Origin of the sequence: Burkholderia theae (assembly GCF_048565265.1) — a bacterium.
In the GTDB taxonomy this organism is placed as follows: Bacteria; Pseudomonadota; Gammaproteobacteria; order Burkholderiales; family Burkholderiaceae; genus Burkholderia; species Burkholderia theae.
The window spans coordinates 1,326,443-1,379,386 of record NZ_CP183463.1; the positions used below are offsets into that span (position 1 = coordinate 1,326,443).

A 52,944-nucleotide genomic window follows, 5' to 3' on the forward strand; every position below is an offset into this window, starting at 1 on the left:
AGGTTCGCCACAAGGGCAAGACGCTGAAGGCGCTGATGGGCGCGTCGTCCGCGTATGCGGGCGACCACGTCGAACTGAGCGACGGCGGGCGCGATTTCGCGTCGGCGGTCGGCGTCGGCGCCGTCATCTCGACGAAGTTCACGTGGCCCGTCGATCCGAAGCCGAAGAACTCGTTCCTGCTGACACCCGAGCACGAGCAGGCGTGGCGGCACTGGGTCGGCGTGTACAACGCGCACCGGCTCGCCGAGGGCCGCTATCGCGGCGAGCTCTACGACATCGCGTTCGACAAGCCGGAGGCGCACGTCGTGGAAAAGGACGGCGTGCTGCATTACGCGTTCTACGCCGACCGCTGGAGCGGCTCCATCGCGCTGCGCGGCCTGCAGCCCGACCGCTTGTACCGGATCGTCGACTACGCGAACGGCAATCGCACGGTCGGCCACGTCGCACCCGGGCAGGCCGCGATCGCATTGCGCTTCGAGCATGCGGCGCTTCTGCGCGCCGAACCGCTCGACGCTTGAGCGTCATCTCGCATCACCCGGCATCATCTCGCGTCACCGAGCAACCCGGCAGTTCCGCAACCCGCAGTTCCATTCGTCATCCCGACCCCTCCACTGGAGAAGCATCGATGAAAAAAACCGTACGCAACCTTTCGTGTGTCGCGGCGCTCGCGCTGTGCGCATCGATCCTGCAGGCCTGCGGCGACGGGTCGTCCGACCCGCTGTCGTCCAAGGCCTTTGCCGCGACCCTTCCGGCCGCGCCGACACCCGCGCGTGCCGGCTCGCACTGGGCGCCCGTCGTATCCGACACGTGGCAATGGCAGCTCAGGGGCAAGCTCAACACGTCCTACGACGTGGCCATCTACGACATCGACCTGTTCGATACCGATCCGGCGACCATCGCGGCGCTCAAGCAGGCCGGGCGCAAGGTCGTCTGCTATTTCTCGGCGGGGAGTTCCGAGAACTGGCGGCCCGATTTCTCGAAGTTCAAGGAATCCGACCAGGGCAAGAAGCTCGACGACTGGGAGGGCGAGCGCTGGCTCGACATTCGTTCGAGCAACGTCCGGGACATCATGACGGCCCGCCTCGATCGCGCGGTGTCGAAGGGGTGCGACGGCGTCGAGCCCGACAACGTCGACGGTTATGCGAACGACACGGGTTTCCCGCTGCAGGACAGCGATCAGTATGCGTTCAACGTGTTCATCGCCAACGAGGCGCACAAGCGCAATCTGGCGGTCGGGCTGAAGAACGACGTCGACCAGCTCGTGGCGCTCGAGCCGTCGTTCGATTTCGCGGTGAACGAGGAATGCAACGAGCACAAGGAGTGCGGCGGCTACACGGTGTTCACATCGAAGAACAAGCCGGTGCTGAACGCCGAGTACGCGAGCAAGTACCGCACGCCGAGCGGGCAGCGCACGCTGTGCGATGCGGCGCGCGCCCTGAACATGCGCACGCTCGTGCTGGCGAAGAAGCTCGACGACAGCTACCGGTTCAGCTGCGAAGCATCCTGATCCGGTAGCGCCCGCCGCGACGGGCGAACCCGTGTGGCTGATGCTCGCTCGCGTACGCCGTGTGCCCCGGCGTGCGCGAGCGCGAGCGTCACGATGCCGTGAACCGGCGCGGCCCGAAACCGATGCGCAACGCACGGCCGACTTCCTTCTGAAGTTCATTCATATCGATTCGTAGTACTTATCCATAGACACGATGAAAAATTGCATGCTGATTGCAGGCGCCGCCGTTGCGGCTTCGCTTTCCGTCGCCGCACGGGCGGAGGGATCGGTCACGCTGTACGGCACGATCGATACCGGAATCGCCTATCTGAATCACGCGGAAGGCGGGCAGTCGCGTGTGTCGATGTCGTCGGGCGCGCTGTCGTCGAACGAATGGGGATTGACCGGCAGCGAGGATCTCGGTGGCGGGATGAACGCGATCTTCACGCTGGAAAACAACTTCGACGTCGCGAGCGGCCAGCTCGACGGCGGGCGGCTGTTCGGTTCGAAGGCGTTCGTCGGCATCGCGTCCGACACGTGGGGCAAGCTGACGCTCGGCAGGCAGAACGATCCCGTCACGGACCTCGTGCAGCCGATTACGGCCGACGCGTTCAGCGGGCTCTTCGCGCCGCCCGGCGACGTCGACAACTACGACAGCAGCGTGACGTTCAGCAACGCGGTCAAATGGACGGGCGCGGCATGGCACGGCGTGACGGTCGCGGCGATGGTCGCGCCGGGCGGCGTGGCCGGTGCGTCGGGATCGGGCCTCGTGTATTCCGGCGCGGTTGGTTATGCCGACGGTCCGCTGAGCGCGGCGGCCGGCTATCTGCACGTCGACAACGGTAATGCCATTCGTTCGACGCGCGGCGTGTCGTCGGCCGACTCGTTCTTCAAAAGCGCGGTCAGTCGCGCGTATGCGTCGGCCCGTTCGATCGGGATTGCGCGTGCCGGTGCGCAATATGCGATCGGCAACGTGACGGTCGGCGCGGCGTTCAGCTTCAGCGAATACCGTCCCGACGCGTCGTCGACGTTCGTGCATGCGGAGCGCTACAGGAACGGTTCCGCGTTCGCGCAATGGCAGGCGCAGCCGGCGCTGCTGGCCATCGTCGGCTACAACTTCACGTGGTCGGACGGCGATTCGTCCGCGCGTTATCACCAGGTCAACGTCGGTGTCGACTATCTGCTGAGCAAGCGCACCGACCTCTATACGACTGTCGGTTATCAACACGCGAACGGCTTCAACGGGAGCGGGCCGGCCCAGGCCGTGATCGGGTCGTACAACGTCGACGCCGGCACGAATTCGCAACTGCTCGCGATCGTCGGCATTCGACACCGGTTCTGAGCCTTCTGCCGGCCTGTGCGACGGCGAACGTGCGGATTTCCCGGACGCTCGCCCGCGCAACCCGCAACCCGCAGCCCGCGTCATCACGCCACCGCGGCTTCCCGATGAAACGGATAGTCCGTATACCCGCGCGCATCGCCGCCATAGAACGTCGTGCGGTCGTAGCGCGTCAGCGGTGCGCCGGTCCGGAGCCGTTCCGGCAGATCGGGGTTCGAGATGAACATGCGGCCGAAGGCGACGAGATCGGCGTGGCCATCCGCGAGGATCTGTTCCGCGTTGTCGCGCGTGAAGCCCCCGGCCGCGACGATCGTGCCGTGGAACGCCTGGCGCAGGTCCTTCGCCGACACGTCGTGTTCGCTTGCGTCCGCGTTTTCCTCGTTGCCGCGAATCCGCGGCTCGATCACGTGCAGATACGCGAGGCCGTAGTCGTTCAGGCGCCGCGCGACATAACCGAACGTCGCGTGCGGATCGCTGTCGGATACCGTGCCGTACGAACCGCTCGGCGACAGCCGCACCGCGACGCGCCCGGCGCCCCAGACGGACACCGTCGCATCGACGACCTCGAACAGGAAGCGCGCGCGATTCTCGATCGGGCCGCCGTAGGCATCGGTGCGGTCGTTCGCGCCGTCGAGCAGGAACTGGTCGAGCAGGTAGCCGTTCGCCGCGTGCAGTTCGACCCCGTCGAAACCGGCCGCCTTCGCGCGCTGCGCGCCGGCGCGAAACTGCTCGACGATGCCCGGGACCTCATGCAGCGCGAGCGGACGAGGCTCGACGAGCTCGGCTTCGGTGATCTCGCCGTGCACGTCGCGGATCGCCGCATGTTCGCGCGAGCGCCGCGCGGACGGCGCGATGGGCGTCACGCCACCCGTGTTGGCCGGATGTGCCTGACGGCCCGCATGCCAGAGCTGCAGGAAGATGCGCGCGCCTTTCGCGTGCACGGCGTCGACGACCCGCTTCCAGCCGGCGACCTGGGCATCGGTATAGATCCCCGGCGCATCCACGTACGCGATCGCGAGCGGCGAGATCGCGGTGGCCTCCGTGATCAGCAGGCCGCCGTCGGTCGCGCGCTGCGTGTAGTACTCGACGATCAGGTCGCCCGGCACGTTGCCCGGTTCGCTGCGCATGCGGGTCACCGGCGCATGCACGACGCGGTGGTTGAGTGTGATGGGGCCGAGCTTCAGCGGATTGAACAGCTTGTTCATGGTGTTCTCCTTGGAACAGGTGTTGGACGACTCGATGTTCGTCCCGAACGCCGCGCGCCAGAAGGCCGGCCGCGGCGATAAAACCCATTCCGCAGCGGAATGGCCGGCACCAACGCGGCCCGCAACGCTGCCGCACGCGATGACATCGGCTTCCCGCGCGATAATCGGAACTTCACGCGGCGCATGACGTGCGCGCCGCACTTCCGATCCGCCTCCATCAATCGACATGACGCTCGAATCCGATTGGCTCAGCCGCTTCATCGCGCTCGTCACGGTCACGGGAAAGCTCGAAATCCGCTGCGCGTTCGGCGCGCCGTGGGCGGTCACGTACGAGCGGTCGCCGGCGTGCGAGATTCCGTATCACGTCGTGCTGCGCGGCCGCGCGATCCTCGAGAATCCCGACGACGGCACGGTGCGCGAACTCGGTAGCGGCGACCTCGTGCTGCTGCCGCACAGCTCGCCGCACGTGCTGCACGACGGCAGTGGGCTGCCGCCGGTGCCGGCGATCAAGCGGCCCGGCGGTCACGTTTTCATCGGCGAGAACGCGGGCACGGGCGAGCGATTGGACATGCTGTGCGGACGCTTCGTGGTCGCGCCGCCGCACGACCGGCTGATCCGGCGCCACCTGCCGCCGGATCTGGTCGTGCGCGCGGCGACGGACAGCCGGGCCCCCGACGCGCTGGCCGCCGCCGCGCGGCTGACCGCCCTCGTGGAGCTGATGCGTGCGGAATCGCTCGAGCAGCAGCTCGGCGGCCTCGCGATCCTGAATGCGCTGTCGGCGGCGTTGTTCGCGCTCGCACTGCGCGCGGTCAGCGAATCGGGGCAGGCGCCGACCGGCCTGCTGGCGCTGGCCGGCCATCCGCGCCTCGCGCCCGCGATCGTCGCGATGCTCGACGATCCGGCGAGGCCGTGGACGCTGCCCGAGCTGGCCGCGCTGTGCAGCATGTCGCGCGCGACGTTCATGCGTCACTTCCAGTCGAAGCTCGGGCACTCGGCCGCCGACCTGCTGACGGACATCCGGATGAGCCTCGCCGCGAATGCGCTGCGTCAGCCGTCGGCCAGCGCGGAGGCCGTGTCGGCCGACGTCGGCTACCAGTCGGTCGCCGCGTTTCGCCGCGTCTTCACGCGCTGGGCGGGGATGACGCCCGGCGACTGGCGGCGTCAGTCGCTCGGTGACCGGCGCGATGCGGCGGCGCCGGATGATGGTGAGGCCGGCGACGCGGAGTAGGTCCGAATCGGGTGGTGTCCGTTCCGGGTGCGGTTGTCACGCCAGGGCCCGCCCGCCATCGATGAGCAACTCGATGCGAGCCCCATAACTGCTGTCGTCCGACGCGAGAAACAGCGCGGCAGCCGCCGGTTCGATCCAGGTTCGCGCGAGCGTCGTACTACAATTTGCGCGAACGACATGCCGACTGCCGGCATGATCGTGCCGCCCGGCACCCGCACACGGAGAAGCAGCGCATGGATCGACTCGCGGCAATGGAGACCTACGTCAGTGTCGTGGAAGCCGGTTCGTTCTCGGCGGCCGCGAAGCGGATGAATCTCGGCCAGCCGGCCATCTCGAAGTCGATCGCGCAGCTCGAGGAGCGGCTCGGCGTACGTCTGCTGCTGCGCTCGACGCGCGGGCTCACGACGACCGACGCCGGGCAGCGTTTCTACGAACACGCGAAGCTCGCGATCCGCGAGGCCGATCAGGCCGAGCACGTGGTGCGCGATGCGTCCGCGAGCCTGTCCGGCAAGCTGCGCGTGAGCGCGGCCGTGAGCTTCACGTGCCTGCATGTGCTGCCGTTGCTCGACACGTTCCTGAGCCGGCATCCCGATCTGGAGATCGATCTCGCACTCGACGACCGCAACATCGATCTGCTGGAAGAGGGCACCGACGTTGCGCTGCGAATGGGCGAGCTGGTCGATTCGTCGATGATCGCGCGCCGCATTGCGCGCAGCCCGCGGCTCGTCGTCGGCACGCCGGCGTATTTCGCGCGGGCGGGCATCCCGAAAGCGCCGGCCGATCTCGCCCGTCACCAGGCGATCGTGTATTCGCAGCGGGGCGGCGGCGAAACCTGGTCGTTCAACCGGAACGGTGCCGAAGTCGCGGTGGCGGTTTCCGGGCGCCTGCGCGTCAGCGCGGCCGAAGGAATGCGGACCGCCGTGATCGCCGGCATGGGGCTGGCGGTCGCGTCGCGCTGGATGTTCTCGCCCGAGCTCGCGTCCGGCGCCGTGCAGGCCGTGCTGACCGACTGGGAACTGCCGCCGATCGACCTGTGGGCCGTGTTTCCGGCCGGCCGGCTCGTGACGGCCCGCGCCCGCGCGTTCGTCGAATTCGTCGAACAGACGCTGGCGGACGGCGAGCCTGCATCGGCGCAATGAAGGCGGCCGGGTACGGCCGCCGTTTTCTCCGACCCGTGATCGCCGCTCAGAACGGCGCCTTGCCGATCGACGCGCCGCCGTCGACGTAGAGCGTCTGCCCCGTCATGAAGCCGGCATCGTCCGACAGCAGGAACGCGATCGCCGCCGCGATTTCGTCGGGCTTGCCGAAGCGCCCCATCGGGACGGCGGCGAGATAACGCTGCTCGCCTTCGCTGCCCGGTGCATTGTTGGCGCGAAACAGTTCCGTTTCCGTCGGCCCGGGCGCCACCGCATTGACGGTGATGCCCGTGTCCGCGAGTTCCAGTGCCCACGATCGCGAGAAGCTCACCAGCGCGGCTTTCGCCGCCGCATACGCGGTGCGCTGCACGATGCCGAGCACGGTCAGGCTGGAAAGGTTGACGACGCGCCCCCAGCCGCGCTCGCGCATGCCGGGCAGCAGTGCCTGCACGGTCTGGACGGCCGGATGCAGGTTCAGCGCGAGTACGTCGTCGAGGTCGCCGAGCGTCACGTCGCCGACGGACTGCGGGCGCACGAGGCCGACATTGTTCACGACACCGTCGATCGTGTGCCGTTGCACGAGTGCTTGCAGCACGGCGCTGGTCGCGCGGCTGTCGGCGAGATCGACGCGAACGAGTTCGCCCGGGAACTCCGCGTCGTCGCGCGCGAGGCCGATGACGCGATGCCCGGTGCGCACCAGCCGTTCGGCAAGCGCGCGTCCGATCCCCTTGGTCGCGCCGGTGACGAGAAAAGTGCGTGCGGTCATCAAGGACTCCAGATGAAACGGGAAAACGGAAGGCGCCGCCGTGCCACGTGCGGTGGCGCGGCGACACGCGCTCACGCGTGCACGGCTTTTTCGATGACGGGGAACATGTCCGACGGATCGGGGCGATGCGTGTAGTCGGGATTGACTTCCGAGTACAGCACGATGCCGTCCTGGCCGATCACGTAGCGTGCCGGCATCGGCAGCGTCCAGCCGGGATCGTTGTTGAATGCCGGCAGGTCGTTCTTCAGCATCGTGTACAGGTCGACCAGATAGTCGGGCAGGTTGAAGCGCAGGCCAAACGCGGCGCCCGTTTCGCCGTGTGCATCGACCAGCACGGGAAAGCCGAGATGATTCGTGCGGACGGACTTGCGGCTGTTGACGGCCGTTTGCGGCGAAATCGCGACCACGTTCGCGCCGAGCGCCTGGAGCTGCGGCAGCGCTTCGTTCAGCGCCTGCAGCTCGAGGTTGCAATACGGGCACCAGACGCCGCGATAGAACGTGACGACGAGAGGCCCCTTCGCGAGCAGGTCGACGGACGACACGTCGTTGCCGTCCTGGTCCTTCAGGCGGAACGTCGGCGCGCGATCACCGGCCTTGATCGCGCGGGCGGCCTGGCCGCTCGCGATCAGTTCGGCCGTCGCGCGTTCCATGATCGGGTGGATGTCGGGCGGCGCGTGGTACGGCGGCTTGCCCGCCTTGAAGTCGGCCTTGAATGCGTCGAGTTTGTCCTGGAGCGACATGGCGAATCTCCTGTGAATGAATGGAAGTCGGGTTGCGTGGCTGACGAGCGATCGGCTCGTCGTGGAATCCATCTTCGGCGAAGCGCTGTTGCGTCGGTAGCGGGCGCACGCGCATAACTTCCATTCCCGGCGGGAATGCCGGCGGCGGATCCTGCGTTGCGGCGATGATCGACGCAGGACGCCCGTCGCGGCAACGGGGCCGGGACGGGCGCGGTCGAAACAGGGATGGGAATCGGCATCGGGACGCATGCGGTCCCGATGCCGGCGATACCGCTTACTTCACGGGCGGGAAATCGACGACCGTGTCGTTGATGCGGTTGAACGTGTTGGTGAAGATCGTCAGCGCGATCGCGAGCGAGATTTCCGCGAGTTGCGCATCCGTGTAGCCGGCTTCGCGGATCGCCGCGAATTCGTCGTCGGTGATCGTGCCGCTGGTCCGTTGCAGGTTCAGCACGAAGCGGATCAGCGCGTCGCGCTTTGCGTCGCCGGTGTCCGGCTGGCGCGAGCGGATCGCGCGCAGCGCGTCGGCCGACAGGCCGGTCATCTTGCCGAGCAGGTTGTGCGCGGCGACGCAGTAGTCACACCCGGTGTCGGCGCTGACCAGCAGCTTGATCGTTTCGAGATCCTGCTTGCTCAGCGTGCCGCCGGCGAGCACGCCTTCGGCGTTGAGCACGGCCGCGAGCGCGTTCGGCGCGAGATGGCCGACGGCGGCGAACAGGTTGGGGACGGTGCCGCCGGCGACCTTGCGGACTTGTGCGTACACGTCGGCGGTTGCGCCGGTGGCGGATTCGATGGCGGGGATGGCGATGCGGCTCATGACTGGCTCCTTGACTGGAAAGTTGAGGCCCGTTCGTTCGGGGTGACTCCACTTTAGAAGCGCAGGCTGATCCTCGTAAGACGCAAAATCGCCAAAACGATGCTCAAAAGTATCAAGCTGATTCGCCGCGGCGTGCGACCTACTTCCGGCTTTTCAGGAAGGTCCGACCTTCGGGCGTGATCGACGCGCCGGAGCGGCCGTGTGCGGAATGATTGACGAAGCCCGCGTTGACGAGCTCCCGCGCGATCGACCAGCCGAGCGCCGGCGCATCGCGTCCGTAGCGAACATCGGCGAGGCGTTCGAGCGCCCAGATGGCGGAGGCTGACAGGTTCGGGGCGTTTGACGTGAAGTTGTCGCTCATCGCTTCCTCGTGGAATGGAGATTCGGGGATGGACGGCGCCATGCCGTGCCATCGCGTCGCGCGCGGGTCAGCGCGCTTGCAGCAGGGGCAGCAGCGCCTGAAGCGCCGCTTCCTCGTCGGGGCCGGTGGCCAGCACCTGCGCGGATGCGCCGCCATGCACCTGCAGCGACGCGATTGCCGTGCCGTCCTTCGCGTTGCCGCTTTGCCCGTTCGCGATCATCAGGATGTCGCTTTCGAAGCCGCGTGCGGCTTCGACGGTTGCGTTTCGTGCGGTGCCGCCGCGGTTGCGGTTCCACGCGGGGCCGATTTCAACGTACACAACGGTTGCCACGATGTCGGATAGCCTCTGGACGGGTCGTCGGGATCAGTGCGCGGCGCCGATCGGGTAACCGGGGCGTGCCATCTTGCTTGAACTTGCTGGCAATCTCGGTGAAATCGCTGGCAAGTCCGATGAACGGCAGGAAGTGGGGGATTATAATACGGCGGGCAATATATGTGTATTACATTATAATGCCGTGTGCGCCGACGCCGGCCTGCCGATCCGTCGGCACGTGCGTCGATGCCGCCGGGGCGACATGCCTGCTCGCCCGGCATTTTTTTCGATCGACTCAACTCCCCCGAATGGAAGCCGCAATGAACGCCCCCGCCTGCCCGCAATGCGCGATGGAAAACACTTACCCGGACGGCACGCTGACCGTGTGCGCCGACTGCGGCCATGAATGGTCGGTCGGCGCCGGTGCCGAAGCGGGCGACGAACCGGCGGGCGACGTCGTCAAGGACGCGAACGGCAACGTGCTGTCGGACGGCGATTCGGTCGTGCTGATCAAGGACTTGCGCGTGAAGGGTTCGTCGATCACGCTGAAGATGGGCACCAAGGTCAAGAGCATCCGGCTCGTCGGCGGCGATCACGAAGTCGACTGCAAGACCGACATGGGCGGTTTCATGCTGAAGGCCTGCTACCTGAAGAAGGTCTGAGCGCGCACGCTTCGCTCAATCGTTTGCATCTGGCTACCCGGGCATGGCAGAGGATCGCACTTCCTACGACGCGTTTGTCGAATTTCTGTCGACGCCACTGAACGACGACCGGCCTTTCGTGCTGGAGACGCGGCACGCGCTGTCGCTGCACTTCGATCATTTCGGCACGCAGAGCTTCATGTCGCTCGGGGATCCGATCCGGCTCGAACTCGGCTATACGCGCGTGATGATGGGCTTTCTGCTGCTGCAGCCCGCGCCCGCGCATATCTGCATGCTCGGGCTCGGCGGCGGGTCGCTGGCGAAGTACTGCTACCGGCACCTGCCCGGCGCGGCGATCGACGCGGTCGAGATCAACCCGGACGTGATCGCGCTGCGCGACGTGTTCAGGATTCCTGCCGACGATGCGCGATTTGCCGTGGTATGTGCCGACGGCGCGGATCATGTGAACCGCGCGGACATCCGGACGGACGTGATCCTGCACGACGCATTTGTCGCCGACGGCACGCCGGGCCGGTGTACCGGCGCGGCATTTCTCGACGCGTGCCGCGAGCGCCTGAGCGAAGCCGGCGTGCTGGCGATCAACCTGATGGACGACGATCCGGTGCTGCCGCGGCATCTCGAGCAGCTGCGATCGGTATTCGGTTCGTCGTATGCGCTGGTGCCGTGCGGCGACGACAACAACTTCGTCGCGTTCGCGTGGAAGGGCGACCAACGGCTGCCGTCGCTGCGCATCCTGCTCGAACGCGCGCTCGCGTGTGTGCAGGCTGGCGAACTCAAGCTGGCGGCCACCGCGAGACGCATGAAGGACGGGGAAGGTGTCGATCCGCGGCGGCTGGTGTGGCGTGCGCAGTCGCACGGGCGATGGGAAATCGGCGCATAAGCGGCGCCGGTGGTGCGGCCCGTGCGGCCGCATTTACTTCACGCGCTTGCCGAGCGCGCTTTTGGTCTTGTACGTCACGCCGTGCCGGTCGAGATACTCGCGGATCAACTGACGTACGACTTGCGACGGCGTGAGATCCTGCTCCGCGCAGAGCATCTCGAAGGCTTCTTTCTTCGCGGGGTCGATCAGGACGGTCAGGCGGGCGGTTTTCGTTTCCATTGCAGGGCGCGGGTGGTCGGTATGTTAATCAAATTATAATCGATCCGCCTGGCGGACTACCGCCGAAAGCGCCGCTCCGGCGCGCGATCAGCGTCTGCCGCGGCGCAACGCGAGCAGGTCGTCGATCACGGGCACGATCGCGAGCGTGACGAGCAGGGCGGCGAGCGGCACGGTCGACACGTAGCCGACATGCTTGAAGCCGATCGCGCCGGCCAGGCCGCCGACGAAGAACGACGCGAGCATCGCGCCGTGAATCCTCAGTTTCGAGCGGTTGGCAATGACCGCGTGCGCGTCGACGTCGACGGCCGACCGGTTCCAGTAGAACAGCTTCCCGAGCTCGATGCCGAGGTCGGTCACGATGCCCGTCATGTGCGTCGTGCGGATCTCCGCGCCCGACAGCTTGGTGATCGTCGCGTTCTGCAGCCCCATGATGAAGCACAGCAGCGTCACGGTCACCGGCACGAAGAACGTTTCCCACAGCGCGAGGTGGCTGCCGAGCAGTCCGAACAGGAGCAGCAGCGCGGCTTCGACCAGCAGCGGCAGCATGAACTGGCTCTGCAGGCCGCGGCGGCGCCCCCAGTTGACGAGGATCGCCGAGCAGCTGGCACCGATCAGGAACGACCCCAGCGAGCTGATGCCGGCCAGTGCGAGCCGCACGTCGCCGAGCGCCGTCTGGTCGGCGATCGCCGACACGATGCCGCTCATGTGCGACGTGTATTGCCTGACCGCGAGGAAACCGCCCGCATTGGCCGCGCCGGCCACGAACGCGAGCGAAAACCCGAGCTGGCGGTTCGCGGTCGCGCTGCGGTGTTTTCCCGTCAGGTTTCGAAAGTACTGCGCTGGCATAGGGGCTTCGCTCAATCGCCGCGGGTTGCGGGCACGGACGGGAAGACCGGCGCCGGACGGCCGCGCGGGCAAGCCGCTCGCACACGGCACCGGGTCTCTCGAATCATGTGACGAACATGATAATGCCATTATCATACTCTGTTGGCCCGATGGGGCTTTCAGTACAATGTGTGCGGCGCGGCCTGCCTGCGGCTTCGCTGCCGCACGGCCCGCCTTCGCGATGACTTCGACCCACCGTTTCATGACCCCGACCAAGTTCATTCTTCGCTACACGGCGATCCCGTTCACGGCCATCGTGGCCGTGGTGATCTGGACTGTCATACCATCGTCGAAAGAGATCGATGCGAGACAATATGCGGCGCTGTCGCGTGCGTACGCGAGTTTCCCGCTGCCGTTCCGGCGCGAGATCTCGGAAGCGATTGACCATGGCCGGATCAACGACCGGCGCTACCAGACGCTCGTGCGCGATTCGCTGGGCAACGGCGTCGCGCTGGACTGGCCGGCGTCGGGCGTGGGCAACCTCGCCGACGAACGGCAAAAACTGGCCGAACTGATTCAGGCCGATTCCGATCTTCAAGGGCAACACCAATGAAAACTCTGCTGGTTTCCGTGGCATTCGCGCTGATCATCGCGAGCCTGATCTTCGCGCTGTATTTCATGAATCACGATCGCGGGAAATCCAAGCGGATGGCGTGGTCGCTCGCGGCGCGCGTCGGGCTGTCGGTCACGCTGTTCCTGTCGCTGCTGATCGCGTACAAGCTCGGCTGGATCGAACCGACCGGGTTGCCGATCGGGCGTTGAGCAGGGTGCGCCCCGTTGCGTGCGGGGCGTTCTGGAAAATGGAAGTTTGATTCCGTAATCGGTGTGTTGTGATAAGAATACTTATCCCGATATGGCTGATTGGGTGCCGACGGACGTATTGCGAGGCGGGCAGGTCCTCGTCTATTGGAGGACGAGCGCGTGCCGATTGACCGCGCCAGAGATCGCGAGGGAACCCGCGGCGCGAGTCGCGCCGCCGGTGCGGAGCGCGGCAAAGTCGGCCGGCGGGCCTTCAGCGAAGCAATTCCTCGGCGCGTACCGTGCCGGACAGCGGCAACTCGGCGAGGCCGTCGCGTAACACATACGCGGTCACTTTGGCCGCGTTGTGCAACGACAGTTTCGTCATCAGGTTCTGGCGTGTGCGAGGAGCACTCGCCGTAGCCACTGACACAGAGCAAACTCCCCGACGTCCACGCGTGGCAAGCGCTTGTCAGGTGCGGTTCCGCTGGTACCGGAGTGTCAACGCGCAAAATCCGGGCTGCCATGGTGGAGCGGCGCCGGACGAATAGCGGGTATCTCCGCATGACCGTCACTCGACAGCTGAGCGCGCTAGAATGCGTCATGCTTACAGGACGACGGCCGTGCCCAAGATCCCAACCATCAGTGACGTCGCGAAATTGGCCGCAGTCTCCAAGGCAACGGTTTCCCGCTATCTCAATGGCACGCTGGTGCTGCCGGATTCGACGGCAACACGTGTGAACGATGCGATCGAGACCCTCAATTTCCGACAGAACAGTCTGGCCCGGCGCCTGAGTCTCGGCAGCAGCGAGACGATCGGGCTCGCGATGCCCGACGTCGCGAATCCGTTTTTCGCCGAACTTGCCGACGAGGTTGAAGAAGCCGTGCGCGAACGGGGATACGGGCTCTCCCTGTGCATCACCCGCAATCTGATCGAGCGGGAAGCTTACTATCTGAACTGGGTCGATACCCGTCATCTCGACGGTCTGATCCTGGTTTCGAACCGGCCGGATGATGGTCAACTGCGCAAGCTGATCGATGATCGGGCGAATATCGTCATCCTGGATGAGGATGTGCCAGGCACGAATGTGCCCAAGGTGTTTGTCGACAACGTCGAGGGTGGATACCTGGCGACGAAGCATTTGCTTGACGCGGGGCATCGCCGGATTGCACACGTGACTGGCCCTCAGTTCCTGTATACCGTCGGCGAACGCTTGAAAGGCTATCGCCGCGCGCTGAAAGAGGCCGGCGTTGCGTTCGATCCGTCGCTGGTGCGCTACGGTACGTACGAGCGCGCATTCGGACGAGCGGTCACGGCCGAATTGCTCGCGATCGACGATCCTCCGAGCGCAGTTTTCGCGGCAAGTGATTATCTCGCCATCGGCATTCTCGAAGCGCTGCGTGAGAGCGGGCGAGCCGTGCCGGAGGACATTTCGCTTGTCGGATTCGACGACATGGAATTCGCGAGTCTGTTGATGCCGCCTATCACAACGATGCGGCAACCGGCGCGTGAACTTGGACGGGCCGCAGTGGATGCACTGGTCGGCGCCCTGACGAGTGAATCCGACGATGTCGGCAGCCGGTCGGTTCAGCGCTTGCCCGTTCGTCTGATCGAGCGCGCGTCGGTGGCGCCGCCGAAAGCGATTTCGCGCCCCGCGAAACGCGCAAAGACCCGCTGAAAGAGCGATGCCTCGTCTTTGGGCGAGGCGACTGATCTTCCCCAGGTATTGACAGACAAAATTTCTCTATTTATCTTGGTTGTAAACCGGTTTACATCAAAAATGACCGCGTGCCGGATTGATCGGGGTTGACGGAGCGCGGAGGCCGTCGGATCAGGACATTTCCTTACTGGGTGAGGGCGATGAAAAGATTTCGGGGAATACGTGTTGCGGCGGTCTGGTTGTGCATCGCATCGATACCGTTCGGAGTGTGCGACACATTCGCGGCCGGACCCAGAAAAATCGCGTTGGTCCAGGTCAATCAGCAGGCCCTGTTCTTCACTCAAATGAACGCCGGTGCGCAAGCAGCCGCGCGGTCCGCGGGCGCCGACCTGATCGTCTTCAATTCGAATAACGATCCCGTTGCGCAGAACAACGCGATCGAAACCTATGTTCAGCAAAGGGTCGACGCGATTCTGGTGGCCGCGATCGACGTCAACGGCATCAAGCCCGCGATTCGCGAAGCCAGGCGGGCAGGCATTCCGGTCGTCGCGATCGATGCGATCGTCAATGGCGACAACGACGTCCAGGTCGGTGTCGACAATCGCAAGGTCGCCGAGGACATCGGTCGGTTCACAGCTTCCTATATCGCTGCCAGGCTCGGCGGCGGCGCGCAGATCGGCGTGCTCGGCGCATTCAACTCCTATGTGCAGAACCTGCGCGTGGACGGATTCAAGGCCGGCCTTGCCGGGGAACCGAAAGCAAAGGTCGTCGCGGCGGTGGACGGGCAGAACGTTCAGGACCGTGCGCAGGCCGCGGGCGAGAATCTGATCGCCGGAAGTCCGAACCTGCAACTCATCTATGCGACCGGAGAACCGGCATTGATCGGCGCACTTGCCGCGCTGGGGGCCCAGGATACCGGCGGTCGCGTGAAGATCGTCGGTTGGGACTTGAGTGCCCAGGCCGTCAAGGGGCTGGACGACGGGAGTGTCATCGCGGTCGTCCAGCAGGATCCGGAGGGCGAGGGGCGCGCGGCGGTCGACGCAGCCCTCAGGCTGATTCAGCACAAGCCGGTGAATCGGCTGATCGCGGTACCGGCGACCATCGTCACGAAGACCAATCTCGACAAGTTCAGGGTCGCCTATCGATAACGCCGCGTGACGGCCCCGGGCGCCGTCCTTGCGACTGGAGAACGGACATGAACGCGATTTCAATGCCGCCGCGTGTCAGGATGATCGGCATCGCCAAGCGATACGGCGCCGTGCGGTCCCTGCGCGGCGTCGACCTCGAGGTCCCGCCCGGCGCCGTGCTGGGTCTCGTCGGCGATAACGGCGCGGGAAAATCGACTGTTTCGAAGGTGTTGTCCGGCGCGGTCGTGCCGGACGCCGGCGACATCGAGATCGACGGACGGCGGGTAAGCTTTTCCGGGCCGGCCGACGCACGCAGGCATCGGGTCGAAATGGTGTATCAGGACTTGTCCCTGTGCGACACGCTCGACGTCGCCGGAAACCTGTTCCTCGGCCGAGAGCCGATGCGCCGGATTTGCGGCTTGCGCGTGCTCGATCTCGGCGCAATGCATGCGCAGGCCCGCGACATGCTCAAAGGACTCGGCATTCGCATTCCCGACACGCGCCTCAATGTCGAGCATCTGTCCGGCGGACAGCGTCAGGCGATTGCGATTGCGCGCGCCGTGTCGTTCGATCCGAAAGTGCTGATCATGGACGAGCCCACGGCGGCACTTGCCGTCGCGGAAGTCGAGGCGGTGCTCGAGCTGATTCGCACGGTCAGCGCGAAAGGCGTCAGCGTGATCCTGGTCACGCACCGGCTTCAGGATCTGTTCCGGGTATGTGATCGAATCAGCGTGATGTACGAGGGACGCAATGTTGCGAACCGCCTGATCGGCGAGACCAGTCTCGAGGAGGTCGTCGACCTGATCGTCGGGCAGCGGTTCAATGAACGCATCGCACACCAGTCGATGGAGAATTGAACATGGAAATGACGACTGCGCTCGTACCCGATCCGGCGCGATCGGCGTTCACGTACTGGCTCGGCCGCCATGCGAGCGTGGCGAGCATCGCGGCGTTCTTTCTCGTGTGCACGGCGGTGTTTGCCTTGTCCAGCGCCACGTTTCATCAGACGGGCAACCTGTTCAACATCGCACGCCAATGCGCGCCACTGCTGATCGTCGCCACGGCGATGACCGTCGTCATCACGACCGGCGGGATCGATTTGTCGGTCGGCTCGACGCTGGCTCTTGTCGGCGCGCTGTGCGCGATGGCATTGCAGGCCGGCATGCCGGAGCCGGTCGTCATCGGCGGCGGGCTCGTGCTGGGATGCGCGATCGGCCTGCTCAACGGGTATTTCGTCGCTTACGCGGGCATGCCGCCGTTCATCGTGACGCTCGGCACGCTGTCGATCGTGCGTGGTGCCGCGCTCGCCGTGACGCAGGGTTATTCGCTGCCGATCGAGCATGCACCGCTGTTTACCGGGCTTGGGCGACAATGGGTGCTCGGTATCCCGTTGCCGGTGCTGCTTGCGGTCGCGGTGGTGCTGGCCGGCTGGGCGGCGCTGCGATATACCCGATTTGGCCGGTACGTCACGGGGCTCGGGTGCAACGAGGAATCGGTGCGGCGCGCGGGTGTCGACGTGCGGCGTATCAAGCTGCGTGCTTACCTGCTGAGCGGCATGGCGGCCGCGCTGGCCGGCATGATCATCGCGGCGCGGCTGGGCAGCGGATCGTCCAATCAAGGCACGGGCTTCGAGCTGGACGTGATTACCGCGGTCGTGCTGGGCGGCACCAGTCTGTTCGGCGGTGTCGGCACGATCGTCGGAACCGTGCTTGGCGCGCTGACGATTGCGGTGCTGAATAACGGACTGATCCTTCTGCACGTGTCGCCGTTCTATACGCAAATTCTTCAGGGCTCCATCATGCTGCTCGCGATCTGGCTCAATACACGCGTCTTCATGCCGCGGCGTCGGCACGGGAGCGCCGCATGAGCCGCGTGACCGGCTCCGTGTACGATCCGTCACGGCTCATCGGAGTCGACAGCGGCCATGTGATGACGGTGCTCGGCCCGATTGCCGTCGACGAGATGGGCATCACGCTGATGCATGAACACATCCTGCTCGACGCATCCGGCAAATGGACGCCCGCGTGCGATTGCGCGGAGCGTCATCCGGGTGAAGAGAAGGTCCACATCGGCATCCTCGGCGCGCTGCGGATGAATCCGTTGATGAATCGGGATAACTGCCGACTCGAGGATCCCGACGTCGCGGTGGACGAACTGGCCAGGTTCAAGACACTCGGCGGCCGGACGGTGGTCGATCCCACCAACCTCGGCATCGGTCGTGATCCGGTCGCATTGCAGCAGATATCGCGACGCACCGGGCTCCATATCGTGATGTCGACAGGTTTTTATCTGGAATCCTCTCATCCTCGCTACGTACGGGAGCGAACGATCGGCGAGCTGGCCGCGCAACTGATCTTCGACGTTGGCGGCGCGGCGGAGCGTCCTGCGGTGATCGCCGGGCTGATCGGCGAGATCGGTGTATCGGCGGCCTTTACGCCCGACGAGGAAAAATCGTTGCGGGCAGCCGCCCGCGCCAGCGCCGCGACAGGCGTGCCGTTGTCGGTGCATCTCCCGGGATGGCACCGCCATGGTCATCGCGTGCTCGATATCGTCGAAGAGGAAGGGGCCGATCCATCGCATACGATTCTTTGCCACATGAATCCGAGCCATCTCGATCCCGATTACCAGCATGCACTGGCGGAGCGTGGAAGCTGGCTCGAATACGACATGATCGGTATGGACTACTACTATGCGGACGACGACGCGCAATGTCCGTCGGACGAGGAAAACGCCCGAGCCGTCAAGGCGCTGATCGATGCCGGCTACGGGAACCGCGTGCTGCTTTCGCAGGATGTCTTCCTCAAGATGATGCTGACTTGCTACGGCGGCTACGGATACGGCTACATCCTCGAGCATTTCGTCCCGCGGCTTCGTCGGCATGGCGTCACGGAGGCGCAACTCGATGCGCTTCTGGTCGGGAATCCCGCCGCCGTTTTTTCGCGGATACAGGAAACAGGCTGAACAGGCATGTCTCGCCAGGAAACGGCGCGGCGTTTGTAAACCGGTTTACTTCGCGAGAGCGAGGCAAACCGGACGTGACTCGTGTCACCGATCGACAGGGGGAGCCCATGAAGAAATCCGTACTTCTTGCCGGCGAGAGCTGGTCGAGTTCATCCGTGCACGTCAAAGGATTCGATCAGTTTTCGACCGTGACCTATCACAGTGGGGCAGTCGCTTTTCTGGCCTGCATGAGCGACAGCCAATATCGCGTCACCCACATGCCGAGCCATGAGGCGCAACAGGCGTTCCCGCTGGAGCTCGACGCACTGCGGCGATACGATGCGGTGATTCTGTCCGATATCGGTGCGAATACGCTGTTGTTGCACCCGAATACCTGGGCGAGAAGCGAGCGCATGCCCAATCGGCTGAAGTTGCTGCGGGATTACGTGGCTGGCGGCGGCGCGCTGATGATGATCGGAGGCTATCTGAGTTTTCAGGGCATCAATGCCAGCGCACGCTTTCGCAATAGTCCCGTCGAGGAAGTCCTCCCGGTGACCTGCTTGCCCTACGACGATCGCGTCGAGGTCCCCGAAGGGTTCGTGCCGCAGGTCAACGGACCGCATCCGCTGCTCGCCGGGCTGGGACATGCGTGGCCGCACCTGCTCGGCTACAACGAGGTGCAATCGAAGCCGGGGGCGACGGTGCTCGCGACCGTACCCGAGACAGGGCATCCGCTGCTCGTCGCGGGCGGCTACGGCAAGGGACGAACGGTGGCATGGACGAGTGACATGTCGCATCACTGGATGCCGTCGGAGTTCATGAACTGGGCCGGCTACGCGCAATTGTGGATCAACTGTCTCGACTGGTTGACGGACGCAACGGCCGCGCATTGACGAAGATGCGTCGCGTTTTCACAGTCTTTTAATTTCATGTTGACAATCCTGCGCACCATGACGTAATTTTTATAAACCGGTTTACTAGAAGTAAAAGTTTTTGCTGACGATGTAGTTCCTCGAGTAACGATCACCAGAATGGTGCAAGTCAGGGAGCAAGTCGCGATGTGGCAGATAATCCAGCCGGATGAACCAGCACGGGAAATCGTTCAGCGTCTGAAAGGCGGGGCGGTTTTTTCGCCGAAACAAATTTTCGATATCCATGGCGACCATGTCCTGGCTGTCGACTTTTTCTCCGGCGTCCAGTTGACATATCGCGACATCGATCGCATGTCATCGGTTGTTTGCAGCAAAATCAACATGTTGGGGGCGGTAGCGGGGGACCGGATTGTCCTGGCTTTCGGGAATACGCTGGAATTTGTGATCAGCTACTTCGCCGTTTTGAGGCAGGGCATGATTGCCGTGCCGGTTGATCCGGACTGGAGTCCGGAAAAAGTCGATCAGATTCTGGAGCAAACGGAAACACGAATCATATTGCACCAGGCGGGAATATCGATATCGAAAGCCGGATTGAATTCGGTGATGATCGAATATCGGAATCTGATTTTGAACGAACCGGCCGATGTGCTCGACGTAACACTCGAAGCGAATAATCCGGTTGCGATTCTGTATACGAGCGGAACGACCGGATCGTCCAAAGGCGCGGTCATCAAATGCGGGCATTTCATCGAGAACATCGTGGATTACGGCCTCGACCTGGGAGTGGGAGCCGGGACGCGATTCATCGTTTCGATGCCGATGAGCCATATCGACGGCTGGACGTACAGCACCTTGCAACCGTTTCTCTTCGGCGCAGGGGCGGTCATCACGCCGCCGTTCAATGCACGGGTCGCCGCCACATTTGACAGGGTCGTCGCAGATGGCGGCGGCAATGTTTTCGTCTGCGTGCCGGCGATGCTGTCCGGATTGCTGAGGATGAAGCCGCGGTATCGAAAAAATATCCACGGGCGGCTCGATTTCGTCATCTGCGGGTCATCCCGGCTCGACGAATCCCTGAAGGACGCGTTCGAGTCCGCCTTCGGTGCTCCCATCCTGGAGAACTACGGGTCGACGGAGGCGCTTCTCGTTGCGTACTACACGAAGGATGTGCCGTTTCGGTCCGGCTCGGTCGGGCGGATTCCCGCCAAGTGCACGGTAAGAATCGGCGACGACGGCGAGATCATGATTCGTAGTCCGTATATATTTGACGGATATTACAGAAACCCGGACCGGACGGCGGCTGCGTTCCGGGACGGCTGGTACCTGATCGGCGACATCGGTACGGTCGATGAAGACGGGTACCTGTTTCTCGGCGGGCGAAAGGGGGATGTCATCAATCGCGGCGGCATCAAGATCAATCCCCGCGATATCGACGACGTCATTGCGTCGCATCCGTGCGTCGTCGACTCGGCGACGATCGGCATCGAGAATGAACGCGCATCGCAGGACGTCTATTCGTTCGTGCAATTGTCGGGAGACGCCGGCGACCTCGACGAATATCTGATGGCCAGGCTGTCGCCCGAACTGCGGCCGCTGCGTGTCGTGCGTGTGCCGGCACTGCCGCGCAATCATCTGGGAAAGATCGTCCGCGCCGAATTGCTGGCCCTGAAGATCCGTTTCGAACACAACTGAGAGGAAGTGCCATGCAATCCATGGAACAGATTGTTCACCGGACGCTGGCCGGGATCATGAAGCAACCGGGCATACGCGGCGATCAGGACCTGACGCATGACCTGAGGGTCGATTCGCTGGCCTTCATCCAGATCGTGGCCGAGCTTGAGCAAGTCACGGGAATTCGGTTCGAAGACGAGGACCTCGTTCCGGAATTGTTCCGGACGGTCGACGACTTGACCCGGTATCTCGCCAATCGTCAACCTCAATAGAAGGAGCGGATCATGATTCGCGCGGCATTGTTCGATTTCGACGGCGTCGTCATCCATTCGGAGCCGGTCATCAAGGCAGCCTTCACGCTCAGCTACCAGGATACGATCGACGGGGGCGAACCACCCGTCAACGAGTACCTCAGTCATATGGGTGACTCGTTCGACAACATCATGAAAAAGATGGGACTGCCTTCGACGATGTATGACGCGTTCAGCCATTACAGCAACCGGCTGTCGAATCTCATCGAAGTCGTGCCCGGCATGGACGCACTCCTGCGCGATCTGAAGTCGCGGTCCGTGAAGCTTGCGCTCGTGACCGGGAAAGATCGCAAACGTACGCTGCATATCCTGCAGAAGATCGGACTGGGGAACGTATTCGATGCAATCGTATGCGGTGACGATGTAGCGAATCCGAAGCCCGATCCTGAACCGGTCCTCAAGGCCCTCCGGATGCTGGGCGAGGGGCATGCGGACGCGCTGATGATCGGCGATGCGGCCAACGACCTCCGAGCAGCGCATGGCGCGCAAGTCTCCAGTTGCGCGGTCACGTGGGGAACCGGCACCGTCGACGAGCTGCGAAACGAGCGCCCCGGCTACATGGTCCAGTCGCCGTCCGAGTTGCGCAATGTCCTGCAAGGTTTCGTCAACACGTTCGCATAAGGGGAATTCATGCCAGCCCTGATGCGAACGCAGACGGATTCGAGCGTTTATTTATCCGCGTCGATACGCGCGCAGCTCGAAGCGCAGCGCGGCGCCGGTGACGACGTGATCGATTTCACGATCGGCAACCCCGACTTTCCGCCGCCGCCCGAGATCGTCGATCACCTCGCCCGAAGCATTGCCGACCCGGGCAATCATCGCTATGCCGCGCACGAGTCCGCCGGCGAACGCGACTACCGGGAGGCAGTGGCCGGCATGTATCGCCGGCGTTTCGATGTGACGCTGGATGCGGCGCGCAATACGCTGGCGTTGCTCGGTTGCAAGGAGAGCGCACATTACCTGTGCATGGCGCTCGTCGAACCGGGCGATGTCGTGATGATTTGCGAGCCCGCGTATACGACGTACCGCGGCAATGCCGCGTTGTTCGGCGCGGAGATTCACGCGATTCAATGCCGTCCGGAGCACGGCTATCTGCCCGACTGGTCGGAGGTGCCGGCAAGCGTCCTTCGACGCACGAAGATCCTGTTCCTCAATTATCCGAATAATCCGACCGGTGCCGTCATGCCGCTCGATGCGTTCGAGAAAGCCGTCGCACTGGCGCATGAGTATGGGTTCGTGATCTGCAACGACAGCGCGTACGCGGAGCTCTACTACGATGCGCCGCCCCCCAGCGTACTGTCTGTACCTGGCGCGCTGGAGGTTGCGGTCGAAGTCGGCTCGCTGTCGAAGTCGTTCAATCTGTGCGGTTGGCGGCTCGGCTACATGGTCGGCCACCCGGGCGTCGTCGAACGGGTGCTTCGCCTGAAACAGTTCACGGACGCTGGTCCGTTCCCGGCGCTTCAGCAGGCCGGCGCGGCGGCACTTCGCCTGTCCGACACGTTCCATCGCGATTTGCGAGCCCGATACCGCGTGCGGCGCGACCGGGTCGTCGATGGGCTGCGCGCCTGCGGATACGACGTGTTCCCGCCACCTGCCGGCATGTTCGTGTGGGCGCGCACGCCCGATGCCGAGCGGTCGGACGAGCACGTGGCCCGGCTGTTGCGCGAACACCGGATCGCATGTAACCCCGGAGGGGTGTACGGCCTTTCGGGCACGTCGTTCGTTCGATTCGCGCTGAGCGTGAACGAAGCGCTCATCGAGGAAGCGATGCACCGGTTAGGCAAATCCTTCTGAATTCAAACCCGTTGCGAGGCACGCATGTCACTTCACGGAAACCAGGTTCTCGTCGTCACACCGTTCAAGCCGGACTACCAACTCGATGAGGCCAGCTTGTCCAGCCTTATCGACCATCTCGTCGCTCAGGACGTCGCGGGCATCATCGTACTGGGCACGACCGGTGAATTCTTCAGTCTGACCGACAGCGAAAAGCGTCGTGTCATCGATGTCGCGGCCGAGAGAATCGGCGACCGGAGCGCGTTGATCGTCGGCGTTGCGCATTCGGGTTCGGAGATCGCCGCCGACATGGCGGTGTACGCGAGGGAAAAGGGAGCGGCGGCCGTGCTTGCGCCTCCGCCGTATTACCATCAGCCGACCGCCGAGGGCATGATCGCGCATTTCTCCCGAATCGCGCAGCGCGGCGCGATCGACATGATGGTCTACGATGGCGGTGGCGGGACGGAAATTCCTGTCGAGGTCGTCGAGGCGGTCCTGAATGTCAGCCCGCATATGCGATATGTGAAACTGACCACGCCGAAGGTAACGAAAGTTCGGCAATACCATTCGCATTTCGATGGGCGGATCTCGGTTTTTGCCGGGGAGGATCTGTTGATCATGCCGGAACTCATCGAGGGTGCCGATGGCCTGACCACCGCGGCAGGCAATCTGAGGGCGTCGGTGCTGAACCGGATTTTCGCGCTCGTCCAGGCCGGCGAGATCGATCAGGCGCAGGCGTTGCACGACAGGCACATCGCGCCGCAAGCGCTCGTGACGGGATCCATTCGAAATGAATTCATCCAGTGCTTCAAGGTCGCGCTGAACCGGATGGGAATCATTGCCCACGATACGGTCCGCCCGCCGCTTCACGTGTTGCCGCGCTCGAGGATCGACAATCTGGTCGCGATGCTGAAGGTCCAGGGGCTGCTTTGATCGTGCCGACGAACGATTCGCAACGGGGAGGGCATCGATGAGGGGACTGGCCGGCAAGACGGCGGTGGTGACTGGTGCGGCGGCCGGAATCGGCCATGCGATCGCGACCCGCTTCGCGGAGGAGCAGTGCGCATTGTGGCTGCTTGACCGGAGCGAGGCTGTTTTCGCCGTCGCAAACGAACTTGAACGGCAAAGCGACGTGCGATGCCGGGCGATGCAGGTCGACATTCGCGATGAGCGTTCGGTGAGCGATACGTTCCGGGAAATAGGTGCGGCCACGCCGGCAATCGACGTGCTCGTCAACAACGCCGCACTCTTTGCCCGACAGGGTGTGGACGCGACGGTCGACGACTGGAACGCGCTCTGCAGCGTCAACGTGATCGGCACTTCGCTCGTCACCCGCTTTTGCCTGCCGCTCATGGTGGCGGCGGGCGGCGGAGCGGTGGTGAATCTCTCGTCGATCAGCGGGCTGGTTGGCCAAGCGCAATTCGCGGTCTACAACGCAACCAAGTTCGCGGTGCGAGGGTTGACGAAATGCTGGGCAATCGATTTCGCCAGGCACAATATTCGTGTCAACAGCGTGTGCCCGGGCTATATCGCATCGACGTCGGGTAACCGCTATATCGACGAACACGGGCTGGACGCGGGGATCATCGAGCGCCGGCTCGCGCAGCAGCATATCCTCGGCCGACTCGGGCGACCGGAGGAGGTCGCGGCGGCCGTGTGCTTTCTCGCGTCGCAAGATGCCTCCTTCATTACCGGAGCGGACCTTCTGGTCGATGGAGGTTATGTTGCGAAATGAACCGGTCGATCGCGCGTTGCAGCCGACATCGTCCGGCGTCACGCACTTTCTCGCGGCGCCCGCGGGCCGCTTCGTGACGGCGCTGGCCGCGACTTGTCTGTGGGGCAGCGCGTTTCCGGTCGTGAAGGTTGGATACGGCATGCTGGGCATTCAGCGCGGCGACACATTCCTGCAGATCGAGTTCGCTGGCTATCGATTCGTACTGGCGGCGTTGCTGCTGTTCGCGCTGATGGCCGTCGCGGGTGTCTCGCGGCCGCCGCCGCGCCGGGCAACGATCGTTGCGATCGTGCGCGTGGGAGCCGTGCAGACATTCCTGCAATACGTGTTCTTTTATGCGGGGATTGCGCTGAGCAGCGGTATGGAAGGCTCGATCATCGCCGGCACGCTCACGTTTTTTCAGCTGGGGCTCGCCCATCTGATGCATGCCGACGATCGCATGACTCCGACCAAGGCCGCGGCCGCCGTACTGGGGTTTGCCGGCATCGTGTTTTATCACGTGATGGCCAACGGCTACGCATTCACGATGGGACGAGGCGAGGCGTTGATGTTGCTGGCGATGTTCTTCGCGGCATTGGGAAACATGCTGAGCAAGCAGGCGGCGCCCGCGATCCTGCCCGTGCTGCCGCTCACCGCGATGCAGATGCTGGTCGGTGGTGTTGCGTTGATCGCGGTCGGCGCTGCGAACGTCGGTGTTGCGCCGTTCGACTTCTCGTTCGGGGCGGCGCTCATGCTTGCCTATCTGGCGTTCGTATCGGCCGCGAGTTTCCTGCTTTGGAACAGCCTGATGTCGTATAACAAGGCGGGGGCCGTATCGGTCTATCTCTTTCTCGTACCGATCTTTGGCGTGCTGTTGTCGTCGGCGTTGCTGGGAGAACCGTTGCGATGGTACGTGGTGCCGGCGCTCGTGCTGGTTGCGATCGGCATCACGATGACGCATGCGGGCACGGCGAGGCGCGCAGTCGTGCCGTCCGGTGCAGGGCGGAGCGACCGGCCATGACACGACGCCTGTTTTGCTTCCCGCACGCCGGCGGACAGGCCTCGAGCTTCGCCGGATGGACAGGCCTGGCGCCCGACGGGCTGGAAATCGTCCCGCTCGAATACCGCGGGCGTGGTGTGCGATATGGTGAAAGCGCCTACGCGAATTACGATCAGGCCGTGCGAGAGCTTGCTCATGTCATCTCCGCCGATCAGGCCGGCGGCATGCCCTACGGGTTGTTCGGACACAGCATGGGCGCGCTTCTGGCATTCGACGTCGCGAGCGCGCTTGCCCGGCGAGGAGAGGCTGCGCCGCGATGCGTGTTCGTGTCCGGCAGGAATCCGCCACACCGTGCATCCGATGCAGAGCAAGGCGAACTCGATGACGGGCGGTTGATGCATCTGCTGACGGAAGTCGGGGGTGTGCCCGATGCGCTCGTGTCGAATGGGCGCTTCCTGAAACATTATCTGGGTCGCTTTCGTGACGATCTCGTCATGCTTCGATCCCGTTCGACGATCGAATCCGGTGTGCGTCTCGATTGCAGAATCGTCGTCATGCATGGCGAGGACGACACCGCGGTGGCGGCCGCGTGGCTGCCTGAATGGGCGCGCTACAGTCGTGCCGGCCATGACGTTCTCGCGTTTCCCGGCGGGCATTTCTTTCTGCACGAGCATCCTCACCGCGTATTGCCAGCCGTGGCTGAAGCGCTGACGTGATCGTCCCGATTCCTGTCGATCGGTGACATTGGTCTTCGCGACGCCCGTCCGGCGACAACTTTTCTTGGCGGGCGGTCCATCCGGTAAACGTATCCACCCCCCCGGCGCGACCACGGGCGCCCTGAGCAGTGAATCCCTATTGCGGAACCAGTAACGGTTTGAGCCGTCGCTCTCCCACCTGAATTGAAAAAGCCGATCCCGTGAGATCGGCTTTCGGTGACTGTTTTCCCGGGCTGCTGGTACGTGTTGCTACCGAGCGTCGGGCGGATCAGCGGACCCAGTGGCAGGTGCGATGCAGATGATGCAAGTGGCAGACCTTGTGGGGGCTCGCCTGCGCCGCCTCGGGTGCCAGTGCCGCAAAGGCGGCAGCCGTAACCAGACCGACGAGCAGCAGTGCTTTCGCTCTTTTCATCGTGCTTCTCCAGAGATGTAGCAGTTGTTAGTGGTGACGATTCCGTCGCGGTAGACATCACGCTGAAGTCTGGCTCCTGCCTGACTCGCGCGACTTGGAATCCATGCTACTTGGCCCCGCGCGGCGAAAATTGAACGATTGTCACCCTTGGGGATTCTCGATGAACAGTGCGCGGCAAGCGTCATTTCCGCTCGGAGAGGGTGATGCAGCCCGGGATGTCGGCGGCCCGCGAATATCACGTCGGGAGGTCGAAAACGGCCCAGTGGGAATTAAGAACCACGAACACAAATCGTCGGCAAACCGAGTACAGGTGATTGCGGTGAGCGAAATAAGCGCGGAGCGAAATGCTATGATTGCCAGCCCCCTGATTGCCTGGCCGAGTTCGGTCTGGACATGATGGAACATTGAAGAGGACTACACAAGATTGAATCGACGTCGCTTTTTACTTGCCTCTTTCGCCACGGCCGCGGTTTCAAGTGGCGCATTTGCTGCTGCACCTGACGGCGAAACCTGGGGCAAATACTTTACCGAAGCCAACGCACAAGGCACGCTTGTCGTCGCCGACCTGAGAGGTGGAAAAGAAGTTGTCTTCGTGCACGACAGGGAGCGCGCTGCGCAACGCCTGTCGCCCGCGTCGACCTTCAAGATTCCCCACAGCCTGATTGCGCTCGACGCCGGTGTGTTGCGCGACGAGTTTCAGATCATTCCCTGGGACGGTGTAAAGCGTCCTATCGACGCGTGGAATCACGACCAGGACTTGCGTTCTGCCGTACGCAACTCGGCTGTCTGGGTGTTCGAGCGCTTTGCAAAGGAAATCGGTCGAGAAAATGAAGCCGCATACATGCGGAAGATTCCCTACGGGAATGCGCTTTCAAGTGGCGCGGAACCGTTCTGGGTCGACGGGGATCTTGCAATATCCGCTCAGGAACAGATCGCTTTCTTGCGCCGTCTCTACAACAACACCTTGCCGTTTCGCGTCGAACACCAGTTGATAGTCAAGGATGTCCTGATCAATGAGGCGGGTCGAGACTGGATTCTTCGTGCGAAATCCGGGTGGAGCGGCAAGATCGGCTGGTGGGTGGGGTGGGTTGAATGGCCTGACGGCCCGGTATTCTTCGCGCTCAACATCGATACGCCGAACCGGATGGAAGACTTGCCGAAGCGCGAGAAAATCGTCCGCCAGGTATTACGGTCTCTTGACGCATTACCGGGCTGAGGCTTGCCGACACGATTCAGCAAGGAACCGTAGCCGCCTATCCCTGCGTCCGGCGAAGCGCGCGGCTCATTTCCGCGATCGGCATCGCGGCAATCGAGTTCAGCAGGCGGATTTCCCCGGCGTCGGGGCGCGCTATATCCCGGACTTCATCGAGCGTCTGCGCGACGCTGCGATCGAGCGGTTCGAGAAAACGCCGAAGCTCGTTTTCGGCCGCCTTCTCCTTGAGCCCGAGCGCGTTGCCGAATGCGATCAGCGCATCCGTATCGATGTCGGAGAAGCGCGTCGCCGCACCGAGCGGCATCGTCAGTTCGCAGTGCGGCCAATGATCGCCGCGGTGGTCGGGCCGGTGCGTGGGCGCGTGATAAACGACCGTGCTGACGATGTCGTAGAACGGCGCAAGCCGGTAGCCGCGCGCGTCGACGAAGAACGACAGGTTTTTCAGGTGCGCGTCGGCATTGCCCACCACCACGTTGAAAATCGACCAGCGGAACACCGACAGGCGCGCCAGCGCACGCGTGCTGGTCTGCGCGATCGCGCGGCCGAGTTCCGCCGCGTTCGCGCGCTGGTACTTGAAGCCGCGATCGTAGTTGAGCAACTGCATCGCATCGATCGTGTGCAGGCGTCCGGCCGGCTCCGCCGCGGTATCGCGGTCGAAACGGTCGATCACGTAGCACGCGGACGGCGCGCGCAGAAAATGCACGTCCGGAACGTCGAGGCCCATCCGCTTCGCGAGCTTCATGCAGAAGAACTCGTTGATGGCCGAATGCGGGTAGCCGGCGGCGCGCATGTCCGGCTTCAGCAGATGCATCGACGGTTCGCTGCCGACCGGTTCGAACAGCGCGTAGTCCGGCGCGTCGCCGCGCAGGATCAGCAGCAGTTTCTGCTGCGCGCCGGCCGCCGACATGCGCTTGGGCGCGGTGGCCGTCAGCGCGCGCTCGGGCATCGCCTGGATGCGGCGTTCGAGCTCGTCGAGCGCAAGCGGCTGCATGCTGCCGGCCGCTTCCTGCTCGCCTTCGGCCAGCAAGGTGAGCGCGCCGGCCGATTCGCGCCCGAAGTATGCGAGCAGGCCCCACGCGTCGGCGGCATCGACCTTCGCCTCGCGCGCGAGCGACGTCCGAATGCCTTCCTCGGGCAGCAGGTTGTCGAAGAACCACTGGACCGGGCGATCGGTCGAGCTGTCGGTGAAGGTGCCGGCGCGCAGCGCGAAAGCCGGCGACAGCGGATACGCGCGCGGCGAGGCCAGCCACTGCGCGTCGTACGTGAACGACCAGACGCCTTTGTCGTCGGTCAGCGTGCCCATGCGCAGCCCGTTCGCGGATGCGATCAGCGTTCTAGTCGCCATGGCGGCTCCTGCGGCGTTGAGCGGCCTTGAGCGCGTTTTCCGCCGAAATCTCGATGGACGACTGCGCGAGCAGGTGCACGCCCAGTTCGCCGAGCAACTGCAGCACCTTGCCGATCTGCGCGGTCGGCTTTCCGGCTTCCACCTGGCTGATGAACTTCGGCGAGAGCCCCGTGGCGTTCGCGAGCTCGTCCCGCGTGAACCCCTGCTGGAGCCGCGCCGCGCGGATGAGGTTGGCGAGCGCGCCGATCGTGTTGACGGACAGGGTCTCCGGCATGACGTTCTCCGTGCTTCGTATCTGATCGGGAACAGTATTGCACAACTCGCGGGTGCAGGCGTCGATTCGTATCCGGACGGAAACGAAAACGACGAATGGGTGATGGATCGGCTGTTTCGTACCCGATCGGGAACCGGATGTGATGGAATCGGGGTCGACGGCGTTTTCGTATCCGGGCGGATACGCGTTTTGCGTGTCCCGAAGGGGACGGAGGCGGCGCGTGTCGACATGGTTAGAATGACCGCGGCGCATGCGCCATGCCGTGGCGCGACCCTTGCCTGACTGGAACCCATGACCGTACAAGAACTGGAAAAACGGATGCGAAGCCTGTTCGAGGACGACAGCCTCGAAGTCTTCGGCGACACCGGCTACAGCATTTCCTTCGTCGTGCCCGGCAAGGTCGGCGACGTCAAGGCCACGCTGCTGGCCCGCACGGATCCGGCCGGATGGGACGGCGAGGCGGTGCACGGGTTCTACCGGTGCGACGACGAGGACTGGGCGCTGTATCTGCGCTCGATCCCGCATGCGGTGTTCTGTATCGCGACCGTGCAATCGCTGCATGCGCTCCACCTGCAGCAGCATCTGGACGCATCGGCGGTTACGCCGGAGCAGCAGGCGATCTACGATGCCGAGGAGGCGCAACGCCAGCAGGAGGCCGAGGCGCGGCAACGGCGCGACACGCGGACCGAGCCGCTGGCGCCGCTCGGCGGACCGTTCCACAGCGATGGCGAACGCGTATGGGCCCGCGTCGGCAGTGGCCATCGGTATCGTGCGCTCAACAATTTCGATCTCGGCAGTTTTCGGCATCTGGTCGACAACTTTGCCGTCGATGCATCGGGGCTGCGCTACTACGCGAGCGGCGCCGCGTTCAGCTACGACGACGAAGGCGACGGGCTCGTCGCCGATGGCGATGCCGCGACGCTTGAATCGCTGGGCGGCGACTGGTATCGCGATTCGCGGCAGGCCTACTATTTCGGCACCGATATCTACGGTCTCGGCGAACGCTACCTGACCGTGGTCAAGGCCGATGTCGCCAGCCTGACGACTATCGGCGGTGCGTATGCGCGGGATGCGAAGCATCTATTCTGCGCCGGCGTGCGCAAGCGCGGCATCGACGATCCGGCCGGCGTGGTCGGCCTCGGCTACCGGTATGCGCGGCTCGGCGCGCAGATTCTTTACGACGGCAAGATCGTGACCAAGCCGGGGCACATCGACGTCGAGACCGCGCGCGGCGTCTTTCACGACGTGCTGATCGACGATGACGGCCACGTGCTGTGGGGGCAGAACTACCGCAAGCCGCTGCCCGGGATCGATGCCAAAAGCCTGCGGTTCCTGACGCGGTTCTTTGCGGTCGACGACCATCGCGTCTACTACCGGACCAACACGAATCTGGCCGTGTGCGAAGGCGTCGACCGCGCGAGCGTGGAGGTCGTATCGTCGATGGGTATCCGCGATCGGGACGGCCTGATCGACATCCGGTATCCGGAGGGCATCGTGCGCGTACCGGATCCGTCGACGGAAGCGTGATGGCCTCGCCCGGCGCGGTTCCGTGCCCAGCGCAACCGCCGTTGCCACGCGTATGCCCGAGCAGCGATCTTTATGACCGCAGCAGATAAACGTATCCGAATCGCTTCGTTGACGCAGTCCGGCACGCACTCGTAGATTCGCGTTTTGACCGAATCAGGGGCCGTGCCGTGACGACTTCCGCCATCCGCGACGCTGCAACGCTATCCGCCGGGCATCCGCCCGCCGCGCGGCCGGGCAGTGCGGCGCAGCGCTTCGACATCGTTCCGTTCGACGCGCCGCTCGGCGCGGAAGTGATCGGCCTCGACCTGTCGCAGCCGCTCGACGCCGATGGTTTCGCGCGCATCCATCGCGCGCATCTCGACCATCACGTGCTGGTGTTTCGCGACCAGCGCATCACGCCGGACGAACACATCGCGTTCAGCCGCCGCTTCGGCCCGCTACAGATCCACGTGCTGCACCAGTTCGCGCTCGGCGGGCATCCGGAGGTGCTGATCGTGTCGAACATCGTCGAGAACGGCAAGCCGATCGGGCTCGGCGACGCGGGCCATTTCTGGCACTCCGACCTGTCGTACAAGGAGAAACCGAGCCTCGGTTCGCTGCTGCACGCGCAGGAGCTGCCGGCGGAAGGCGGCGATACGCTGTTCGCGAACATGCATCTTGCATGGGACACGCTGCCGGCCCACTTGCGTCGTGCGATCGAAGGGCGGCGCGCCGAGCACACGTACCTCGCGCGTTATGCGGAACTGCAGGCACGCAGCCCGTGGCGGCCGAATCTGTCGCCCGAGCAGATCGCGCAGGTCGACGCGGTCGTTCATCCGATCGTGCGCACGCACCCGGAAACGGGCCGCCACGCGCTGTTCGTCAGCGAGCATTTCACGACGCGCATCGTCGGGCTGCCCGAAGACGAAAGCCGCGCGCTACTCGACGAATTGTTCGCGCACAGCGTGCGTGCCGAGCATCTGTATCGGCACCAGTGGCGCGCGCACGATCTGGTGTTCTGGGACAACCGTTCGCTGATGCATCTCGCCGCCGGCACGCCCGACCACCTGCGCCGCAAGCTGTACCGCACGACGATCGAGGGCGACGCGCCTTTCTGAGCCGCGTGCCGCGTCATTCTTCCGCCTCGGGTCACAGACGGGAGTGGACGGATTTTGGGCCAAACCGGTGAACAGGCGCGGGGCCTCGAACCGTGCCGCGAGTTGTTTTCGATAAAGCGAGGCCGGCGGCTTCTTGGTGGAGGTACGGGCCACGGATTCAGCTCCTGTCAGGTAGCGGCACGTCGACATAGTGCAGCGGCGGCTCGCTGCGTACCAGCGCGAAAAACTGTCCGGCGGCGGATATTCGATGACGTACTACGGATAGCGAAATAAAGAGATTTTGTCTTCTTCACGTCGTCATCTTGCTGTCAACTCCCCGCAAACTTTACAGAGCGCAAGACGCGACCAGGATCGACTCCGGACGGCTCGTCCATGCTCATCCGCCATTGGATAGCACTAGTTGTATAGATTTGTCGCTTTTTTTGACTGGTCATTTCTGAGTAACGTCGCCTGTGTATATTTGTCATTTGATTTGACTGGTCATTTTTGATGCCATTTAATCCATTGCCGAAATTGCCAATAATTACGGTGTCGGAAATTAAATGCTTTATATTTCGTATTTTGAATTGATGAGCTAAAAATTAATGATAATTATGAAAAGTAACGGAATGACGAAGAAAGGCGGGGATATGCTGATCCGCTATTGGCGCTGCTTCGTGCGCCGGGAAGCGGCGTCCGAGATAGAGTGATTTGCCATTCGTTATTCCGTCATCCTGCGCGATCACCTCCAGCAACGTTGCAATTCCGTAATTCGTATACGTTTGTGGATACCAGTCGAAGTACCGTAACTATAATTAATCGTGAGCCAGGCGAAGGGGCGATGCTTCGCCAACACGATACGTGGATCTCTATGAAGTTCTTTGCAGGCGCAAGATTGTCAGTATTCCTTATTGCAGTTGTTGGTACGCTCACGGGTTGCGGTGGTGGGGATGGCGGGGGAGGCCAGCCGCCGAATGTTTCAACCGTGCCGCCAGCAGTTGTCGGCGGCACGGGCAACAAGCCAACTCCGCCGGCGACGACAACCGATAACACGGACTGCAGTACTTCCAGTACAAAGGTGGCGACGGCACCGAGTTCGTCCACTGGGGGCCAAGGTGCGGCAGGCGTGATCGTAAGGCTGTCGCCATTCGAAACCGTCGCCCTTGCTGGGCGAGCGATGGCCGCCGTTACTCCGGAGCGACGGATCGCGGCGGTGATTGATCGAGTCGCCGCGGCGACGGGCAAGCAGGGCGCTGGCGGACGGATCTTTGCGGCTGTGGATGGGGCCGACCGCCCACATATCGAGCGAATGCTTTCGGCCTCGACTGCGCTGGTTGCGTTCGACCGGATCATCCCTGCCGCTAAGCTGGAAGCGCTTGTCAAAGCCTACGCTGCGGACCCGGATGTGGCCGGCGCGGAAGCGGACGATATGATGAACGTCCGTGCCGTACCAACGGATCCGGACTATGCCCAGCAATGGAATCTCTCGAGTCCCACCGTCGGCATCAACCTCCCGGCAGCCTGGGACATCACGACGGGAGCGCCCACAGTAGTGACCGCGGTCCTGGACACCGGATATGTGCCGCACGCGGATCTCGTCACGAATCTACTACCGGGTTATGACTTCCTCACGAGCATTGCGATAGGTAACAACGGGCACGCGCGCGGGCCCGATGCGATCGATCCGGGCAATTGGGTCACGCGTGAAGAAGCGGCCGACCGGTCGAGCCGGTTCTACAACTGCGATCCTCGGGCAAGTACCTGGCACGGGACGAAAGTCGCGGGATTGATTGGCGCCACGGCCAACAACGGTATGGGTATCGCAGGGGTCAATTGGTACGGCAAAATCTTGCCTGTCCGGGTGCTGGGGAAGTGTGGCGGCCCGACGAGCGATGTCATCGACGGACTTCGCTGGGCTGCTGGAATCGACGTGCCGGGCGCGCCTGCGAACCCTACGCCGGCCAAGGTGATCAATCTCAGTCTCGGCGGGAAAGGGCGGTGTGGTGACGAGATGCAACGCGCGATAGACGACGTGGTCGCACGAGGCACAACTGTTGTCGTGGCGGCCGGCAACGAGGGGAATCAATTCGGCCTGGACCGTCCTGCGAATTGCCGGGGTGTGATCGCGGTGGGTTCGACGGACAACACCGGTCGCCGTGCGTGGGACAGCAATTTCGGTGCAGACGTACTGCTGAGCGCGCCCGGCGCCAACGTCCTGTCGACCTCGAATACGGGTTCAACCAGTCCGCAGAAAGATACCTTTAGCGCGGACAGCGGCACAAGCATGGCGGCGCCACAGGTAACGGGTGTGGTCTCGCTAATGCTTACTGTCAATCCGACGCTCACGCCGCGCCGGATCGCCGAGATCCTCAAGCAGACAGCCCGACCTGCTGTCGGCGGGGCGGTGCAGTCGTGCCGCGCGCGCCCCGCCGGGGCCGGCATTCTGGACGCTGCCGCCGCGGTGGCAGCCGCCGCTCGACGTTGACCGGGGGGCTGGCGCGCATGGCGTGTCGATGGTCGTCGTCAGGGTTGCGGGGAGACATGATATCGGCGGAGATTGATATCTCGACCCGATCTCGCTGCACCGTTGACCAATCATGACGACGACCAACACGCCACGCGTCACGCAACAGGCTACCCGCTGGTTTAAGCGAGAGGCTATGTCCGTGTTTCAAGGGGCTGCTCCAAGTTCGGACGCGTATCGCGCACAGGGGCTGCACGCGGGGAAACGGACATTCTCGGCAACCGGGCGCGACGCGGCAAACAACGGTTCCCGCTTTGCTTATCGTGCCTGTTGCGCCGCGCCCGCTGCGCGCGCCGTCAGAACTTCACGCGTAGCCCGCTGACGACCGCGACCTGGCGGTTCGTCGACGATGCGCTGCCGATGTTCGAGATCGCCGCGACCGCGCGGTAGCCGCCGGCCGTTGCCGTGCTCGGGTCGCCGGCCGCGAGCTGGTAGATGCCGGACAGGTAGAGATCGGTGCGCTTCGACAACGCGTAGTCGAAACCGAGCGTGAACTGGTGCCAGCGCGGCTTCAGCGTCTGGCCGCCGGTGCCCGGCAGGCCGCTCGCGCGCCCGTCGGTGAACGTGTAGACGCCGATCAACGTGGCTGCCGGCGTGATCTGGTAGCGCGCGTTCACGTCGTAGTTGTTGAACTTGCGCGACGAGCCGTCGACGTAGTCGAGTTGCGTGTGGCTCCACGCGAAGCCGAGCGTCGCGCGGCCGAGCGCGTAGTTCGCGCCCAGGGCGCCGATCTGCTGCTTGAGCACGCCGCCGTTCAGCCCGTAGAAAAACGCGCCGCTGTAGTCGTTGCCGGTGGTCGAGGTCGCACCGCCCACCGCGCCGCTCGTATTCGACGTCGCATTCGGATGATTGAACCGCACGTAACCGCCGCCAAACGACAGCGGGCCGTTCACGTAGTTCGCCGACACGCCCCATGCGTTGTTGTTCGAGAACCCCGTGCCCGCGCCGCCGTTCGCCTGGTTGCTGAACGCATAGAGCAGGTCGGCCGTGAAGCCGGCGATCGTGTCGCTGCGGAACTTCACCGCGTTGTTCAGCCGGAAGCTCTGGTTCATGTTGTCGTTGTCGCCCACATGGGTGGCCGGCGACCAGAAGCCCGACCCCGAGTACTGCGCGACCAGATCGGTGATCGGCTCGTACTGGCGGCCGAGCGTCAGCGTGCCGATGCCGCTCTTGCTCAGGCCCACGTACGCGGAGCGGCCGAACAGGCGGCCGCCCTGGCCGAGCCCGCCGTCGCTCGGCCGGAACCCGCTTTCGAGCGTGAAGACCGCCTGCAACCCGCCGCCGAGATCTTCCGCGCCTTTCAGGCCCCAGCGGCTGCCGCTCAGCTTGCCGCTCGTCTGCTGGATGTTGCTGGCGCCGCCCTGGTTGTTCGTATAGGCGATACCGGCATCGACGACGCCGTACAACGTGACCGAACTCTGCGCCTGCGCGCTGACCGAACCGATCGAAACCAAACCCAGGACTACCGATTTCTTGATCATGACCATCCTCTGTTTTTATGGGTACGTCTGCGAGGATCACGATGCTATTGACGACGGGCACTCCGATGAACGGCCGATCCGTGGTTTGCAAATCGATGCGCGGCCGATTTGCAATGTGCAATGCCGCAAGCCCGGCATGTGCGTCGCCATCGCATCCGGCACGCATGCTGCGGCGAACGCATCGCACCGACGGCGAACGTCGACCGCCGGAAATGCGCGATCGCCGTCATATCGATCGGTGAAATCGTTCGATGTGCGCAATACATGCCGTTCGGTGCGCGATGCATTTACGCAACGACCCTCTGTGCGGCGCACGGCCGATGCGCTACGCGCACCCGCATATCGATTCCGCAAAACGTTGGTAGGGGCGGGCGATGCGTGACGGTAGAGTCGGGCATCCGGTCGCGGGCCGGCATGCACCGGGAACAGGAGGGCGCGCAAGCGCGCGTTCGTCCCGGCTGAACAACGAACACGGGAGCCGTTTGACATGAGTCGCGATGTGCTGTTTCTGCTGGAACCGGGCTTTGCCGATCCGAAGCATCCGGGGCAACGTTTCGTCTGTCCGCACGGACTGTCGATCGAAGGGCTGCTGGCGAGCGCGCCCGACCGCGCCGGCCGCCTCGACGTGAAGCGCGTCGGGTTCGAGCGGCCGCGGCATACGGTGATCGAAGCACTCGACGAGGCGCACCAGGGCCTGCCGGTGCTCGTGCTCGGCCGCGATCAGCCGGTGCCGAACGATGCGCAGACGCTCGGCGACGTGCGCTTCGTCACCGATGCGCGCCGCATCCTCGAACTGCTGGCCGAGCGCCATGGATTTCCGGTGCTGCATTGACGCGACGGTTCAACTTCTCATCTGATCGACAGGAGCATCCGATGTCGTCAATTTCGGCGGCACGCCGCCGCCTGCTGCTCGCCGGCGCCGCCGTCGTGTCGACTCCCGCGGCCATGCGGGCCGCGTTTGCCGCTCCGGCCATCAACGCCGATCTCGCCGGCACGACGTTGCGCGTCGCGACCTACAAGGGCGGCTGGCGCGCGCTGCTGCAGGCGGCCGGGCTCGGCGATACGCCATACCGGATCGACTGGCGCGAACTGAACAACGGCGTGCTGCACATCGAGGCGCTCAATGCGGATGCGCTCGATATCGGCTCGGGCAGCGAGATTCCGGCCGTGTTCGCCGCGCGTCAGAAAGCGAATGTCCGGTTCATCTCCCGTGCCCGCGAAGACCTGAACAACCAGGTCACGCTCGCGCGCAAGGACACGCCGATCCGCGGCATCGCGGACCTGAAGGGCAAGCGCGTCGGCTACGTGCGCGCGACGACGTCGCACTATTTCCTGTATCGCCAGCTTGCGGAGGCAGGCCTCAGCTTTGACGACATCCAGCCGATCAACCTGTCGCCCACCGACGGATTGTCCGCGTACGACCGCGGCGACATCGATGCATGGGCGATCTACGGCTACAACGGCCAGCTCGCGCGCAATCGCTACGGCGCGCGCGTGCTGAAGACGGGGAAGGGTTATCTGTCGGGTAATTTCCCGGTCTACGCGAATCCCCGCACGCTCGACGATGCGCGTCGTCGTGCGGCGACCGGCGACCTGTTGCTGCGGTTTCGGCGTGCGTATGCGTGGGCGAACGGGCATTTTCACGACTATGCGCTCGTGCAGAACCGCGAGACGCGCGTGCCGGTTGCCGATCTCGTCGCGATGTTCGAGCAGCGCAGCGAAGACTATGCGCTGCTGCCGGTGACGCCCGACGTGGTTGCGCAGCATCAGCAGGTCGCGGACGTGTTCGCCCGGATCGGCGTGCTGGACGGGCCGGCCAATGTCGCGCCGCTGTGGGATACGTCGTTCAACGCGCTGGTGGCGTCGGCGTGAGGTTATGTTGAGAGTGAGGCTGGCGAGGTCGAAATACCCGATCGAGCATCGACCGGACATCCAATCCGCAGACGCAATGCCGGTCAGCCCGACAGGCCTGTCTCCACGAGTCGAGTGGCAAGCGCACAATAATCGAATTCTAAATTTGTCTAGTCATCCTTGCGATTCGTCTAGGTCTGTTGCACCAAATTCGTGCCTGGATTCCCCGCAACGAGGCACGCCGGAGGCCTGTAATTAAGGGATTTCCCGCGTTTGCGTCGATTTTTATTGTCGACGCTTGTCCTGCCGTTTTTCTTCTTGCATGCTTGTATAGACAAATTCCTGAGGCGGCTTGCATGACCGAAGGGATGACGAACTTCAACGCAAGGAGAAATCTCGTGAACGGCAAGCGCATCAAGTGGGCAGTCAAGACGATCGGCGTCATCGCGGCCGCGGCGGCAACGCTCGCCGCGCCGGTGCAGGCGAAGGAGTGGAAGACGGTGACGGTGGCGCTCGAAGGCGGCTACGCACCGTGGAACCTCACGCTGCCGGGCGGCAAGCTCGGTGGCTTCGAGCCGGAACTGCTCGCGAATGTCTGCGGCCGGATCAAGGTCCAGTGCAACATGGTCGCGCAGGACTGGGACGGGATGATTCCCGGCCTGCAGGCCGGCAAGTTCGATGTCCTGATGGATGCGATCTCGATCACGCCGGAGCGCGAGAAGATCCTGCTGTTCTCGCGCCCCTATGCGGCCACGCCGGCGACGTTCGCCGTCACCGACACGAAGATCATCCCGAAGGCTGCACCCGGTGCACCGGCCGTCAAGCTGACCGGTGACGCGAACGCCGACAAGCCGACCGTCGACGCGCTGCGCAAGCAGCTGAAGGGCAAGACGATCGGCATCCAGTCGGGCACCGTCTATACGAAATTCATCAACGACAGCTTCAAGGACATCGCGTCGATCCGCGTGTACAAGACCTCGCCCGAGCGCGATCTCGACCTCGTGGCCGGGCGCATCGATGCGTCGTTCGACGACGTCACGTACTACGCGGCGAACATCGAGAAGAAGGAAAACGCGTCGATCGTGCTTGCGGGCCCGAAGCTCGGCGGGCCGATCTGGGGGCCGGGCGAAGGTCTTGCGTTCCGCAAGCAGGACGCTGACCTGAAGACGAAGTTCGATGCGGCGATCGGCGCGGCGCTCGCGGACGGCACCGTGAAGAAACTCGCCGACAAGTGGTTCAAGACCGACGTCACGCCGTAAGCGCACGTCCGGCAGCCGCCGCGTAAGCGATACGCAACGACACCGCGACGCGCGGCGGCGCGCATCCTGCCGATTCACTCAACGCTTGCCGGGAGGCACGCATGGCGATCCTTGAAATGCTGGGCTTCGGAACCGAAGGCTGGGGCGGTGTGCTGCTGCTCGCCGCGCTGATGACGGTCGCGCTGACGCTCGCCGCGCTTGCGGTCGGCGCCGTGATCGGCGCGGCGATCGCGGCCGCGAAACTGTCGCGCCACCGCAGCGCCCGCCTGCTCGGCGATCTCTACACAACGGTGTTTCGCGGCGTGCCCGAACTGCTCGTCATCTACCTGTTCTATTTCGGCGGCTCGACGCTCGTGACGACCATCGGCCAGTGGTTCGGCGCGGAAGGCTTCATCGGCGTGCCGCCGTTCGTGATCGGCGCGCTGGCGGTCGGGATGATTTCCGGCGCGTATCAGGCGGAGGTCTACCGCGCGGCCGTGCTGGCCGTGTCGAAGGGCGAACTCGAAGCGGCCCGCTCGATCGGCATGCCGCGCAGCATGGTGCTGCGCCGCATCCTGGTTCCGCAGGTGCTGCGCTTCGCGCTGCCCGGCATCGGCAACGTGTGGCAACTGAGCCTCAAGGACTCGGCGCTGATCTCGGTCACCGGGCTCGCCGAGCTGCTGCGCACGAGCCAGATCGCCGCGAACTCGACGCACCAGTACTTCGTGTTCTTCGTCGCGGGCGGCGCGCTTTACCTCGTGATGACGGGCCTGTCGAACCGCGTGTTCAATCGGGCGGAGGCGATCGTCGGCCGCTCGTTCCGCCGCAATTTCGCGCGCAACTGACGGAGAGCACGCATGTCCATCGATTTCGACTTCCTCATCGACACGCTGCGCCAGTTGCTCGCGGCCGTGCCGACCACGCTCGGCCTGTTCTTCGCGTCGCTCGTGCTCGGCGGCCTGCTGTCGCTCGTGATCGTCACGATGCGCGTGTCGCCGCACTGGCTGCCGAACCGCTTCGCACGCGCATACATCCTCGTGTTTCGCGGGTCGCCGCTGCTGATCCAGATGTTCCTCGTGTACTACGGGCTCGGCCAGTTCGGCGTGATTCGCGAGAGCTTCATGTGGCCGCTGCTGCGCGAACCGTATGTGTGCGCGGTGCTGTCGCTGGCGTTGTGTACCGCCGGCTACACGGCCGAGATTCTGCGCGGCGGACTGATGGCCGTGCCGGTCGGGCAGATCGAGGCCGGTTATTCGATCGGCCTGTCGGGCTTCGCGCTGCTGCGGCGCGTGATCGGCCCGATCGCGTTGCGTCAGTGCCTGCCTGCGTATTCGACCGAAGCCGTGCTGCTCGTCAAGTCGACCGCGCTGGCCAGCCTCGTCACGGTGTGGGAAGTGACGGGCGTCGCGCAGCAGATCATCCAGCAGACCTACCGGACGACCGAGGTGTTCGTGTGCGCGGCCCTCATCTACCTCGGCCTGAACTTCATCGTCGTGCGCGTGCTGGGCGCGCTCGAATGGCGGCTGTCGGGCCACCTGCGCGCGCCGAAGCCGGCCGGCAAGGCGGCCGCCGCCGCGCGCAACGCCCGGCGCGTCGCGTCCTGAGCGCATCCCTCTTTCCCGGAGAATCCGATGAACACCGCTGCTCCCGTTGCCCTGTCGGTCAGGAACATCCACAAGTCGTTCGGCGATCACCACGTGCTGAAGGGCATTTCGCTCGATGCGCACGAAGGCGACGTGATCTCGATCCTCGGCGCGAGCGGCTCGGGCAAGAGCACCTTCCTGCGCTGCCTGAACCTGCTCGAGACGCCCGACGACGGCACCGTCGCGCTTGCCGGCGAGGAACTGAAGATGAAGCGCGCGCGCGACGGCAAGCTGCAGCCGGGCGACCGGCGTCAGGTCGACCGGATCCGTTCGCAGCTCGGGATGGTGTTCCAGAACTTCAACCTGTGGTCGCACATGACGGTGCTCGACAACCTCGTCGAAGGGCCGCTGCGCGTGCAGAAGCGCAGCCGCGCGGAAGCGGTCGAGGAGGCCGAGGCGCTGCTCGCACGCGTCGGCCTCGCGGACAAGCGCGACTACTATCCGGCGCACCTGTCGGGCGGCCAGCAGCAGCGCGTCGCGATCGCCCGTGCGCTTGCGATGCATCCGAAGGTGATGCTGTTCGACGAACCGACGTCGGCGCTCGATCCGGAGCTGGTCGGCGAGGTGCTGCGCGTGATGCGCTCGCTCGCGGAGGAAGGGCGCACGATGCTGGTCGTCACGCACGAGATGGGTTTTGCGCGTCACGTGTCTAACCGCGTGATGTTCCTGCATCAGGGCGAGGTCGATTCGGACGGCACGCCGGGTGATCTGTTCGGCGGCCAGTGCTCGGAGCGCTTCCGGCAGTTCGTATCGAGCCATCACGACCGTTCCGCGAACTGAGGCCGTCATGACCGTATTCCGTTCGGCAAGGCCGCTCGACTGGCGGCAGATCGCGGCGGTGGCCGCGGGCGAACCGCTTGCACTCGCCGACGAAGCGCGCATGCGCGTCGTCGCGGCCCGCGAGCTCGTCGATGAAATCGTCGCGCGCGGCATCCGCGCGTATGGTGTCAACACGGGCGTCGGCGCGCTGTGCAACGTGATCGTGTCGCCGGCGCAGCAGAGCACGCTGTCGCGCAACATCCTGATGAGCCACGCGGTCGGCGTGGGCGCACCGCTCGGCGCGGCGGAAACGCGCGCGATCGTCGCGGCGGCAATCAACAACTACGCGCACGGTCATTCGGGCGTGCGCGCCGACGTCGTCGACCAGCTCGTCGCATTGCTGGAACACGATTGCCTGCCGGAGGTGCCCGCGCACGGCTCGGTCGGTTATCTGACGCATATGGCGCATGTCGCGCTCGTCTGCATCGGCCATGGCCACGCGCGCCACCGCGGCGAGCGGATTCGCGGCGACGAGGCATTGCGCCGCATCGGCCGCGCGCCGCTCGTGCTCGGCGCGAAGGAGGGGCTGAGCCTCGTCAACGGCACGCCGTGCGTGACGGGCCTGGCTGCGCTCGCGCTGGCCCGTGCCGAGCGGCTGCTCGACTGGGCCGACTGGGTCGCCGCGATGAGTTTCGAGAACCTCGGCGGGCAGCTCGCCGCATTCGATCCGGCGTCGCTTGCGTTGCGGATTTCGCCCGGCATCGGGCACGTCGGCGCGCGCTTGCGTGCGCTGCTCGCCGGCAGCGGCATGCTCGCGGCGGCAAGCGGTCGGCATACGCAGGATCCGCTCAGCCTGCGCACGATTCCGCATGTGCACGGCGCGGCGCGCGACGTGTTCGACGTGACGGCGGAGGTGGTCGATCGCGAACTGGCGTCGGTGACCGACAATCCGATCGTGGCCGGCACGCGCGACGCGCCGGCCGTCCATTCGCAAGCGCATGCGGTCGGCGCGGGCATCGCGCTGGCGATGGACAGTCTCGCGGCGGCGATGGCCCAGGTCGCGGCGATCGCCGAACGGCGTCTCGACCGGCTCGTCAATCCGCTCGTGAGCGGGCTGCCGGCATTCCTCGCGACGCCGGGCGGTACCTGTTCGGGCTTCATGATCGCGCAGTACACGGCGGTCGCGCTCGTCGCGCAGAACCAGCGGCTCGCGGGGCCGGCGAGCCTCGACGGCGGCATCACGTCGGGCCTGCAGGAAGACCATCTGTGCCATGCGACGCCGGCCGCGCTGAAGGCACTCGACATCATCGAGAACACGACGCGTGTGCTGGCGATCGAGCTGCTGGCCGCCGCGCAGGCCTACGATCTGCAGGCGGGCAGCGCGTCGCGGGCCGCCCCCACCGACACGTTGTGGCGGCATGTGCGCGAACGCGTGCCGGCGTACCGGGACGACCGGCCGCTCGCGGACGACATCGCGATCGCCGCCGGCATCGTCGCGGGTGTGCCGCCGCCCGTGATGTAACGACGGGAGACCGGCCGCCGTGACATCGCGGCGGCCAGCGGGCGATCCATCATTCATTCGATCGAGGGCGCATGAACGAAGCGGAACGACAACTCGCCGGCCGGCAGGCGAGCGCACCAGGCGACGACGTGCCGGCGCGTGCGTTGCCGGCCTACCAGCAGATCAAGCGCTACGTCGTCGAGCGGATCGCGAAAGGCGACTGGAAGCCCGGCGGCGCGATTCCGACCGAGGCCGAACTGGTCAAGGAGTTCGGCGTCGCGCGGATGACGGTGTCGCGCGCGCTGCGCGAGCTGACCGCCGAGCGCGTGCTGACCCGGATCCAGGGCGCCGGCACGTTCGTCGAACGGCGGCATTACGAATCGACGGTGCTGGAAATTCGCAACATCGCGGACGAGATCGCGGAGCGCGGCCATCGGCACAGCGCTCGCGTGTTGCTGATCGAAAGCAGCGACGATCAGGAGGCGGTCGAAGCGCTCGGGCTGCGTTCGGGGCCCGTGTTCCATTCGCGCATCGTGCATTACGAGGAAGAGGAGCCGATCCAGTTCGAGGATCGTTACGTCAATCCGGCGTTGTTTCCCGCGTATCTCGAACAGGACTTTACGGTCGAGACGCCGAATCACTACATGGTGCGGCTTGCGCCGATCCAGCGCGCGGAGTTCCGGATCTACGCGCAGAAACCCGACGCGCAGGTGCGCCGGCATCTCGTGATGGAAATCGGCGAGCCGTGTCTGTTATTGAGGCGCCGCACGTGGGTCGGCGAGCATGTCGCGACGTCGGTGCGCTTGTGGCATCCGGCGTCGCGGTTTCATCTGGCGGGGAAGGTGTGAGCGTGCGGGTCGCCACCCGGCGGTTCAATCCCGCGTAGCGATATGCGTTTCATCGTGCCGGTCTAGAGCGACCGCTCTGAATTCTCGCCGCACTGCCGCATAAAACGGTCATTTGCCGGTGGAGGTGCGCCGGGGCAAATCATTTCGTAGGCACTCGGCAAGATTCGTGGCGCTCCCGGGATAAGGCCGTCTGACAAGGGGCGCGGCGAGTTTTCCGTCGTTATTCCCGACCTGCCGGGGCCGCTTTTGCGCATCCGGCTCGCGATCTGCATTCAAGCGACGAATGTGTGCATCGCAACAATCCATTTCATTCACGGCAATCGTCCCGGTAAGGTGAACGCACGTTCGAATTTGCTCGAACGAAGCGAATCCACCACTCGACGATGCCATGAAAACGACTCCCGATCGACCTGCGGAAGCGTCACCCCCGCGCCCCGGCGTCCCGCCGGCAGGCGGCGGCAATGCGCGCGCGGCGGGCCTGAGCCTGCCGTCCCGGCTGGTGGGCCCGATCGTGCTCGGGACGCTGCTCAACGCGCTGAACTCGTCGATGATCGCGGTCGCGCTCGTCAGCATCCAGCAGGCGTTCAACCCGCAGGGGCATGAACGCATCGACACGATGTGGCTCGTGTCGGGCCTTTATCTCGCGACGGCCGTCGGCCAGCCGACGATGGGGCGGCTCGCCGACCGGTTCGGCGCGAAGCGGATCTTCTGCATCGGCCTCGCGATCGTCTTGATCGCATCCGCGCTCGCGCCGTTCGCACCGTCGCTCGGGTGGCTGATCGCATCGCGCGTCGCGCTCGGCATCGGCACGTCCGCCGCGTATCCGGCCGGCATGGCGATGATCCGCACGTGGTCGCAGCGGCACGCGAACGGCGCGACGCCGACGGGCGGCCTCGGTGCGATCTCGGTCGCAGCACAGGTGGCCGTCGCGTTCGGGCCGCCGCTCGGCGGCGCGCTCGTGCAGTTCGCCGGCTGGCGCGCGATCTTCTGGATCAACGTGCCGATCGTGCTGCTGGCCTTCGTGCTGGCGTGGCTGTGGATTCCGGCCGACGTCGTCCCGCGCGGCGCGCAGGAACGCCGCACGCTGCGGGGCACGCTGAAGGAGCTGGACCTGCCGGGCGTCGCGCTGTTCGTCCTGACGCTCGCGAGCCTGCTGCAGTTCCTGCAATCGGTATCGCACGAGCCCGACTGGCTGTTGCTGGTCGCGACGCTGGTTCTGTGCCCGATGCTGGTCGGGCGCGAGCGGCGGGCCGCGACACCGCTGATCGACATCCGCATGCTGAGCGACAACCGCGCACTCACGAGCACGTACCTGCGCTGCGTCGGCACCTACGCAGTGTTCTACGCGATCTTCTATGCGCTGCCGATGTGGCTGCAGGAAGCCAAGCACCTGTCCGCCGCCGATGCCGGCCTCGTGATGCTGCCGGTCGCCGGGATCGGCACCGTGGCGACGATGCTCGCGACCCGCCTCGCGCACCGTCACGGCTCGCGGCCCGTGCTGATCATCGGCTCCGCGATGCTGTGCGTCGGCAGCGTCGTGATGAGTTTCCTCACCAGCGCGATGCCGGTCTGGTCGATCGTGCTGCTGTCGATCGTGTTCGGCGTGCCGAACGGCTTCAACAATCTCGGCAACCAGGCGGCGCTCTACCAGAGCGCGCCGCACGACCGGATCGGCACGGCCTCGGGGCTGTACCGCACCGCGCAGTATGTCGGCGGCAGCCTGTCGTTTGCGCTCGTCGGGCTGGCGCTCGGCCATCCGGCGAGCGATCGCGGCCTGCGCGAGCTGGCCATTGTCCTGGCGGTCATCAGCGTGCTGCTGCTGCTCAACGCGGCATCGAGCCGGCACCTGGACGCCGCCGCTTCTTCCATCTCCCAACAGAAGTGAGGTTTTACATGTCCATTCCGACGCTCAATCGCACGGTCGCCCTGGTCGCGATCGATCTGCAGAACGGCATCGTGTCGCTGCCGGTCGTGCCGTACACCGGCGCGCAGGTCGTGGCGAAGACGGTCGAGCTCGCGACCGCGTTCCGCGCGCTGCAGCTTCCCGTCATCTACGTGCACACGAGCTACCAGCCGGACGGCGGCGTGGCGCTGAAGGTCAAGACGGATGCGCCGTCGGCGCCGCCGAATCTCGATCCCGAATGGAGCGCGTTCGCGCCGGCACTCGGCGTGGCGCCGTCCGACATCGTCGTGACGAAGCACCAGTGGGGCGCGTTCACCGGCACCGACCTTGACGTGCAACTGCGCCGGCGCGGCATCACGGACATCGTGCTGACCGGGATCGCAACCAACATCGGCGTCGAATCGACGGCGCGCCAGGCATACGAGAACAACTACAACGTCGTCGTCGTCAGCGATGCGGTCAGCACGTCGTCCACCGACGCGCAGACCTTCGCGCTGACGCAGATCTTCCCGAAGCTCGGGCAGGTGGCCGCGACGGCCGACGTGGAGGCGGCACTGGAGCAGGCGTTTTCGCGCTGAACGAAGCGGCGTGTTCGGCGTGCACCATTCATACAGAGCCATTTAACGAGGCATGACGATGATCAAGACCGATGCATGGGTTCTTTACGCAGGACCGGAACCGAGCAAGAAGCAGGCGCCCGTGGCGGGCGAGCTGCGTCGCGAAACCTTCGAATTCTCCGATCTGGAAGCCGACGAGGTGTTGGTCGAGCCGCTGTACGGATCGTGGGAAGCGAACCTCGACCATGCGCTGTCGCGCAATCCGGTCGACATCTGCCGGCAGCGCCGCGAGGACAAGATCGTGCTCGGCAACGGTGCGCTGGTGCGCATCGTCGAGCGCGGCCGCGGCGTGAAGACGCTGAAGGAAGGCGAGATCTGCATGGTGATGCCGTTCGGCAAGCGCGACGAATACGGGTTTGCCGAACTCGTCTACGCATACGACGCGCCGGGCACGATCGGCGTGATGGCGCAGCGGACCAAGATGCGTGCCGACAACCTCGTGGCGGTGCCGACGGACAGCCGGCATTCGCTGCTGCAATGGGCGACGTACGGCCGCTACTTCACCGCGTGGGACAACTGGAAGGTGGCGTCGGCGTGCTGGCGCTCGCAGTTGCCGGACGTCGATCCGGCCGACTACCTGGTGTTCGGCTGGGGCGGCGGCACGACGCTCGCCGAACTGCAGCTCGCGAAGCGCGAGGGCTTTCGCGTCGCGATGACGGCGAGCAACGACCGGCGCCTCGAAGAGCTCGCGAAGCTCGGCATCACGCCGGTCGATCGCCGCAAGTTCCCGAATCTCGCGTATGACGAGGAGCGCTACAAGACCGATCCCGAGTATCAGGCGAGCTATCGCGAGTCGGAGCGCGTGTTCGCGGAGACGATCGCGGAACTGAGCGGCGGCCGCGGCGTCGCGATCTTTCTCGACAACCTCGGCGGCGCGCTGTATCGCTCGACGATGCGCGTGGTCGGCCGCACCGGCATCGTCACGACGGTCGGCTGGAAGACCGGGATGCGCTTGTGGAACCTGCGCGCGACGGAGTGCATCAACCGCCGCCTGCACATCCACACGCATGCGTGGCGCTACGACGACAGCATCACGATCCGCGACTTCCAGGAAACGAGCGGCTGGATCGGCGAGGAGCCGACCGAAATCTTCGATTTCGACGAGGTGCCGAAGCTCGCGTCCGACTACCTGAACGGGAAGATCCAGACGTATTTCCCGATCTACCGGATCAACGCCGTCTGAGCGACAGGTCGCGCGCCGCGCCCGCATCTTCGCATGTTGATTAGTCATGCAGACGATGTCGGCGCGCGGCGCGCCGTGCAATCCATTTGACTGGAGAACGGCATGGCCACTGTGGAAATCGGGGACGTCGACGCCGGCGCGGCGCCGGACGCCTCCAAACGGGCGCCGCTCGACGGCATTCGCGTGATCGATGCCGCGACGCTGTTCGCGGGCCCGCTCTCGGCGACGATGCTCGCGGACTACGGCGCCGACGTGATCAAGGTCGAGCATCCGGACGGCGATCCGGCGCGCAAGTACGGCGCGCGTCGCGACGACGTGCCGTTGTGGTGGAAGGTGCTCGCGCGCAACAAGCGGGCGGTCACGCTGAATCTCGGCACGGCCGACGGCCAGCGGATCTTCCGCGAACTGGCGGCGCAGGCGGACGTGGTCGTCGAGAATTTCCGGCCCGGCACGCTCGAACGCTGGGGGCTCGGTTACGACGTGCTGTCCGCGATCAACCCGCGGCTCGTGCTCGTGCGGGTGACGGGCTTCGGCCAGTTTGGCCCGTATGCGAGCCGGCCGGGCTTCGGCACGCTGGCCGAGGCGATGAGCGGGCTCGCGTCGATCACCGGCGAGGCGGACGGGCCGCCGCTGCTGCCGTCGTTTCCGCTTGCCGACACGGTCGCGGGGCTGACCGCCGCGTTCGCGATCATGACCGCGCTGAAGGCGCGCGAGCACACCGGGCGCGGCCAGGTCGTTGATCTCGCGATCATCGAGACGATGCTCGCCGCGATGGGCGCGCAGGTCGCGAGCTACGACCAGACGGGCCGGGTGCCCGAGCGTACCGGCAATCGCTCGCCGAACAACTCGCCACGCGGTGTCTACCGCACGTCGGACGGCAAGTGGGTCGCGCTGTCGACGTCGGCGCACAGCATCGCCGAGCGCGTGATGCGCCTCGTCGGCCGCGCGGACCTGATCGACGAACCGTGGTTCGCGAACGGCGCCGAGCGCGCGCAGCATGCGGACGAGCTGGATGCGGCGGTCGGCGGCTGGATCGGGCAGCGCACGCGCGACGAGGTGATCGCCGAATTCGAGCGCGCGCAGGCGGCGGTCGCGCCGATCTACGACGTCGCCGACGTGCTGCGCGATCCGCAGTACGCGGCACTCGGCTCGGTCGTGTCGGTGCCCGACGCGGAGCTCGGCGCGTTCCGCACGCACAACGTGCCGTTCCGGCTGTCCGACACGCCCGGCGCGATCCGCTGGGGAGGACCTGCGCGCGGCACGCACAACGACGAAGTATTCGGCGCATTGGGACTGGAACGGCGCGAGATCGCCGATCTGACCGAACGAGGGGTTCTATGAAAACCAGCGCAACTTACCGCAGTTACCTTTACGTGCCCGCGCACAAGGCGCAGGTGGTGGAAAAGGCGTATGCAAGCGAAGCCGATGCCATCGTGCTCGACCTCGAGGATGCCGTGCCGGCCAGCCACAAGGCCGAGGCACGCCAGGCGGCCGCCGCGATTCTCGCGGAAGGCCCGCCGAAGCCGACCTACGTGCGGATCAACCCGATCGGCAGCCCGTGGTGTCGCGACGACGTCGAGGCGATTGCGCAGCCGGCACTGCAGGCGCTGCGCCTGCCGAAATGCGATCTGCCGCAGCATATCCAGGAGGTCGCGGGCTGGCTCGACACGCTCGGCTGCGACGCGGGCATCCAGATCCTGATCGAGTCGGCGTACGGCGTCGAGACGGCTTACCAGCTCGCGACCGCGTCGCCGCGGCTCGAACGGATCGGGCTCGGCGAAAGCGACCTGCGCGCGGACCTGCAGATCGGCGTCGACAACTTCACGCTCGAGGTGTGCCGTGCGCGCTGCGTGGTCGTGTCGCGCGCGGCGGGGCTGAACGGGCCGATCCAGACGGTCTATCACACGCTGCCCGATCTCGACGGGCTGAAGGAATCGACGCTGCGCGCGAAATCGATGGGGTTCCTCGGCCGCTTCGCGATTCATCCGTCGCAGCTCGCGGTGATCAACGAGGTGTTCACGCCGTCGGAGGACGAGATCCGCGCGGCCGAGCGCGTGCTCGAAGCGGTCGATTCGGCGGCCGGCAAGGCCTCGGCGTCGTCGGTGTTCGTGCTGCCGGACGGCCGCGTGGTCGCGCCGCCGCTGATCGCCAACGCACGCGTGACGCTCGCGCTCGCGAACAATCTTCGACTCAGTGGAGCACTGGCATGAGCACCCCCGAAACGCTTTCCGCTCCGGCGGCGGCCGCGACGAACCGGCCGTTGCCGCCCGACGGCATCGTCGGCGCGCTCGGCCGCTTTGCGGCGGAGGTGCGCGCCGAAGGGCTGGAACGCAGGCTGCGCGTCGAGGCCGCCGCGCGCGTGCTGGACGTGGTCGGCAACAGCCTGATCGCGCACGACGAACCGGTCGCGCAGTCGGTGCTGCAGGTCGCGCGGCGCTGGGGCGGCACCGGCCCGGCGAGCGTGATCGGCGCGCCCGACCGGTTGCCGGCCGCGAGCGCCGCGCTCGTCAACGGCACGCTCGCGCATGCGATGGATTTCGACGATTCGCACATGCGCTCGGTGCTGCATCCGAGCGCGTCCGTGATTCCGGCCGCGCTCGCCGCCGCGCAGGCGAGCGGCGCGTCGGGCGCGGCGCTGCTCGATGCGATCACGGTCGGCACCGAGGTGTGCATCCGGCTCGGTGTCGCCGCTTACAACGAGCGGCTCGGCAATTCGGTGTTCTTCGAGCGCGGCCAGCACGCGACGTCGATCTGCGGCACGGTCGGCGCGGCGGCGGCCGCGGCGATGCTGTTCGGGCTCGACGCCGCGCAGATCGCGGCGGCGCTCGGCATTGCCGCGAGCATGGGCGCGGGCCTGCTCGAAGCGAACCGCACCGGCGGCTCGGTAAAGCGGATCCACTGCGGCTGGGCGGCGCACGCGGGCGTGAGCGCGGCGGAACTGGCGGGCGCGGGCGTGACCGCGCCGCCGACCGCGCTCGAAGGCCGCTTCGGCTTCTTCCACGCGTGGTGCGGCGACCTCGCCGACGTCGACGCGGTGCTGCGCGGCCTCGGCGACGAATGGGAGACGAGCCGGATCATCTTCAAGCCCTATCCGTGCAACCACTTCACGCATCCGGGCATCGACGCGGCGCTGCAGCTGAAGGCGCAAGGCGTGACGGCGGACGACGTGGTGTCGGCCGAGCTGCGGGTCGCGACGTCGACGCTGCGCACGATCGGCGAGCCGGCCGAGCTGAAGGCGAATCCGCCGACCGGTTATGCGGCGGCGTTCTCGGGTCCGTACACGGTCGCGGCGGCGCTGCTCGGCGGCGGCGGGCTCGGCGTCTGGTTCGACGATTTCGACGATGCGCTTGCGCAGGACCCCGCACGGCGCGCGCTGGCCGCGAAGGTGCGCTGCGTGGCCGATCCGTGGTGCGACACGCGCTTTCCGAACTTCCTGCCGGCCGTGCTGCGCGTCGAGCTGCGCGACGGGCAGGTGCGCGAGGTGCGGATCGAGTCGAGCAAGGGTACGAATTCGCGGCCGCTGACCGAACAGGAACTCACCGCGAAATTCGTGCTGGCGGCAAGTTCGGCGCTCGGCATGGAGCGCGCGCTCGCGCTGCGCGACGCGGTACAGGCGCTCGCCGACGATGCGCCGCTCGACGGGCTTGCGGCGCTGACGTCAGGTACTGAAGGAGGACACCGATCTTGAATGCACCGCGCTGGAAAAAGCGGCCGCCCGGCTCGAACTGGGGCGATTTCGGTCCCGACGACCAGAAGGGGCGGCTGAACTGGCTGACGCCGGACAAGGTGCGGCAGGGCGTCGCCGAAGTCCGGGAAGGGCTGTCGTTCTCGCTGAGCCTGCCGCTCGACGTGCCGCGCGGCGGCGGGCTGAACGCGCGGCGCCGGCCGCCGGCGATCATGCCGGCGCTGCTCGGCGACAAGCCGTACTTCGGCTATCGGGCCGACGAACAGGTTGCGAACGCAACCGATGTGGTCTGCGACGACTCGTTCTGCATGCACTCGCAGTTCTCGACGCAATGGGACGGCCTGTCACACGTGGGCGGCGTGTTTGACGCGGACGACGACGGCGTGCCTGAAATCGTGTTCTACAACGGTTTCCGGATGGGCGAACATCTGCGGGCGCCGCAGGAAGGCGACGCGACGGGCGGCGCGCGCGCGCTCGGCATCGAGGTGATGGCGCAGACGGGCGTGCAGGGGCGCGGCGTGCTGATCGACCTGCGGCGTCATTTCGGCGATGCGCGCACGAAGGTCGGCTTCGCGCAGTTGATGCAGGTGATGGAGGCGGACCGCGTGCAGGTCGAGCGCGGCGACATCGTCTGCATTCACACCGGCTTCGCCGATCTGCTGCTGAACGACGACGGCGGATCGCCGGCGACGGTCGCGAGCGCGTGCGTGCTGGACAGCAGCGATGCGCGGCTGCTGCAATGGATCGACGAATCGGGGCTGGCCGCGCTCGTGGCCGACAACCATGCGATCGAGGAACGCCCGCAGAATGCGCAGCCGCTCCCGCGGCCGGGCGCGCTGATGCCGCTGCACGAGCTGTGCCTGTTCAAGCTCGGCATTCACCTCGGCGAGCTGTGGCACCTGACGCCGCTCGCGAACTGGCTGCATGCGCATGGCCGGAACCGGTTTCTGCTGACCGCGCCGCCGTTGCATATCCGCGGCCTGGTCGGCGCGCCGGCGAATCCTGTCGCGACCGTTTGAGCCTGCGGGCGGCGGCTGTGGCGGCGGCCGCCCGCATTTTTTTGCAACGTGACCGGGTTGCGAAAATCGCGAATTAAATGGCCGATTGGCACGGTATCCAGAAGAATCGACACGAAACGGACCCATTAATTTAAAAACTTAACCAATATCGTCCGATACCTAAAAATATAGATACGTCAAGATTGGACTATTCTTGTGCATTGCACTAAATATCTGGGGATTGCTCCGATTGCAGAATTTCGCAATTGTAATCGGAGGCGGTGATTAACCTGTTTAGTGGATGGTCGC

General features: G+C 65.0%; 55 protein-coding genes (1 of these 55 running past the window's edge). 43 read left to right on the forward strand and 12 right to left on the reverse strand.

The window, feature by feature from the left end:
- The 3 genes from ACN22W_RS38510 to ACN22W_RS38520 all read left to right on the forward strand — a co-directional run.
- Positions 1-518, forward strand: the final stretch of a protein-coding gene (locus tag ACN22W_RS38510; protein WP_419690275.1) for a glycoside hydrolase family 36 protein. It extends 1,618 nt beyond the left edge of the window; 518 of the gene's 2,136 nt are visible here — the last part of the coding sequence; its start codon lies off the left edge, out of view; it ends in the stop codon at positions 516-518.
- A 107-nt stretch (positions 519-625) separates the two neighbouring features.
- On the forward strand, positions 626-1,507 hold the full coding sequence (locus ACN22W_RS38515; RefSeq protein WP_412025696.1) for an endo alpha-1,4 polygalactosaminidase: 882 nt from the start codon (positions 626-628) through the stop codon (positions 1,505-1,507).
- Positions 1,508-1,700: 193 nt separating this feature from the next.
- Complete coding sequence (locus tag ACN22W_RS38520; RefSeq protein WP_419690276.1) at positions 1,701-2,828, forward strand: porin; 1,128 nt, start codon at positions 1,701-1,703, stop codon at positions 2,826-2,828.
- 83 nt (positions 2,829-2,911) lie between these two features.
- On the opposite strand, the gene ACN22W_RS38525 is transcribed toward ACN22W_RS38520, so the two are convergent.
- Positions 2,912-4,030: an alkene reductase gene (locus tag ACN22W_RS38525; protein WP_419690277.1), complete on the reverse strand. Its 1,119-nt coding sequence runs from the start codon at positions 4,028-4,030 to the stop codon at positions 2,912-2,914.
- 226 nt (positions 4,031-4,256) lie between these two features.
- Between ACN22W_RS38525 and ACN22W_RS38530 the strand changes: the two genes are divergently transcribed.
- Together ACN22W_RS38530 and ACN22W_RS38535 are read left to right on the forward strand one after the other, a co-directional pair.
- Complete coding sequence (locus ACN22W_RS38530) at positions 4,257-5,258, forward strand: cupin domain-containing protein (RefSeq protein WP_419690278.1); 1,002 nt, start codon at positions 4,257-4,259, stop codon at positions 5,256-5,258.
- Positions 5,259-5,491: 233 nt separating this feature from the next.
- Positions 5,492-6,397, forward strand: coding sequence for a LysR family transcriptional regulator (locus tag ACN22W_RS38535; RefSeq protein WP_048246522.1), 906 nt, complete (start codon positions 5,492-5,494; stop codon positions 6,395-6,397).
- A gap of 46 nt (positions 6,398-6,443) precedes the next feature.
- Here the strand turns inward: ACN22W_RS38535 and ACN22W_RS38540 are convergent, their stop codons facing one another.
- The 5 genes from ACN22W_RS38540 to ACN22W_RS38560 form a co-directional block, all read right to left on the reverse strand.
- Positions 6,444-7,160, reverse strand: a complete 717-nt coding sequence (locus tag ACN22W_RS38540) for an SDR family oxidoreductase (RefSeq protein WP_419690279.1) — start codon at positions 7,158-7,160, stop codon at positions 6,444-6,446.
- A gap of 71 nt (positions 7,161-7,231) precedes the next feature.
- Entirely contained in the window at positions 7,232-7,900 is a 669-nt protein-coding gene (locus ACN22W_RS38545; protein WP_412025691.1) for a peroxiredoxin-like family protein, read from the reverse strand.
- A 274-nt stretch (positions 7,901-8,174) separates the two neighbouring features.
- Positions 8,175-8,717, reverse strand: a complete 543-nt coding sequence (locus ACN22W_RS38550) for a carboxymuconolactone decarboxylase family protein (RefSeq protein WP_419690280.1) — start codon at positions 8,715-8,717, stop codon at positions 8,175-8,177.
- 139 nt (positions 8,718-8,856) lie between these two features.
- On the reverse strand, positions 8,857-9,078 hold the full coding sequence (locus ACN22W_RS38555; protein WP_419690281.1) for a hypothetical protein: 222 nt from the start codon (positions 9,076-9,078) through the stop codon (positions 8,857-8,859).
- Between the two features lie 67 nt (positions 9,079-9,145).
- Positions 9,146-9,409 (reverse strand): HPr family phosphocarrier protein, encoded by a 264-nt coding sequence (locus tag ACN22W_RS38560; protein WP_048246517.1) that lies wholly within the window; start codon positions 9,407-9,409, stop codon positions 9,146-9,148.
- 290 nt (positions 9,410-9,699) lie between these two features.
- Between ACN22W_RS38560 and ACN22W_RS38565 the strand changes: the two genes are divergently transcribed.
- Together ACN22W_RS38565 and ACN22W_RS38570 are read left to right on the forward strand one after the other, a co-directional pair.
- Positions 9,700-10,053 carry a zinc ribbon domain-containing protein YjdM gene (locus ACN22W_RS38565; protein WP_419690282.1) on the forward strand — a complete coding sequence of 118 codons (354 nt, stop codon included), beginning with the start codon at positions 9,700-9,702 and terminating at the stop codon, positions 10,051-10,053.
- A gap of 43 nt (positions 10,054-10,096) precedes the next feature.
- Positions 10,097-10,933 (forward strand): spermidine synthase, encoded by an 837-nt coding sequence (locus ACN22W_RS38570; protein WP_419690283.1) that lies wholly within the window; start codon positions 10,097-10,099, stop codon positions 10,931-10,933.
- 33 nt (positions 10,934-10,966) lie between these two features.
- Here the strand turns inward: ACN22W_RS38570 and ACN22W_RS38575 are convergent, their stop codons facing one another.
- On the reverse strand, positions 10,967-11,152 hold the full coding sequence (locus tag ACN22W_RS38575; protein WP_021158209.1) for a ribbon-helix-helix protein, CopG family: 186 nt from the start codon (positions 11,150-11,152) through the stop codon (positions 10,967-10,969).
- A gap of 87 nt (positions 11,153-11,239) precedes the next feature.
- Positions 11,240-11,998 carry a YoaK family protein gene (locus ACN22W_RS38580; protein WP_048246514.1) on the reverse strand — a complete coding sequence of 253 codons (759 nt, stop codon included), beginning with the start codon at positions 11,996-11,998 and terminating at the stop codon, positions 11,240-11,242.
- Positions 11,999-12,239: 241 nt separating this feature from the next.
- Here ACN22W_RS38580 and ACN22W_RS38585 point away from each other — a divergent pair, with 241 nt between their 5' ends.
- The 16 genes from ACN22W_RS38585 to ACN22W_RS38660 all read left to right on the forward strand — a co-directional run bounded on the left by ACN22W_RS38585 (position 12,240) and on the right by ACN22W_RS38660 (position 26,557).
- Positions 12,240-12,590: a hypothetical protein gene (locus ACN22W_RS38585; RefSeq protein WP_129518418.1), complete on the forward strand. Its 351-nt coding sequence runs from the start codon at positions 12,240-12,242 to the stop codon at positions 12,588-12,590.
- Entirely contained in the window at positions 12,587-12,799 is a 213-nt protein-coding gene (locus ACN22W_RS38590; protein WP_048246513.1) for a twin transmembrane helix small protein, read from the forward strand. The genes ACN22W_RS38585 and ACN22W_RS38590 overlap by 4 nt, the downstream gene beginning before the upstream one ends.
- 599 nt (positions 12,800-13,398) lie before the next feature.
- Entirely contained in the window at positions 13,399-14,454 is a 1,056-nt protein-coding gene (locus ACN22W_RS38595; RefSeq protein WP_419690284.1) for a LacI family DNA-binding transcriptional regulator, read from the forward strand.
- Positions 14,455-14,741: 287 nt separating this feature from the next.
- A complete protein-coding gene (locus ACN22W_RS38600; protein WP_419690285.1) occupies positions 14,742-15,584 on the forward strand; it encodes a substrate-binding domain-containing protein in 843 nt (280 codons plus the stop codon).
- A gap of 47 nt (positions 15,585-15,631) precedes the next feature.
- Positions 15,632-16,420: an ATP-binding cassette domain-containing protein gene (locus tag ACN22W_RS38605; protein ID WP_419690286.1), complete on the forward strand. Its 789-nt coding sequence runs from the start codon at positions 15,632-15,634 to the stop codon at positions 16,418-16,420.
- A 2-nt stretch (positions 16,421-16,422) separates the two neighbouring features.
- A complete protein-coding gene (locus tag ACN22W_RS38610; protein ID WP_419690287.1) occupies positions 16,423-17,430 on the forward strand; it encodes an ABC transporter permease in 1,008 nt (335 codons plus the stop codon).
- Positions 17,427-18,524 carry a phosphotriesterase-related protein gene (locus ACN22W_RS38615; RefSeq protein ID WP_343492056.1) on the forward strand — a complete coding sequence of 366 codons (1,098 nt, stop codon included), beginning with the start codon at positions 17,427-17,429 and terminating at the stop codon, positions 18,522-18,524. The genes ACN22W_RS38610 and ACN22W_RS38615 overlap by 4 nt, the downstream gene beginning before the upstream one ends.
- A gap of 107 nt (positions 18,525-18,631) precedes the next feature.
- Complete coding sequence (locus ACN22W_RS38620) at positions 18,632-19,396, forward strand: glutamine amidotransferase (protein ID WP_419690288.1); 765 nt, start codon at positions 18,632-18,634, stop codon at positions 19,394-19,396.
- Positions 19,397-19,534: 138 nt separating this feature from the next.
- On the forward strand, positions 19,535-21,067 hold the full coding sequence (locus tag ACN22W_RS38625; RefSeq protein ID WP_419690289.1) for a class I adenylate-forming enzyme family protein: 1,533 nt from the start codon (positions 19,535-19,537) through the stop codon (positions 21,065-21,067).
- Positions 21,068-21,078: 11 nt separating this feature from the next.
- Positions 21,079-21,318, forward strand: a complete 240-nt coding sequence (locus ACN22W_RS38630; protein WP_193102835.1) for an acyl carrier protein — start codon at positions 21,079-21,081, stop codon at positions 21,316-21,318.
- Between the two features lie 12 nt (positions 21,319-21,330).
- Positions 21,331-21,978, forward strand: coding sequence for an HAD family hydrolase (locus ACN22W_RS38635; RefSeq protein ID WP_193102834.1), 648 nt, complete (start codon positions 21,331-21,333; stop codon positions 21,976-21,978).
- A 105-nt stretch (positions 21,979-22,083) separates the two neighbouring features.
- Complete coding sequence (locus ACN22W_RS38640) at positions 22,084-23,151, forward strand: aminotransferase class I/II-fold pyridoxal phosphate-dependent enzyme (RefSeq protein ID WP_193102833.1); 1,068 nt, start codon at positions 22,084-22,086, stop codon at positions 23,149-23,151.
- Positions 23,152-23,175: 24 nt separating this feature from the next.
- Positions 23,176-24,063, forward strand: a complete 888-nt coding sequence (locus ACN22W_RS38645) for a dihydrodipicolinate synthase family protein (protein WP_193102832.1) — start codon at positions 23,176-23,178, stop codon at positions 24,061-24,063.
- 37 nt (positions 24,064-24,100) lie between these two features.
- Positions 24,101-24,865, forward strand: coding sequence for an SDR family NAD(P)-dependent oxidoreductase (locus tag ACN22W_RS38650; RefSeq protein WP_193102831.1), 765 nt, complete (start codon positions 24,101-24,103; stop codon positions 24,863-24,865).
- The gene (locus ACN22W_RS38655; protein WP_419690290.1) at positions 24,852-25,862 is read left to right on the forward strand and encodes a DMT family transporter; all 1,011 of its coding nucleotides are present in this window, start codon (positions 24,852-24,854) and stop codon (positions 25,860-25,862) included. The genes ACN22W_RS38650 and ACN22W_RS38655 overlap by 14 nt, the downstream gene beginning before the upstream one ends.
- Entirely contained in the window at positions 25,859-26,557 is a 699-nt protein-coding gene (locus tag ACN22W_RS38660) for a thioesterase II family protein (RefSeq protein ID WP_419690291.1), read from the forward strand. The genes ACN22W_RS38655 and ACN22W_RS38660 overlap by 4 nt, the downstream gene beginning before the upstream one ends.
- 268 nt (positions 26,558-26,825) lie before the next feature.
- Here the strand turns inward: ACN22W_RS38660 and ACN22W_RS38665 are convergent, their stop codons facing one another.
- Positions 26,826-26,969: an HHHH-motif protein gene (locus tag ACN22W_RS38665; protein ID WP_164992156.1), complete on the reverse strand. Its 144-nt coding sequence runs from the start codon at positions 26,967-26,969 to the stop codon at positions 26,826-26,828.
- 424 nt (positions 26,970-27,393) lie between these two features.
- Between ACN22W_RS38665 and blaOXA the strand changes: the two genes are divergently transcribed.
- Positions 27,394-28,185, forward strand: coding sequence for a class D beta-lactamase (gene blaOXA, locus ACN22W_RS38670; RefSeq protein ID WP_419690292.1), 792 nt, complete (start codon positions 27,394-27,396; stop codon positions 28,183-28,185).
- 37 nt (positions 28,186-28,222) lie between these two features.
- On the opposite strand, the gene ACN22W_RS38675 is transcribed toward blaOXA, so the two are convergent.
- A complete protein-coding gene (locus ACN22W_RS38675; RefSeq protein ID WP_419690293.1) occupies positions 28,223-29,527 on the reverse strand; it encodes a HipA domain-containing protein in 1,305 nt (434 codons plus the stop codon).
- Positions 29,517-29,801, reverse strand: a complete 285-nt coding sequence (locus tag ACN22W_RS38680; protein ID WP_193102825.1) for a helix-turn-helix domain-containing protein — start codon at positions 29,799-29,801, stop codon at positions 29,517-29,519. The genes ACN22W_RS38675 and ACN22W_RS38680 overlap by 11 nt, the downstream gene beginning before the upstream one ends.
- Positions 29,802-30,119: 318 nt before the next feature.
- Here ACN22W_RS38680 and ACN22W_RS38685 point away from each other — a divergent pair, with 318 nt between their 5' ends.
- The 3 genes from ACN22W_RS38685 (at position 30,120) to ACN22W_RS38695 (ending at position 34,889) form a co-directional block, all read left to right on the forward strand.
- A complete protein-coding gene (locus ACN22W_RS38685; RefSeq protein ID WP_419690294.1) occupies positions 30,120-31,328 on the forward strand; it encodes a hypothetical protein in 1,209 nt (402 codons plus the stop codon).
- A 167-nt stretch (positions 31,329-31,495) separates the two neighbouring features.
- Positions 31,496-32,425, forward strand: coding sequence for a TauD/TfdA dioxygenase family protein (locus ACN22W_RS38690; protein WP_419690295.1), 930 nt, complete (start codon positions 31,496-31,498; stop codon positions 32,423-32,425).
- Positions 32,426-33,314: 889 nt separating this feature from the next.
- Positions 33,315-34,889, forward strand: coding sequence for a S8 family peptidase (locus ACN22W_RS38695; RefSeq protein WP_419690752.1), 1,575 nt, complete (start codon positions 33,315-33,317; stop codon positions 34,887-34,889).
- A gap of 335 nt (positions 34,890-35,224) precedes the next feature.
- On the opposite strand, the gene ACN22W_RS38700 is transcribed toward ACN22W_RS38695, so the two are convergent.
- Positions 35,225-36,409 (reverse strand): porin, encoded by a 1,185-nt coding sequence (locus ACN22W_RS38700; RefSeq protein WP_419690296.1) that lies wholly within the window; start codon positions 36,407-36,409, stop codon positions 35,225-35,227.
- Between ACN22W_RS38700 and ACN22W_RS38705 the strand changes: the two genes are divergently transcribed.
- The 16 genes from ACN22W_RS38705 (at position 36,408) to ACN22W_RS38780 (ending at position 52,656) form a co-directional block, all read left to right on the forward strand.
- Positions 36,408-36,791, forward strand: a complete 384-nt coding sequence (locus ACN22W_RS38705; RefSeq protein WP_419690297.1) for a hypothetical protein — start codon at positions 36,408-36,410, stop codon at positions 36,789-36,791. The two genes, ACN22W_RS38700 and ACN22W_RS38705, sit on opposite strands and share 2 nt — an antisense overlap.
- Positions 36,792-36,896: 105 nt before the next feature.
- Positions 36,897-37,241, forward strand: coding sequence for a DUF3088 domain-containing protein (locus ACN22W_RS38710; RefSeq protein ID WP_419690298.1), 345 nt, complete (start codon positions 36,897-36,899; stop codon positions 37,239-37,241).
- 41 nt (positions 37,242-37,282) lie between these two features.
- Positions 37,283-38,281 (forward strand): ABC transporter substrate-binding protein, encoded by a 999-nt coding sequence (locus tag ACN22W_RS38715; RefSeq protein ID WP_419690299.1) that lies wholly within the window; start codon positions 37,283-37,285, stop codon positions 38,279-38,281.
- A gap of 377 nt (positions 38,282-38,658) precedes the next feature.
- Positions 38,659-39,519 carry a transporter substrate-binding domain-containing protein gene (locus tag ACN22W_RS38720; protein ID WP_419690753.1) on the forward strand — a complete coding sequence of 287 codons (861 nt, stop codon included), beginning with the start codon at positions 38,659-38,661 and terminating at the stop codon, positions 39,517-39,519.
- Between the two features lie 101 nt (positions 39,520-39,620).
- A complete protein-coding gene (locus tag ACN22W_RS38725; RefSeq protein ID WP_419690300.1) occupies positions 39,621-40,343 on the forward strand; it encodes an ABC transporter permease in 723 nt (240 codons plus the stop codon).
- A 12-nt stretch (positions 40,344-40,355) separates the two neighbouring features.
- A complete protein-coding gene (locus ACN22W_RS38730; protein WP_129518023.1) occupies positions 40,356-41,102 on the forward strand; it encodes an ABC transporter permease in 747 nt (248 codons plus the stop codon).
- A gap of 27 nt (positions 41,103-41,129) precedes the next feature.
- Entirely contained in the window at positions 41,130-41,921 is a 792-nt protein-coding gene (locus tag ACN22W_RS38735) for an ABC transporter ATP-binding protein (protein ID WP_048246498.1), read from the forward strand.
- Between the two features lie 7 nt (positions 41,922-41,928).
- A complete protein-coding gene (locus ACN22W_RS38740) occupies positions 41,929-43,422 on the forward strand; it encodes an HAL/PAL/TAL family ammonia-lyase (RefSeq protein WP_419690301.1) in 1,494 nt (497 codons plus the stop codon).
- A gap of 71 nt (positions 43,423-43,493) precedes the next feature.
- Entirely contained in the window at positions 43,494-44,249 is a 756-nt protein-coding gene (hutC, locus tag ACN22W_RS38745) for a histidine utilization repressor (RefSeq protein ID WP_412025676.1), read from the forward strand.
- Between the two features lie 388 nt (positions 44,250-44,637).
- Positions 44,638-46,134, forward strand: coding sequence for an MFS transporter (locus ACN22W_RS38750; protein ID WP_419690302.1), 1,497 nt, complete (start codon positions 44,638-44,640; stop codon positions 46,132-46,134).
- Between the two features lie 8 nt (positions 46,135-46,142).
- Entirely contained in the window at positions 46,143-46,730 is a 588-nt protein-coding gene (locus tag ACN22W_RS38755) for a hydrolase (RefSeq protein WP_048246495.1), read from the forward strand.
- A gap of 58 nt (positions 46,731-46,788) precedes the next feature.
- The gene (locus ACN22W_RS38760) at positions 46,789-47,952 is read left to right on the forward strand and encodes a zinc-binding dehydrogenase (protein WP_048246560.1); all 1,164 of its coding nucleotides are present in this window, start codon (positions 46,789-46,791) and stop codon (positions 47,950-47,952) included.
- A 102-nt stretch (positions 47,953-48,054) separates the two neighbouring features.
- Positions 48,055-49,293, forward strand: a complete 1,239-nt coding sequence (locus ACN22W_RS38765) for a CaiB/BaiF CoA transferase family protein (protein ID WP_419690303.1) — start codon at positions 48,055-48,057, stop codon at positions 49,291-49,293.
- Positions 49,290-50,162: an HpcH/HpaI aldolase/citrate lyase family protein gene (locus ACN22W_RS38770; protein WP_419690304.1), complete on the forward strand. Its 873-nt coding sequence runs from the start codon at positions 49,290-49,292 to the stop codon at positions 50,160-50,162. Before ACN22W_RS38765 ends, ACN22W_RS38770 begins: the two co-directional genes overlap by 4 nt.
- Positions 50,159-51,640 carry an MmgE/PrpD family protein gene (locus tag ACN22W_RS38775; protein ID WP_412025673.1) on the forward strand — a complete coding sequence of 494 codons (1,482 nt, stop codon included), beginning with the start codon at positions 50,159-50,161 and terminating at the stop codon, positions 51,638-51,640. Before ACN22W_RS38770 ends, ACN22W_RS38775 begins: the two co-directional genes overlap by 4 nt.
- On the forward strand, positions 51,637-52,656 hold the full coding sequence (locus tag ACN22W_RS38780) for a cyclase family protein (protein ID WP_419690305.1): 1,020 nt from the start codon (positions 51,637-51,639) through the stop codon (positions 52,654-52,656). The genes ACN22W_RS38775 and ACN22W_RS38780 overlap by 4 nt, the downstream gene beginning before the upstream one ends.
- The last annotated feature ends 288 nt before the right edge of the window (positions 52,657-52,944 follow it).

Coding starts and splice junctions, on each gene's coding strand:
- ACN22W_RS38565 (WP_419690282.1), top strand. CDS start 9,700: ATGGAAGCCGCAATGAACGCCCCCGCCTGCCCGCAATGCGCGATGGAA.
- ACN22W_RS38755 (WP_048246495.1), top strand. CDS start 46,143: ATGTCCATTCCGACGCTCAATCGCACGGTCGCCCTGGTCGCGATCGAT.
- ACN22W_RS38515 (WP_412025696.1), top strand. CDS start 626: ATGAAAAAAACCGTACGCAACCTTTCGTGTGTCGCGGCGCTCGCGCTG.
- ACN22W_RS38625 (WP_419690289.1), top strand. CDS start 19,535: ATGGTGCAAGTCAGGGAGCAAGTCGCGATGTGGCAGATAATCCAGCCG.
- ACN22W_RS38570 (WP_419690283.1), top strand. CDS start 10,097: ATGGCAGAGGATCGCACTTCCTACGACGCGTTTGTCGAATTTCTGTCG.
- ACN22W_RS38660 (WP_419690291.1), top strand. CDS start 25,859: ATGACACGACGCCTGTTTTGCTTCCCGCACGCCGGCGGACAGGCCTCG.
- ACN22W_RS38635 (WP_193102834.1), top strand. CDS start 21,331: ATGATTCGCGCGGCATTGTTCGATTTCGACGGCGTCGTCATCCATTCG.
- ACN22W_RS38750 (WP_419690302.1), top strand. CDS start 44,638: ATGAAAACGACTCCCGATCGACCTGCGGAAGCGTCACCCCCGCGCCCC.
- ACN22W_RS38630 (WP_193102835.1), top strand. CDS start 21,079: ATGCAATCCATGGAACAGATTGTTCACCGGACGCTGGCCGGGATCATG.
- ACN22W_RS38710 (WP_419690298.1), top strand. CDS start 36,897: ATGAGTCGCGATGTGCTGTTTCTGCTGGAACCGGGCTTTGCCGATCCG.
- ACN22W_RS38545 (WP_412025691.1), bottom strand. CDS start 7,900: ATGTCGCTCCAGGACAAACTCGACGCATTCAAGGCCGACTTCAAGGCG.
- ACN22W_RS38580 (WP_048246514.1), bottom strand. CDS start 11,998: ATGCCAGCGCAGTACTTTCGAAACCTGACGGGAAAACACCGCAGCGCG.
- ACN22W_RS38620 (WP_419690288.1), top strand. CDS start 18,632: ATGAAGAAATCCGTACTTCTTGCCGGCGAGAGCTGGTCGAGTTCATCC.
- ACN22W_RS38525 (WP_419690277.1), bottom strand. CDS start 4,030: ATGAACAAGCTGTTCAATCCGCTGAAGCTCGGCCCCATCACACTCAAC.
- ACN22W_RS38520 (WP_419690276.1), top strand. CDS start 1,701: ATGAAAAATTGCATGCTGATTGCAGGCGCCGCCGTTGCGGCTTCGCTT.
- ACN22W_RS38705 (WP_419690297.1), top strand. CDS start 36,408: ATGACCATCCTCTGTTTTTATGGGTACGTCTGCGAGGATCACGATGCT.
- ACN22W_RS38605 (WP_419690286.1), top strand. CDS start 15,632: ATGAACGCGATTTCAATGCCGCCGCGTGTCAGGATGATCGGCATCGCC.
- ACN22W_RS38665 (WP_164992156.1), bottom strand. CDS start 26,969: ATGAAAAGAGCGAAAGCACTGCTGCTCGTCGGTCTGGTTACGGCTGCC.
- ACN22W_RS38730 (WP_129518023.1), top strand. CDS start 40,356: ATGTCCATCGATTTCGACTTCCTCATCGACACGCTGCGCCAGTTGCTC.
- ACN22W_RS38775 (WP_412025673.1), top strand. CDS start 50,159: ATGAGCACCCCCGAAACGCTTTCCGCTCCGGCGGCGGCCGCGACGAAC.
- hutC (WP_412025676.1), top strand. CDS start 43,494: ATGAACGAAGCGGAACGACAACTCGCCGGCCGGCAGGCGAGCGCACCA.
- ACN22W_RS38540 (WP_419690279.1), bottom strand. CDS start 7,160: ATGACCGCACGCACTTTTCTCGTCACCGGCGCGACCAAGGGGATCGGA.
- ACN22W_RS38585 (WP_129518418.1), top strand. CDS start 12,240: ATGACCCCGACCAAGTTCATTCTTCGCTACACGGCGATCCCGTTCACG.
- ACN22W_RS38535 (WP_048246522.1), top strand. CDS start 5,492: ATGGATCGACTCGCGGCAATGGAGACCTACGTCAGTGTCGTGGAAGCC.
- ACN22W_RS38655 (WP_419690290.1), top strand. CDS start 24,852: ATGTTGCGAAATGAACCGGTCGATCGCGCGTTGCAGCCGACATCGTCC.
- ACN22W_RS38650 (WP_193102831.1), top strand. CDS start 24,101: ATGAGGGGACTGGCCGGCAAGACGGCGGTGGTGACTGGTGCGGCGGCC.
- ACN22W_RS38615 (WP_343492056.1), top strand. CDS start 17,427: ATGAGCCGCGTGACCGGCTCCGTGTACGATCCGTCACGGCTCATCGGA.
- ACN22W_RS38740 (WP_419690301.1), top strand. CDS start 41,929: ATGACCGTATTCCGTTCGGCAAGGCCGCTCGACTGGCGGCAGATCGCG.
- ACN22W_RS38555 (WP_419690281.1), bottom strand. CDS start 9,078: ATGAGCGACAACTTCACGTCAAACGCCCCGAACCTGTCAGCCTCCGCC.
- ACN22W_RS38530 (WP_419690278.1), top strand. CDS start 4,257: ATGACGCTCGAATCCGATTGGCTCAGCCGCTTCATCGCGCTCGTCACG.
- ACN22W_RS38715 (WP_419690299.1), top strand. CDS start 37,283: ATGTCGTCAATTTCGGCGGCACGCCGCCGCCTGCTGCTCGCCGGCGCC.
- ACN22W_RS38760 (WP_048246560.1), top strand. CDS start 46,789: ATGATCAAGACCGATGCATGGGTTCTTTACGCAGGACCGGAACCGAGC.
- ACN22W_RS38550 (WP_419690280.1), bottom strand. CDS start 8,717: ATGAGCCGCATCGCCATCCCCGCCATCGAATCCGCCACCGGCGCAACC.
- ACN22W_RS38765 (WP_419690303.1), top strand. CDS start 48,055: ATGGCCACTGTGGAAATCGGGGACGTCGACGCCGGCGCGGCGCCGGAC.
- ACN22W_RS38725 (WP_419690300.1), top strand. CDS start 39,621: ATGGCGATCCTTGAAATGCTGGGCTTCGGAACCGAAGGCTGGGGCGGT.
- ACN22W_RS38735 (WP_048246498.1), top strand. CDS start 41,130: ATGAACACCGCTGCTCCCGTTGCCCTGTCGGTCAGGAACATCCACAAG.
- ACN22W_RS38700 (WP_419690296.1), bottom strand. CDS start 36,409: ATGATCAAGAAATCGGTAGTCCTGGGTTTGGTTTCGATCGGTTCGGTC.
- ACN22W_RS38770 (WP_419690304.1), top strand. CDS start 49,290: ATGAAAACCAGCGCAACTTACCGCAGTTACCTTTACGTGCCCGCGCAC.
- ACN22W_RS38575 (WP_021158209.1), bottom strand. CDS start 11,152: ATGGAAACGAAAACCGCCCGCCTGACCGTCCTGATCGACCCCGCGAAG.
- ACN22W_RS38675 (WP_419690293.1), bottom strand. CDS start 29,527: ATGGCGACTAGAACGCTGATCGCATCCGCGAACGGGCTGCGCATGGGC.
- ACN22W_RS38610 (WP_419690287.1), top strand. CDS start 16,423: ATGGAAATGACGACTGCGCTCGTACCCGATCCGGCGCGATCGGCGTTC.
- ACN22W_RS38590 (WP_048246513.1), top strand. CDS start 12,587: ATGAAAACTCTGCTGGTTTCCGTGGCATTCGCGCTGATCATCGCGAGC.
- ACN22W_RS38685 (WP_419690294.1), top strand. CDS start 30,120: ATGCGAAGCCTGTTCGAGGACGACAGCCTCGAAGTCTTCGGCGACACC.
- ACN22W_RS38645 (WP_193102832.1), top strand. CDS start 23,176: ATGTCACTTCACGGAAACCAGGTTCTCGTCGTCACACCGTTCAAGCCG.
- ACN22W_RS38680 (WP_193102825.1), bottom strand. CDS start 29,801: ATGCCGGAGACCCTGTCCGTCAACACGATCGGCGCGCTCGCCAACCTC.